We start from the raw sequence: 57,671 nt of genomic DNA, 5'->3' as shown, positions 1-57,671 counted from the left end.
ACGACGGCCGTCCGCACTATCTGGTGGTCAACGCCGACGAATCCGAACCCGGGACGTGCAAGGACATTCCGCTGATGCTGGCCTCGCCGCACGCGCTGGTGGAAGGCGCGATCATCGCGTCGTACGCCATCGGCGCCCGGCACGCATTCATCTACGTGCGCGGTGAGGTGGTTCCAGTCCTGCGCCGTCTACAGGGTGCCGTCGCCGAGGCCTACGCGAACGGCTACCTCGGCACCAATATCGCCGGCACCGGGTACGACCTGGATCTGGTGGTTCACGCCGGGGCGGGTGCGTACATCTGCGGCGAGGAGACCGCGCTGCTCGACTCCCTGGAGGGCCGCCGCGGCCAACCGCGGTTGCGTCCGCCATTCCCCGCGGTCGCCGGGCTGTACGCGTGCCCGACCGTGGTCAACAACGTCGAATCGATCGCCAGTGTCCCGTCGGTGATCCGCGGTGGGGTCGACTGGTTCCGGTCCATGGGGTCCGACAAGTCGCCCGGCTTCACGCTGTACTCGCTGTCCGGTCACGTCACCCGCCCGGGGCAATACGAAGCCCCCCTGGGGATTTCGCTACGCGAACTGCTCGAGTATGCCGGCGGGGTGCGGGCCGGGCACCAGCTGAAGTTCTGGACACCGGGCGGATCGTCGACGCCGATGCTCACGCCCGAACATCTGGACGTCCCGCTGGACTACGAAGGCATGGCCGGGGTCGGCTCGATGCTGGGCACCAAGGCACTGCAGATTTTCGACGAGACCACCTGCGTGGTGCGGGCCGTCCGGCGGTGGACCCAGTTCTACGCGCACGAATCCTGCGGCAAGTGCACGCCGTGCCGCGAGGGCACCTACTGGCTGGCGCAGATCTATGCCCGGCTGGAGAACGGACAGGCCCAGGCGGCCGATCTGGACAAACTGCTCGACATCTCCGACGCCATCCTCGGCAAGTCGTTCTGCGCCCTCGGCGACGGTGCGGCCAGCCCGATCATGTCTTCGCTCAAGTACTTCCGCGACGAATACGTCGCACACCTGAACGGCGGCTGCCCCTTCGACCCGCACGCCGCCACGCTCTTCGCCACGGAAGGAGCGGGCGCATGACGGTCACCGAGCCGGCGAAGGACACCGCCGCGGTCGAGATGGTCTCGTTGACCATCGACGACCAGCAGATCAGTGTGCCCAAGGGCACGTTGGTGATTCGCGCGGCCGAACTCATCGGCGTCCAGATTCCCCGGTTCTGCGACCACCCCCTGCTCGACCCGGTGGGCGCCTGCCGGCAGTGCCTCGTCGAGGTGGAGGGTCAACGGAAACCGTTGGCATCGTGCACCACCACGGTCACACCCGACATGGTCGTGCGTACCCAGGTGACGTCGGAGACCGCCGACAAGGCACAGCACGGCGTGATGGAACTGCTGCTGATCAACCATCCGCTGGACTGCCCCGTCTGCGACAAGGGCGGCGAATGCCCGCTGCAGAACCAGGCGATGTCCAACGGCCGCAGTGATTCTCGCTTCGAGGACGTCAAGCGCACCTACCCCAAGCCCATCAATCTGTCGGCGCAGGTCCTGCTCGACCGGGAACGCTGCGTGCTGTGTGCGCGCTGTACCCGGTTCTCGAATCAGGTCGCCGGTGACCCGTTCATCGAGCTGCTGGAACGTGGCGCGCTGCAGCAGGTCGGCATCGGCGGCGATGATCCGTTCGACTCGTACTTCTCCGGCAACACCGTGCAGATCTGTCCCGTCGGCGCACTGACCGGGACCGCGTACCGGTTCCGGGCCCGGCCTTTCGACCTGGTCTCCTCCCCCAGCGTCTGCGAACACTGCGCCTCGGGCTGTGCGCAGCGCACCGACCATCGCCGCGGAACGGTGTTGCGCCGCTTGGCCGGTGACGATCCCGAGGTCAACGAAGAGTGGAACTGCGACAAGGGCCGCTGGGCCTTCACCTACGCCACGCAGGGTGATCGGATCACCACGCCGTTGATCCGCGAGGCCGACGGCGCCCAGCGCCCGGCATCGTGGCCGGAAGCGGTCGCTGTCGCGGTGCGCGGCCTATCGGCGGCCGGCGCCCGGACCGGTGTCCTGGTCGGCGGACGACTCACCACCGAAGACGCCTACGCGTATGCGAAGTACGCGCGGATTGTGCTGGGCACCAACGACATCGACTTCCGCAACCGGGTGCACAGCGACGAGGAAGCCCAGTTCCTGGCGGCCTCCGTCGCCGGTCAGCCGATGCGGGTGACGTACGCCGACCTGGAGCAGGCGCCCGTCGTGCTGCTCGTCGCGTTCGAGCCGGAAGATGAATCGCCGATCGTCTACCTGCGGCTGCGCAAGGCCTTCCGCAAGCACGGCCTGAAAGTTGTTGCGGTGGCGCCGTTCGCGAGCCGCGGCCTGGAGAAGATGGGCGGCACCCTCATCTCCGCCGCACCCGGCCGCGAACCCCGCGCACTCGACGCCGTCGAAGTGTTGCCGCCCGGTTCGGTCATTCTCACCGGTGAGCGGCTGGCGGGCGTGCCCGGCGGCTTCTCCGCCGTGGCCCGCCTGGCGGAGCGTACGGGCGCGGCCGTCGGCTGGGTGCCGCGGCGGGCCGGCGAGCGCGGTGCGCTGGAAGCCGGTGCGGCCCCAAATCTGTTGCCCGGCGGCCGTTCGGTGACCGATTTGCCGTCACGCACCGAAGTTGCCGTCGCCTGGCACGTCGACGAACTGCCCGACGCCCCGGGCCGCGACACCACCGCGATACTCGCCGCCGCAGCCGGCGGTGAGCTCGAGGCCGTCCTGGTCGCCGGGGTGGAACTCGACGACCTGCCCGACCCGGAGCTCGCGCAGCAGTCGCTCGGTGCCGCGAAGTTCGTGGTGAGCATGGAGGTACGCCGCAGCGCCGTCACCGACCTCGCGCACGTCGTGTTCCCGGTGACACCTGTCGTCGAGAAGGCCGGCAGCTTCGTGAACTGGGAAGGGCGACACCGTGCATTCGGCGCGGCGCTGCCGCCCGCCACGCGCGCGGACATGGGGGTGCTGGCCGCGCTCGCCGACGAACACTGCATCGATCTGGGTCTGCGCGACGTCGCGGCGGTGCGCAACGAGATGAACCGCCTGGGGTGCTGGACCGGACCCCGGCCCGCCGCACCGGAGTTCACCGCGCCCCCGAACCCGGTGCCCGGTGCGGGACAGGCGGTCCTCGCCGGCTGGCGGATGCTGTTGGATGCCGGGCGCCTGCAGGACGGCGAACCTCATCTGGCCGCCACGGCGCGTCCGGCGGTCGCCCGGTTGTCGCCTGACACGGCCGCGAGCGTCGGCGCGTCCGAAACCCTCACGGTCAGCACCGATCGCGGCAGTCTCACCCTGCCCCTCGAGATCACCGACATGCCGACCGGCGTGGTGTGGCTGCCGCTGAACTCGCCGGGGTCGACGGTCCACGCGACGCTCGGCGTCGCCCCCGGTGCGGTCGTCTCGATCAGCGGAGCGGCGACGTGAACTATCCCGACCTTTCCTCTTTCGGCCTCGACCCGTGGTGGCTGGTCCTCGCCAAAGCCCTTGGCGTTTTTATATTCCTGGTGCTGACGGTGCTCGTCGCCATCCTCCTCGAACGCCGGGTGTTGAGCTGGATGCAGATGCGCATCGGACCGAACCGAGTGGGGCCGTTCGGGTTACTGCAGAGCCTGGCCGACGGCGTCAAGCTCGCGCTGAAGGAAGGGCTGGTCCCCGCCGGTGTGGACAAGCCGATCTACCTGCTGGCGCCGATCATCTCGGTGATCCCGGCGATTATGGCGTTCGCCGTCATCCCGATGGGACCACTGGTCCACGTCTTCGGGCACGAGACGCCGCTGCAATTGACCGACCTGCCGGTCGCGGTGTTGTACGTCCTCGCGGTCACCTCGATCGGGGTGTACGGAATCGTGTTGGCGGGCTGGGCTTCCGGCTCGACCTATCCCCTGCTCGGCGGGCTGCGGTCCAGCGCGCAGGTCATCTCGTACGAAATCGCGATGGCACTGTCGTTCGCCGCGGTGTTCCTGTACGCGGGCACCATGTCGACGTCGCAGATCGTCGCGTCGCAACAGGGCCGCTGGTACGTCTTCCTCCTGCTGCCGTCGTTTCTGATCTATGTCATCTCGATGGTCGGCGAAACGAACCGGGCGCCTTTCGATCTGCCCGAAGCCGAGGGCGAGCTGGTCGGTGGTTTCCACACCGAGTACTCGTCGCTGAAGTTCGCGATGTTCATGCTCGCGGAGTACGTCAACATGACGACGGTCTCGGCGCTGGCCACCACCCTGTTCCTCGGTGGTTGGCAGGCGCCCTGGCCGCTGAGCCTCATTCCCGGAGCCAACACCGGCTGGTGGCCGCTGCTGTGGTTCATCGGCAAGGTGTGGGCGTTCCTGTTCATGTTCATGTGGCTCCGGGCCACGCTTCCGCGCCTGCGGTACGACCAGTTCATGGCGTTGGGCTGGAAGGTGCTCATCCCGATCTCGCTGGCGTGGATCATGATCGTCAGCATCGTGCGGACGCTGCGACTGCAGGGTCACGACAGCTGGCCCGTCGTTCTGGCCTTCGCCAGCGCCATCGCGGTGGTCGCCATCGGCGGTGCGCTGTGGAATACGGCGCGGCGCAAATCGGCTCGCATGCGTGCCCCGGCCGTCGAGCCACCGCCCGGCGCGTTCCCGGTGCCGCCCATCCCGGCCAAGGAGGTTCACCATGCCCGGTAGGCCCAAATTCATCGACGCCATCGCGGGCTTCGGCGTCACCTTCGGCACGATGTTCAAGAAACCGGTCACCGAGCAGTATCCCGAGGAGCCCGGTCCGGTCGCGCCCCGCTATCACGGCCGCCATCAGCTCAACCGCTACGACGACGGCCTCGAGAAGTGCATCGGGTGCGAACTGTGCGCGTGGGCCTGCCCCGCCGACGCGATCTTCGTCGAAGGCGCGGACAACACTGCGGAACAACGGTTCTCCCCCGGCGAGCGGTACGGCCGGGTTTACCAGATCAACTATCTGCGGTGCATCGGCTGCGGGCTCTGCATCGAGGCCTGCCCGACGCGGGCGCTGACCATGACCAACGACTACGAGATGGCCGACGACAACCGGTCCGATCTGATCTACGGCAAGGACAAGCTCCTGGCGCCGCTGAAACCCGACATGACCGCGCCGCCGCACGCCATGGCCGAGGGCAGCACCGACGAGGACTACTACCGCGGCAACATCACCGCGGACGGCCTGACGCGGCGCGAGGCGGCCAAGTGACCGGAGAGGCCGTGACGTTCTGGGTGCTCGGTACCGTGTCGGTGCTCGGTGCCATCGCCATGGTGGCCGCTCCCAAAGCGGTGTACTCGGCAATGTTCCTGGCCAGCACCATGATCAGCCTCGCGGTGCTCTACATCGCCCAGGACGCGGTGTTCCTCGGCGTCGTGCAGGTGGTGGTCTACACCGGTGCGGTCATGATGTTGTTCCTGTTCGTCCTCATGCTCATCGGTGTCGATTCGGCGGACTCGCTCATCGAAACCATTCGGGGACAACGCGTTGCCGCCGTCGTCGCCGGCATCGGGTTCGGCATCGCGGTGATCGCCGGCATCGGCAGCCTCGGTACCAACGTCGTCGGTCTCGAACACGCGAACCGGGCCGGCAACGTCCAGGGCCTGGCGGTACTGATCTTCACGCGCTACCTGTGGGCCTTCGAGACGACCAGCGCCCTGCTCATCACCGCGGCGCTGGGCGCCATGGTGCTGACCCACCGCGAACGGTTCGAACACCGAAAGACCCAGCGCGAGCTGGCAATCGAACGGTTCGCCCCGGGCGGGCATCCGACGCCGCGACCGAACCCCGGTGTGTACGCGCGGCACAACGCCGTCGACATCCTGGCCCGGTTGCCCGACGGATCGGACGCCGACATGTCCGTCAGCGCCGTCCTGCCCCGGCGCAGTGTGTCCACCGACGATGGGAACGCCTCATGAATCCCACCAACTATCTGTATCTCTCGGCGCTGCTGTTCACCATCGGCGCGGCCGGTGTGCTGCTGCGCCGCAACGCCATCGTCATGTTCATGTGCGTCGAATTGATGCTCAATGCCGCCAATCTGGCGTTCGTCACGTTCTCCCGGATGCTCGGCGAACTCGACGGTCAGGTGGTGGCGTTCTTCACCATGGTGGTGGCTGCCTGTGAGGTGGTGGTGGGACTGGCGATCATCATGACCATCTTCCGTTCCCGACGGTCGGCGTCAGTGGACGCCGCGAGCCTGCTGAAGCAGTGACCGTGACGACATCCGTGTGGTTGCTGATCGCGCTGCCGCTGGCCGGTGCGGCGATACTGCTGCTCGGTGGGAAGGCCACCGACGCGTGGGGTCATCTGCTCGGCTGCGCCACGGTGGTCGGCGCCTTCCTCGTCGGCGCGACGCAGTTCGTGGCAATGTCCGGTCGCGACAATGACTTCCGGATGGTGCACGAGACGTTGTTCTCCTGGGTACCCGTCGCGCAGCTCCAGGTCGATTTCGGCTTACGCCTGGACCAGTTGTCGGTGTGCTTCGTCCTGCTCATCACCGGCGTCGGCGCGCTGATCCACATCTACTCGATCGGGTACATGGAGAAGGACGCCGCTCGCAGGCGTTTCTTTGCCTACCTCAACCTGTTCGTCGCGGCCATGCTGCTGCTGGTGCTGGCCGACAACTATCTCGGTCTGTACGTCGGGTGGGAAGGCGTCGGCCTGGCGTCGTACCTGCTGATCGGGTTCTGGTCGCACAAGCCGTCGGCGGCAACGGCCGCGAAGAAGGCGTTCGTCGTCAACCGCGTCGGCGACATCGGGCTGGCGCTGGCCCTGGCGGCGATGTTCGCCCACGCCGGAACCCTCTCGTACACGGGTGTTTTCGCACAGGCGCCACATCTCGCCGCGACCACCGTCACCCTCATCGGTCTGCTGTTGCTGCTGGCGGCCTGCGGCAAGTCCGCTCAGGTACCGCTGCAGTCCTGGCTCGGGGACGCCATGGAGGGCCCGACACCCGTGTCGGCGCTCATTCACGCGGCCACCATGGTCACGGCCGGCGTGTACCTGGTGGTGCGGTCGGCTCCGATCTTCAACCAATCCGCCGACGCCCGGTTGGCGGTCGCCGTCGTCGGGGCCGCCACGCTGTTGTTCGGCGCGGTGATCGGCTGTGCGAAGGACGACATCAAGAAGGCCCTCGCGGCGTCGACCATGAGCCAGATCGGCTACATGATGCTGGCCGCCGGTCTGGGTCCCGCCGGTTACGCCCTCGCGATCCTGCATCTGCTGGCGCACGGCTTCTTCAAGGCCGGCCTGTTCCTCGGCGCCGGTTCGGTGATGCACGCCATGGACGACGAGACCGACATGCGCCGCTACGGCGGACTGCGCGCCGCCATGCCCGTCACATTCGCCACGTTCGGCATGGGTTACCTCGCGATCATCGGTATCCCGCCGCTGTCCGGCTTCTTCTCGAAAGACCCCATCATCGAGACCGCGTTCGCGGCCGGTGGCGCCAAAGGGCTGCTGTTCGGTGGCGCCGCCCTGCTGGGTGCGGGCATCACCGCGTTCTACATGACTCGCGTCATGCTGATGACGTTCTTCGGGGAAAAGCGTTGGCGTGCCGAGGCGCATCCCCACGAATCGCCGTCGGTCATGGGCTGGCCGATGGTGGTGCTCGCCGCTGGGTCCATCGGTGCGGGTGCGCTGCTCGCTGTCGGCGGGAAGTTGGAGCACTGGCTGGAACCCATCGTCGGCTACCACGAGCCCGAGCATGCGGTGCCCGCTTGGCTGCTCACGGTCGTCACGCTCGCGGTGGTCGGTGTGGGCGTCGCGATCGCGTACCGGATGTACGCGCGCCAACCCGTCCCGATCAGCGCGCCGGTGAACGTCTCCGGGCTGACGGTCGCCGCCCGCAATGATTTGTACGGCGACGCGTTCAACGAGCGGGCCCTGATGGTCCCGGGCCGGCGGTTCACCAAGAACCTGGTGGACTTCGACGACGTCGCGGTCGACGGCGTCACCCGCGAACTCGCCGCGCTGGTCCGCAGCGGATCGCAGGATCTTCGACGCTGGCAGAACGGGTTCGCCCGGTCGTATGCGCTGTCCATGTTGGCCGGAGCGGCATTGATTGCGGCCGCCATTCTCACGGTGAGGGTGTGGTGACCGGAATGTGGTGGCTGACGGCGTTGTGGGCCGTCCCGATGGCCGGCGGTGCGGCAGTGATCCTGTTGCCTGCCGGCGCACGGGCTTTCGCCCGCTGGGCCGCCCTCGCGGTGTCTCTCGTGGTGCTCGTCATCGCGCTGGTGCTGGGGCTGCGCTTCGACCCGGCCGGAGCGCGCTACCAGTTCGTGGAGAACCACCCGTGGATACCGTCATTCGGCACCGGATACATCCTCGGGGTCGACGGCGTGGCCCTGGTGTTGATCGCGCTGACCGCTGTCCTGGTACCGCTGCTGATCATCGCCGGCTGGAACGACACCGACACGAATGATGCCGGTACGCAAGCCAGGTCGACCCACGCCTACTTCGCGTTGATCCTCGCCGTCGAATCGATGGTGCTGATCTCCCTGGTGTCACTGGACATCCTGCTGTTCTACGTGTTCTTCGAAGCCATGCTGATCCCGATGTACTTCCTCATCGGGGGTTTCGGCGCGGACCGGCCGGCCGCGTCCAAGGCGACGGTGAAGTTCCTGCTGTACAACCTGTTCGGCGGCCTGATCATGCTGGCCGCGGTCATCGGGCTGTACGTGGCGACCGCCAACAGTCCGGCTTTCACCCACGGCTCCTTCGATTTCCGTGCCGTCGCGGACGCCGTGCGCTACGGCAACCTCAACATCAGCCCGGGGATCGCCAACGCGCTGTTCGGCGGGTTCATGTTCGCGTTCGCGGTCAAGGCGCCCCTCTGGCCGCTGCACCGTTGGCTGCCCGACGCAGCGGTGCACGCCACACCGGCCACGGCCGTGCTGATGATGGCGGTCGTCGACAAGGTAGGCACATTCGGCATGCTCCGGTACTGCCTGCAGCTCTTCCCGTCGTCCGCCGCGACATTCCGGCCGTTGATCATTGCTCTGGCCGTCATCGGCATCGTCTACGGGGCCATCGTCGCCATCGGCCAGACGGACGTCATGCGCCTGATCTCGTACACCTCGATCTCGCACTTCGGCTTCATCATTCTGGGCATCTTCGCGATGACCGAGCAGGCGCAGTCCGGCGCCGCGCTGTACATGGTGAACCACGGCATCTCGACCGCCGCGCTGTTCCTGATCGCCGGATTCCTGGTGTCCCGCCGGGGATCTCGCGCCATCGCCGACTACGGCGGTGTGCAGACCGTCGCGCCGATCCTGGCCGGCACGTTCTTGATCGCCGGACTCGCGACGCTGTCCCTGCCTGGCCTGGCACCGTTCATCAGTGAATTCCTGGTTCTGGTCGGCACATTCATCCACTACCCCGCCGTCACCGCCGTCGCGGCCACGGCCCTGGTGCTCTCCGCGCTCTACATCCTGTGGATGTACCAGCGGATGATGACGGGCCCCGTCGCCGCCGGCAACGACAAGTTGCGCGACCTGGTACCGCGTGAGCTGACCGTGGTCGTGCCGCTGGTTGCCCTGCTGCTGGTTCTCGGCGTCTACCCCAAGCCCGCGCTGGACATCATCAATCCGGCTGTCGGACATACCTCGTCGAGCACCGCCCAGGGGGTCGCCCGGTGACACCCATCCCCGCGCCGTCCGTCGAGTACGGCCTGCTCTCGCCGATGCTGATCGTGTTCGGCATCGCACTGGCAGGCGTGCTCGTGGAGGCCTTCGCACCGCGCTCGGCGCGATACCGCGCGCAGGTCGCGTTGAGCATCGGCGGCCAGGCGGTGGCCCTCGTGGCCGTGGTTTCCCAAGCGCTGCACCTGGGTTCGGCGATCGGCCGGCCCGCAGTTCTCGGGGCGATCGCCATCGACCGCCCAGCGCTCTTCCTGCAGGGCACCCTGCTGGGCGTCAGCCTATTGGCAACATTGCTGATGGCACAACGGGTTTCGGACGGCAGTGGGCTGGCCGCGTTCACCCCACAGGCCGCGACCGTGCCCGGTAGCGCCGCCGAACAGATCGCCCTCAAAACCGGAGTCACCCAGACCGAGGTGTTCCCGCTGGCGATGTTCGCACTCGGCGGCATGATGCTGTTCGGCGCATCCGACGATCTGCTGACGATGTTCGTCGCACTCGAGGTGCTGTCGCTGCCGCTCTACCTGATGTGCGGCCTGGCCCGCCGGAATCGGCTGCTGTCGCAGGAAGCGTCGCTCAAGTACTTTCTGCTGGGAGCGTTTTCGTCGGCGTTCTTCCTCTTCGGTGTCGCGATGCTCTACGGCTACTCGGGCAGCCTGAGCCTTTCGGGCGTCGCCGCCGGCCACGGACCGGCATCCCTCGGGCTCATCGGTATCGCACTGCTGTGCGTTGGCCTGTTGTTCAAAGTCGGTGCGGTGCCATTCCATTCGTGGGTGCCCGACGTATATCAAGGAGCACCAACGCCGGTGACGGCCTTCATGGCGTCGGCCACCAAGATCGCCGCATTCGGTGCGCTGCTGCGGGTCTGCTACGTGGCACTGCCGGCGCTGGCCAACGACTGGCGGCCGGTGCTGTCGATCATCGCGGTGCTGTCCATGGCGGTGGGCACGGTGATCGCCATCGCACAGAACGACGTCAAGCGCATGCTGGCGTACTCCTCGGTGGCACATACGGGTTTCATCCTCACCGGCGTGATCGCGCTCAACGACAACGGACTGTCGGCGTCGTTGTTCTATCTGTTCGCCTACGGGTTCAGCACGCTCGGTGCCTTCGCGGTCGTGAGTGTGGTGCGCCGCGCCGACGGTGACGAGGAAGGTGACCTCCGGCGGTGGGCCGGACTCGGACGCCGGCATCCGTTCTTCGGTGTGGTGTTCGCGTTGTTCCTCCTGGCATTCGCCGGCATTCCGCTGACCAGTGGATTCGTCAGCAAGTTCGCGGTCTTCAAAGCCGCGGCCGAGGGTGGCGCCTCATCCCTGGTTGTCATCGGTGTGATCGTCAGTGCCGTCGCCGCGTACTTCTACGTCCGCGTGATCGTCCTGATGTTCTTCACCGACCCGGTCGAGGACGGTCCAGAAGTGCAGTCGGGCAGCTTGAGCACCGCGATGATCGGGCTCACCGCCTTTGTGACGCTGGCGCTGGGTGCCGTCCCGCAGCCGGTGCTGGACCTGGCCAACCACGCGGGTCAGTTCCTGCGGTGAGCGGGCCTGCTGCTTCCACCCGCCGCCGAAGCAGCAGGCCCGCGATGCGCTATCACTATTGAGTTTTCAAGGTGCACAACGCTTTAGGTCTTAGGCGGCCACGTCGAGTCGCATGGTGCGGCGGTTGTAGGCGGGGATGGGTCTGCGCTGCGGGTCGACACTGGCCGGCGGGATGAGCCAGGGGTGCTTGTCCATTCCCATAACGACGTCCCAGCCGTCGTGGTGAACGTTCGCGTGACAGGCCGGGCACAACAGGCACCCATTGGCCAGCGATGTTTCGCCGTCGTGGGTCCAATGCACGATGTGGTGGGCATGCGTACGCCCGGGCGGCGCCCCGCACTTGATGCAGCAACCATCGCGCAGATACAGGGCTTTGCGCAGATGGGCGGGGAACAGGCGTTTCTCCCGCCCCATATCGAGGGGCACTTGTTCCCCGTCCACAATCATCGTGGTGACGGTGGTGTCGCACGTGAGCCGGTCCAGGGTCATGGTGCTGATCGACCCGATGAACTCCAACGTGGCCAAGTCCGGGGTATCGGCGGGCACCGTCACCAACAACTGGGTGCGGGGCGCCGAAGCGACCTCCCCACCACGGGCGGCGATATCCAACACCGCCTCCAGCGCATCCGCCCGCCGCCGGGAAGCCGAGCGCACATCGGGGCTGCCGTCGGGTTCGGGCCGCGGCGCCGACAGTTCCTCCACCGCGGCCACCAGCTTGGCACCCACCTCGGCGTCCAGATCGGCGCGCACCTGCACCCGGCCGTCGCTGGTCACCCGGTGATCGACGGTGTTGACCGACCGATCCTCGGCCGCGGGCAACCCGCCTTCGGCAGCGGCGACCCGGTTCCCCAACCGCCGCGCCCGAGCACCGATCTCGGCGGGAGTGGCCCCGGAGAAGAACTGCCCCAACAGGTCGCTCACCTGCGCGAAGCGGGCCTCGTCGTCGACCGGTCCGGGTGCGCGGGCGCGAATGTGGTTGATGCCTTTGACGATCGCATCGACATGCTCCCCCGAGACCGCCCCGTCGGCGGCATGCGCAGCCAGGGTCGGCAACATCGGCAAGGCGCCGCCGACCCGGACCAGCCGCTCGGCCACCGACGGCGCACACCCCAACGCCATCAACAACTCCCGCGGCGTCCGGCCCTGCCCGGCGGCCACCGCGCAGCGGTCCAGCACCCCGGTCAGCATCGCCGCCAGATGATCGATCACATTGCGCAGCGTCACCACACACCTCAGCGCCGCCACCGCGTCGTCCCCGGGCATGTCGTCGGGGATGACGACGCCGCGAAGGCGATCGAGAAGTGGGTTGAGATCCGGTGCGATTTCCATGCCCAATTGTATCGAACATATGTTCGACTCGCAAAGGGGTTGCGCTGATTCGAACTTTGGCAGAGTCGCGCATCAGAACGTAGCCAGACTTGGGGGCGAATGGGTCATGGCCAGATCACGACGTACGACGATCGCCGCCGTCTCGCCACCCCGATACTCGTTGAACTGGACATCGGAGCCCGTTGTCCACCCGAGTGGTACCCGGTTCCGCCACGAAACTGGCCCCTGACAAGCGGCCAATGAGTACCTAGCCTCGTAATCATGGCGACGGAGTTGGCAGTTGGGCATGCGCGCCAGGTGAGTCTGGCAAGCGCCGCTCTACCCCCGCGCCTCCAGCAGGCTGACTATCTCGACGTCTTCGATGTCACCGTCGCCGAATCCGACGCCCGTACGCCCGAAACGCTGGCGCGGCAGGCGCTCGAGCGATCCGGCCCGCCCATCCGCGAGGGAATCCGCTTCGCGCACAAGGCATTCCTGCTGTTCCGGCTCGGGCCGGCGGACTCACCGCAGCATGTCCTCGGCTGGCGTATCGCGGAGTCGACACCCGATGCAGTTCGCCTGGAGGCCGAATCGCCACTGATGGACGGAACCTTGATCCTCCGCCGAGTGAATGCCTCGACAGGCCAACTCATCACCGCACTGCACTACAAACATCGACGGGCTGCGGCGGCGGTCTGGAAGGCCATCGGTCCCATCCACCGCACGGCCGCCCCGTATCTGATGAACAAGGTGGCCACCCGATGATCGGTGACCGCTGGGGCGTCACCGACGCCGAGACACGGGCTCGCTACGGCTGCGACAGCTATGTCCCGAGTCCCTCGCTCGAGGCGTGGCGCGGAGTGACCGTGAACACCGGCCCAGATCGGTTGTGGCCGTGGCTTGTTCAAGTGCGACTGGCACCGTACTCGTATGACTGGATCGACGACCTGGGCCGGGAATCGCCCCACGAGTTGCAGAACCTGAGCGATCCTCGGCCCGGCGATCCCTTCACTGCCAGTGCCGGCCGGCCGTTGGGCAAGGTGCTCTCGGTGGACCACCAGGTGCAGTTGACCGCGCAGATCATGGGCGCTCACATGTCCTATCAGCTCACCCCGATCGACGATCACAGAACTCGGCTGGTGCTGAAAGTGACTGCCCCACAGTCGTGGCGGCTCGCAGCTCCCCTGCTCAGCGTGGGCGATCTCGTGATGGCGCGGCGGCAGCTACTGAATCTCAAGCATCTCGCCGAGACCTAGCGGCGGACGTCCGGCGCCGACTTTCACAAGAAGGCTGCGACGCCGTGGCCTGGATTCATGACGCAGGTCACGACGTGGAACTGTCACAAAAAATGCTCCACGTGTGTCTTATGGGTAGCGCGTTCATCGCAAAGGAGGCAGGACATGAATGGCGACCCGGTCTCACGACCGCAACAGACGACACCGGCATCGGATTTTCTTGCTCCCCAGGGGAATGCGATCGACTCGCGGTACCACCCGTCCGGGGCGGTGCGTCGGCAGCTGAACAAGGTCTTCCCGACGCACTGGTCCTTCCTGCTCGGTGAGATCGCCATGTACAGCTTTGTGGTCCTGTTGCTCACGGGCGTGTACCTCACGTTGTTCTTCGACCCGTCGATGGCTGAAGTCACCTACAACGGCGTCTACCAACCGCTGCGCGGCGTGCAGATGTCGCGTGCCTACGAATCGGCCCTGGAGATCTCCTTCGAGGTCCGCGGCGGCCTGTTCGTGCGCCAGATTCACCACTGGGCCGCATTGATGTTCGCCGCATCGATCATGGTGCACATGGCGCGGGTGTTCTTCACCGGTGCGTTCCGCCGCCCACGGGAAGCCAGCTGGGTGACGGGGGCGGTGCTGCTGATCCTGGCCATGTTCGAGGGTTACTTCGGCTACTCGCTGCCCGACGACCTGCTCTCCGGTATTGGTCTGCGCGCCGCCCTGTCCTCGATCACCCTGGGTATCCCGGTCATCGGCACCTGGATGCACTGGGCCCTGTTCGGCGGGGACTTCCCCGGCCAAACCATCATCCCGCGCATGTACGCCCTGCACGTATTGATCATTCCCGCAATCATTTTGGGCCTCATTGCGGTCCACCTGGTCTTGCTGTGGTTCGGCAAGCACACCCAATTCCCGGGCGCGGGGCGCACCGAGAAGAACGTCGTCGGTGTACGCGTCCTTCCGGTCTTCGCCGTCAAATCCGGGGGATTTTTCGCGATGGTCACCGGTGTCCTGGGCATCATGGGTGGTCTGCTGCAGATCAACCCGATCTGGGAACTGGGCCCCTACAAGCCCTCACAGGTGTCCGCCGGTAGCCAGCCCGACTTCTACATGATGTGGACCGAAGGCCTGGCCCGTATCTGGCCGGCCTGGGAGTTCTACCCCTTCGGCCACACCATCCCCGCCGTCATGGGTGTCGCCGTGATCATGGGTCTGGTGTTCGGTCTGCTGATCGCCTGGCCGTTCCTGGAGAAGAAGTTCACCGGCGACGACGCCCACCACAACCTGCTGCAGCGTCCGCGTGACGTGCCGGTCCGCACCGCCATCGGTGCCATGGCCATCGCGTTCTACATGGTGCTCACCCTGGCCGCGATGAACGACATCATCGCGCTCAAGTTCGACATCTCCCTGAACGCCACTACCTGGATCGGCCGCATCGGCATGGTCGTTCTGCCCGCGGTGGTCTACTACCTGACCTACCGCTGGTGTGTGGGTCTGCAGCGCAGCGACCGCGCCGTCCTCGAGCACGGCATCGAGACCGGCATCATCAAGCGGCTGCCGCACGGCGCGTACGTCGAGCTGCACCAGCCGCTGGGCCCGGTCGACGACCACGGCCACCCCATCCCGCTGGAATACCAGGGTGCCGCACTGCCCAAGCGCATGAACAAGCTCGGCTCCGCCGGCTCCCCCGGCACCGGCAGCTTCCTGTTCGCCGACTCCGTCGTCGAACAAGCCGCCCTCGCCGACGCCGAACACGCCGCCGAGCACAAGGCACTCACCGCCCTCAAGGAATACCAGGACGAAATCTCGCCCAACGGCGCAGGCAGGCACCACTAGTCTCGAGCACACCACATTGGTTGTGAAACAAGGCGTTTCCACTCATGATGCTGGTGTGACCGAGTGTGAGAATGCCGCGGCTGACGGAGTTCATCCCCTCCTGGCGGAGCGGTTCAGCCCGGTGGCGTTCGACCGGGACGCGACCCTGAGTGACGATCAGGTCGACGTTCTGCTCGAGGCCGCCCGCCTGACGCCATCGGCGGGAAACTCCCAGCCGTGGATGTTCATCGTGGGTCGCCGGGACGACCCGGTCCACTCACGGATCGTGAATCACCTCGCACCCAGCTCAGCGCGCTGGGCTCTCGATGCCGCGCTGCTGGTCGTGAATCTGGCTCATATCCTCGTCGAGGACACCGACTGGGAGTTCTCTGAATTCGCGCGATACGACCTCGGACAAGCGGTCGCCCACATGACGATTCAGGGACTGGTCATGGGACTCGGTGCGCATCAGTTCCGCGCGTTCGACCGTGACGCTGTCGCCCGCGAATTCGACGTCCCGGCTGCCTGGGAGGTGACGTCGATGACGGCTTTTGGACCGACTGGGCGCCCGTCGAGCGAAAAGACGCAACCTGCACCGAACCGCGCTCGATTGTCACGAAGCGAAATCACCTGGGCCAGAGCGTAATCAGCTCAGCCTCGCCTGCCTACCCGGAAAACGGCGTCATCACGCGATGGAATCGCTTGCGCCACTGCGGACCTCGGGCTGCGGGATCAGGCATAGCGTTCCACCCGCCGTGTCCATCGGCCGAATACCCAGGCCCTGGTTGAGGCGACCACGCTGGTTCTCCCAGGCGATTTCCGCAGCGATCTCCATCAACTGCGCCTTACTGAGGTGTGTGAGCAACTCCTCACGCAAGCCTTCGGAGAGGACCGCGGGCGTGCGGGACATCTCTTCGGCGAATTGAATGCAGAGCTTCTCAAGGTGCGTGAACTCATCGCTGTCGCGGTAGTTCACCAGGGCGATCAGTTTCTCCTCCGAGAACCCCTCACTCCGGCCGAGGGTGTCGGAGATGTCGATGCAGAATTCGCAGTGCGTCAACATCGCCGCCTTGATCCCCGCGAGCAGCTTCAGTTCGGTGGGCGCCCGACCACTGAACAACAGCGCCATTTCGTAGAGCGCATTCGCCGCCGCGATGAGCGGACGCCGGATCAGCCAACCCGGTAGGTCCCAACGGTTTTGGCGGGCCTTCGCCGACACCACTAGGTGTACCCAGATGCGCTTCAGAATTCTCATGACGCGTTCTCCTCGATTCCGTCACCAGCGCACGGCGGCTGCGGTATAGCCTCATGTTAGGTCGCCATTGGACGCAAGTTAGGAACCAATATTTCAGTTGAATCGGGTACCACTTCAGGTCCGGAGCTGCTCATCGAGCTGGACCGGACCAGTGGTGCCGACGCGCTGCATCGCCAGCTGACCGACGGCCTGCGGGACGCGATCCGGACCGGTCGGCTCACACCGAAAACCCGACTGCCCTCCAGCCGCGTGCTCGCCGCAGACCTCCAGGTGTCGCGTCGCCTCGTCGTCGACGCGTACAGCCAGCTCGTCGCCGAGGGCTTCCTGCAGAGCCAACAAGGTTCTGGCACAACGGTTGCCGCTGTCGACACGACCACCCGGGTGTCGCAACCGTCGCGTCCAGACCGCCGAACATTCGACATCGACTTCGCACCCGGGGTGCCCGACCTGTCGAGTTTCCCCAGACAAAGTTGGTTGCGCGCGCTGCGTCAGGGGCTGTCCTCCATCGAATCCCCGTCGCTCGGATACGCCTCCCCCAAGGGCCTACCGGACGCTCGCGCCGCGGTGTCGGACTACCTGAGACGCACCCGTGGCGTGCTGGCCGATCCGCAGCGCGTCGTCTTGTGTTCCGGAGCAACGCAGGCCATTGCACTACTGGCCCAGGTGCTGCGACATCGCGCCATCGCGATGGAGGAACCCGGATTCTGGTTGCACCGCATGGTTTTCCGTCAGCACGGCATTGAGCCGGCCCCCATCCCGGTCGACGACGACGGACTCGACGTCACGGCACTCGCCAACACCGTGGCATCGACGGTGCTGGCAACCCCGGCCCACCAATCCCCGACCGGGGTGGTGCTGTCCCCCGCCCGCCGCACCGCGCTGCTCGAATGGGCGCGAGCAGGCAATCTCGTCATCGAGGACGACTACGACGCCGAATACCGCTACGACCGGGCACCCGTCGGCGCGCTGCATGCCCTGGCCCCCGACCGCGTCGTCTACCTCGGCTCGGTGAGCAAAACTCTGGCCCCCGGTTTGCGGCTCGGTTGGATGGTCCTGCCCCCGGATCTTGTCGGCCCCGTCGTGTCGGCGAAAAGCCTTGCCGACACCGGCAGTTCAGTCATGGATCAACTCGCCTTCGCGACCCTGCTCCGTTCCGGCGACTACGACCGGCATCTGCGGCTCATGCGTCGCCGCTATCTGGCCCGGCGCAATGCCCTGCTGGCAGCACTCGGTCGGTACCTCCCCGAAGCGGGGGTGCTCGGCGCTGCCGCCGGCGTCCATCTCACGGTGCGCTTGCCCACCGACTGCAACATCGACGGCATCGTGCGCGAGGCCGCGAACCAGCGGGTACGCATCGATCCACTGTCCTGGTGCTATACCGAACCCGACTGCGCCCCACCGGGATTGATTCTCGGCTACGCCAACCTGACGGAGTCACAGATCGACGCCGGCGTACGGGCCATCGCGGCAGCAGTCGGCCACGCGACGTAAGTGGTACCCGGTACCACCGCCAAAGTGGCGCCTGACACTGGGCCATTGCGCGCCTAATCTCGAGCCATGACGACGCGAACACCGTTGCGGATCGTGCTGGTGACCTGCGCGATCCTCGGCCTGATAACGCTGATCCTCGGCATCTGGGCGTTCGTCGCACCGATGTCGTTCTTCGAGGTGCTCGCACCGTTCGAGCCCTACAACCGCCACTTCCTGCATGACGCCGGCGTCCTGCAGATCGGTGTCGGAGTCGCGATGCTGCTGGCCGCGGCGCAGCGGTCACCCGTGGAGGTAGCGCTCGGCGGCTTCATCGCGTTCGAAGCGCTCCATGTCGTGTCGCACGTGATCGACAGGGATCTCGGTGGCCGGCCTGCCTTCGATATCACGGCTCTCACGATCCTCACCCTTGCCGGAGTCGCCGCGTTGGTCGTCGGTCGACGGAAGCACGGCGACACGCCAGAGCCCGCGCCGACCACCCCAGCCGCCTACGTGGGCGTCAAGGTGAACGGCAGCCAGTAGGTCCCCGCTCCGTCACCGGGGCAACCCGGCGCGGCGACGGTGAACGTCCGCTCGCCGGTGAAGCTGCCGTCGCCGTTGGGTTTCAGGAAATCGGACCGGAATGCCGTCACCGCAGCGCCATTCGGGCCACAGTGGAACGGGTAGTCTCCCGATGACTCCCAGCGGTCGCCCGTCCACCGGTAATCGAACAGCGCCGGCGCATTCGGATTCTCTTTGAGCTCAGTCACTCTCAGCCAGTGCGCAACACAACCGGCGGCGTCGCACACGGTCCGGAACAAGGCCGCCTGGGTCGACGGGTCCGAGGCGTCTGGACGGCCGTTGAACGTCTGACGCGAGTGATCGAGAAACGTGTCGTAGCTCCCGTAGAGCGGCACCGGTTCCGCACGATCGGCGGGCGCCAACGGAGGCGTCACCATCAGCACCAACGCGGGCAGCGCACAAATTTTCGGCAGCATGCCTTTGAATAGCACACTGCCCGGAGCCCTGGGGGCGATCTAACATCGCAGCTGCCACCGGTCGACCGTGTTACGCAATGTGTAGGTATGCCAGGCATCTCCGTGCAGCAGCAGGGTGACCTCGCTGGGACCGGATGGTGCGTGACCGATACCCGAGTCGTGACAACAGATGGCGTCGATGTCGGTGTCCACGAAAACACTGACGCCGATCACACCCGAAGGGCCGACCAGCAACTGACGGTCGGGGTTACTACGATCGCCGATGGCCAAGAGACCGCTGGCGATGTTGAGGCGGCCATCAAAGGCCCGGACGCCCAGCCCTCCGGTGTCCGAGCCGGACAGCACGCGAACCCGAATCAGCCGGCCGACGGCGTCACGCTCGTCGGCACTCATGGCCCCTACCCACAGAGCCATCTGCACCTGCGCGGACTCGGGGTTGATACCGGGCCGTACGTAGGTACCCGTAACTCCCTGTGTCCCAGCATCTTCAATCACTACGACGCCGCGGTCGGGTGCGATCATGATGTCGCACAGCAGCTTGTTCGTTGCCGTTCGTGCCGCCATGTCTCCTCTTTCCGCAGCCAAATATGGCAATCACATTCCCCTCGTCTTCGCGAGGTCCCGCCTCATGCGGGCAATGGTCGATGCTGTTCAATCCGCCCATGGGTCGTCCGCGAAGTACTGACCCGGATCGGGTGGATTTCTCCGGCCAGCTGTTTCTCCCGGTTTACGAGCGGGAGCGGTGATCGCAGTCCAGAACAGCGCCGGTACCGATGCGAGACACCTCAGAACCCTCGACACGTCACGAAACATCTACTCTCCCTTGGCCTCTCGAGTGATTTCGGCGGCATAAGTCGCGTTGGCACCCTGATGGCCGGTCACACACTGGGCGAAATCGATAGCGCGGCCGCAAATTCGAGGAGTTGCCCCATGGCTTCCTGACCATCGTCTGCGTTCTTGTCGAAGAGGTAGCACTCGACGTAGTGCTGGCTGTCCTCAGGAGTGGTCCTGGTCGTGCTGTTGACTATCGGCGTGTACAACCGCAGGCGCACCGACACCAGCTCGTGCGAACCGTCAGGCAGGACGTCATAGTCGGTGTGCAGCGCCTGATCACTGAGCCGCGAGAGCAGAACGGTCCGCACCGACGACTGGAACATCGGGTGCGGCAGTCGGCTATCGTGACCAGCGCATTCCGTGTCAGAGCCGTGCCACAGGATCAGCCGTCGTCCGTCGGTGATCGCGACCTCTTGCCACGTCGGGCGCTGTGTGAGCACGAATGAGTAAGCAGAGTCGAAGTTGATGAAAGCACGCAAATTGTTCAGCGCCGCTTCAGGATTGCGAATGCCCAGCATTACGGCTTGCTGAAGATGCCTGTGTGATGCCCAGTCAGCCATGTGCGGCAAGCACCCTTCCGAATTGAATCAGCCGTTCCATCTGTGCTCGTCCGCCGTCGGTGACGGACTTGCTGAACAGCAGTTCCTCGCTGAAGGCCTCGGTTCTCGATGGGGTCTTGGCCAGGGTGTAGTCGGCCGTGTTGGTCACCAGCCGCAGTTCAACGCTGTGCAGTGACCGTCCGCCACGGTGGTCGATGCGATACCCGACCTTGAGATTTCGATCGGTCAACGCGGACAGCGGAATCGAGCGCAGCGTGGACGTCAGCAAGGGTGCGCCGGGCTCGGGATCGTCGTCGTCGGTGAGTTCGTCGTCACCCATCCACAGCAGCAATGTCCGGCCGTCGGTCACAGCGACCTCTTGGTACAACGATTCGCGCGAATCCTTTTCTTCGAGTGTGCGTTCCATGACGAATGCCGTGATCGCGGCCGGATCCATCACTCGGTACAACGCCTCCAACGCGATCGCGGGATCACGCAGGTATGCCTCCGCCGCTTGCGCCAAGTCGGAGTAGGGCGCCCAGTCCTGGTGAGTGTCCGGCCCGCTGGGTCGGCCGGGCGATAGTTCGGTCATCGAGATCAGCTCTCTGATGGCGCCAACACGCGCAGTGCGGGCATCACCTTCGTCGACGAGAAACCACCCATGACCACATCCCCTGTCCAGCAGACCGACCCCGTACACCCGTCGGCGATGACGAGCCTGTGCAAGGTGTAGTCGGGATTCAGAGGCAGAACCGAACGGTGATCTAGCTCACAACGGATACCGTCCTGGCAAAACACCTGCACGAGGGCCAGTCAGCTCGGGCCCGTGCACGGACTTGCTGGTGCAATCGCCGCTAGTAGCGGTACTCGGTCTCGCCTAATGCCATTGGACTGGGATTGGCCAGGACCCAGGCGACGGCCAATTCGGTGACGCGGCGGATCGATTCCTCGTCGTATTTGTCTCGGGTGATGCCCCTACTGAGCTCGGTACGTTCGGCTGCTGTTGCCACTGGTGTCGCCGATCCAAGGTGGGCGATCAGCGCGTCCTTCATCTGGCGGAAGCCGTGGTTCCAGTTGATTCCGCCGTTGTTGAGCAGTTCCCGCGCGATGCGGCCGGCGAGTCGGATGACTTCGCCCTGGACGGTCTTCGCCGGACCACTGCTGGGCACCAAAAGGTTCCACAACTCGTCGAATTGCGCAGACGACTCGGTGGCGTCGACGACGATCGGCGATGACCCGTCATGGACCCTGCGGCGGGCGACCGGGGGCATGCCGAACAAGCTGTAGAGATCCGACAGGGCTGCATCTGTCTCGTCCAGGTAGCGCGGGTTGAATCCGGCGCGGTGGAACTCAAACTGGCCGCCAATGCGGGTGACCATCTCAGCGGCGTCCTGGGGGCTCGGGCAGTCCGCATCGAGAAGTATGCGCGCAGAACCCGCGACCTGCGGAATATCGATGTTGCGGCAGTCGTGGAGCGCGGCCTCTAACGGTGTTCGCCCGCTCGAGTCCACAATCACCGGGTCCGCACCATAGTCGAGAAGAAGGCGCGTCGATTCGGCAGAGCGCAGTGCCGCCCGATGGAGCGGTGTGCCCTCGCTGGTCACGATATTCACGTCGGCACCTTGTTCGACGAGGACACGCAATGTCGCGGGGTGCGCGATCGCGGCGATGATGGGAGCGCGCCGCCCTCGTCCGCCGTTGACGTCCGCACCGAGTTCGAGCAGCACAGTGAGATCTCGTCCGGCGGCGGCACGCCGACACAGCGGAGTACGGCCGCTGGCGTCGGGAGTGTCGACGTCCAAGCCCCGGTCGACCAGCCACCGTGCAAGCTCGTCCGGACAATTGTCGAAACCCAGTGCCGTGCTCTTCCATTGGCCACCGTAAGCATTGAACTCACACGCGTCGAAGACCTTCTTGAGAGCGTCGAGGTCGCCTTCATCGAGTGTGGCCTCAAAGTCCTTCGGGAGCGTCTTGCGCTTACGGACCACGGTTTTCCTCTCCCCCGGGATTCTGGCGACTTGTCGCATTCACGCTGACGTTCGAGCTAGGGCGCGTTCACGTGCGTAAATGGGCGACGTCGGACCACTTTGGATCGTCGTGGGACGCGACTATCACGGCTCCCTGCGCCCAGGTTGCAGCCTCGGACTCGATCGCGACGACATCGACTGCGACACTGTCGGCATAAACGTGCACGGTGTGCACGCCAGCGGTCGTTTCGCAGGCAAGGACACGACCGGCTGTGCCCAGTACGGATTCGAGCCGATCACGCAACTCCTCCAACGCATCCCAGGTCTGCTCGGTAGGCAACCCTGCCTCGTCGAAGCTCCGATAAGGGACCGAGATCGCGATATGCGTATCCAGGTTGGGCGCCTGGCTACTGCACAGTGGCACTTGCGCGGCAGCGACAACGCGGCCGTTCTCCCCGTCCCATTGCAGACCCACCCAGGCTGGTGTGCCGTCCTCATATGTGTTCTCCGCGGCGAGGGCATCGACCACACCGACAAGCTCAGCCAACGAATACCCGTCGGCGGGGCGGTATCTGGTGGTGTCGACCGCACCGAGCCATTGTTCGACTGCGACTTCTCCCAGTGCGTGATCCAGGGCCAGGAAGGCGATCTCGAATTGCTGCCGCTGTTCGAGTCCGCCGAAGCTCGGGTGGTACACCCGCACGTCAAGACGATTTTGACGACGTTGGCATGCAACGATCACGTCGGCATAGTGGACCAATACCGAACCGAGCCCCAGCCGGAATTCACCCAACGGTCGGCGCTGAAGCGAATCAGCGTATGACCACACTGGATCTGGACTCGGTGCAGCGTTGAGCCAGCGTCGCGCGACCGCACGGTGATCCGGGTTGCCGGTGACGACCAGTTGATGCTCAGACACCGTGCCTGGACCGATCTCCCACGCCAGGCCGTCATGAATCGCCGCGACGCGCTGATCGATCAACGGAAACGCCGAACTGGCGTCACCTGCCTCGATTGCGGCAGCGACCACAGTTGCACCTTCGGTACGCCACCATTCCCAGAAACTCTCGATCAAATTGTCCCCCATAGTATTTGGTCTTCCCGTGCAACGCGGTTCATCAACTCGATCAGGTCATACGTCCTGTAGACAGCAGGCACATCGCAGCGCAGGTCGCGAATGTGGTTGCCGCACCTGGGTTAACCAGCCGATGACTTCCGGCGTCAACGCGGGAAGCTGTCGGGCAGACATGCTTCCTCAAGGTCTAACGCACCACTTAGCTGCTTATCCGTTAGAAACGCATGCGCTCGCTCTACGACCTCGCTGTCCGGAATATCGACTGCAATGATCCTGCGAAGCCTCTCGAAGGTGCACCCCATATCGCTCAGCGCCGCCAGGATTTCATCCTCGTCAGCGAAAACAACAATTCGTACGGTTGAATGGCCTGACCACTCAAGGCGACCAGAGAACCAAATCAAGTCGCTATTGAAATCTGACCGCTGACCTCGGACGATATCGTTTACCGCGAGCGGCTTGACGAAAAACGGAATGTTGTCGACGCGGTATCGACCGTCACCAAGAGCTTCAACCCACATGGTTTCAACCGCGTAGGGAGGCCAGGGGTGATCGGGATCATCGTCTTCTACAGGCAAGTTGAATGCCATTCGCCCGTAGCGATCTCCGCGCAACCCCGTTGACCCATGCTCGGCGTTTTCCCGATCCATCAATATCCACCCCTCTGCAGAAGCCAAACCATCGCCTCGAGCTCATCAGAGTCGATCGTTCACCCTGCGGGTATGCCAGGTATCACCATGCAGCAGCAGCGTGATCTCGCTGGGACCTGACGTGGGGTAGCTGACGTCGGAGTCGTCGAAACAGACGGCTTCGATGTCGTTGGCGACGAACACGCTGACGTGTGTCACTCCCGGCGGCCCGACCAGTAGTTGGCGATCGGGGTTTCGGCGTTCGCCGATCGCCATGAGGCCGCTGGCGATGTTCAGGTACCCATCGAAGGCGAGGTCACCGAGGCCGCCGGTGTCCGATCCCGAGAGCACGCGTACATAAACGTGTCGGCCAACGACGTCACATTCATGGACGCTCATGGTGTGCACCCACAATGCCTGATGCACGGATTCAGGGGCGGGGGCGATTTCAGGATGTACGTACGTACCTGAAATTCCTTTCGCTCCAGCGTCTTCGATGATGACGATGCTGCCATCAGGTGCCAGCGTGGTTTCACACAGCAGCCGGTTTGTGGCGGTTCGCACAGCCGATCCCCTTTCAGCCACCGGATGTGGCAGCTCCAATTCCAAAGACAGATTGCGATCCGGGCGTTGGCGCAGACAGCGGTCCCACGATGAAAGGTCGTCAGCGGCAGTGCTACACGGTGCGCGACGGGGCAACGGTGCTGTCGCACGTATGGTTCCGCCAGCGCTGCGACATGCCCGGCCTACCGGCCGCGCGCAGGGTAGGGCTGACCCTGTATACCCGGCGGCAGTCCGATCGTCAGTGAACTAATTCCTACGACCCTGAGTAATCCCCCACCAGCAACCACCACCCCGGCCTCCCGATTGGTAGCCAGAATCGAGAACAGCAAACAGCGCCGGAATTGATACACGAGACCGCACCACGCGCGGCATGCTACGAAACAATGCGTCCCCCTTGCGAAAGCCCGCCCCAAGCCCCCCGGCCCGATCGGCTCTCAAACTGACAGTCACGAGAATTCCACGAACCAACCGACTCGTCAACTCATAGCGATGCGTAGCTGTCAACACATCCACTCAACTTTGAGCTAATGTACATACATCGGGTCCGCCGTCTGCGGCGTCACCGGCTTAGGAGCCAACCCAGATGCCGCACCCCCGGGCGGTCATCACCAAGCGCTTGCGGACCACGCATCAGGCGGCTCTCCCGCTGCGCGGGCGGCCTGTAAGTCTCTGTACCTCAACCGTATCCAGGGGATGGCATGGCCGCTAGGAAACGCCATAGAGCATCGGTGGACGCTGACGCGTTCATCGAACGATTCGATGCTGATGATGGCGACCACAACCGCAGGGACCCAATCATCCTGCCGGCCGACGAATCACTGCGGCGCCAGCCATGGCGTTCGCGATGGGCGATTTCACACGCAGCAGCTTCACCGGCTACCTCTCACGGCCGGAGATGGCACGTCACCGTCATGTGGATGTTCCGGGTAGTCGACACGGCATTCATTGCAGCGGTGGCGTACTTGTGCTGGACATTGGTGTGGTGCGGCGGCCCGTTCGAACGCATGGGATGGCCGGTGTTTGCGATGTTTGGCGGAATGGTGCTCGTGCCGATCGGCTGGGTCTACTTCTTCATCTGCTCGGCTCGCCGGCCGATCATGGCACCGCTTCTGACCATCGCTGCCGTGGTTGGTCTTTCGGCCCTGTCCATTGCGACTGGTGTCGTGCAGAAAGTGCGGTGGGCTCAGGCCCGCCCAGCCGTGCTGGTCATCGCCGCACATCCGCCCGCACGCGGCCAGACGCAGCATCTGCGGCTCGGCACCTACTCGGCGAGCGTGTCCGGACTCCTGGACGGGACAGTGCTTGTCGCATTCCATCCCAGCTGGGATGGGCTGCTGTATGTGCCGGAAGGGATCCCCGAACCCGACCGCCACAGAAGCGGTATCGGCCCCGAAATGATGCCACGGTGGTGGTACTACGACACCGACTAGGAAGTACCAATCGCGAACATGAACCAACATGGCGCCGAGACCGCTACAGTACTGGGTTTTTCGAGACGAAGCGGCGAACTGCTCACCGCCACAAAGAATCTCGAACCCGATTCGTCAGCTGGCTGCTATTCACCGGCATGGGCGGCACCAATCGTGGTCGACACGCGCAACCGCACTACCAGGAGAGAATTGAGGGTATGGCAGCACTGAAGCAGCCGAGCATTGGACCGGTGTGGAAATCGTTCGTCGACCACGTACAGAGAGCGATCGTTGACTACGGTCACTGCCTGGATGTGGAGATCATCGGGATGGACGGCGTCGAAGGGCTGGAAAGACTACAGTCTCAGGCCGGCATGGTGGCGTTCGCGGACCGCCATTGGACTGAGGTGATGGCCTGGACGCACGACCCGGACCCCGCAACAGTCGCCGCGCTGCTGAACCACGTTGGTGTGCGCTGGTGGTTCGAACCGATCCAGCACGAGCATCTGGTCATTCAACCTGAGCACTCCCCTCGACTCGGAGGCGGATGGTGGATGGAGCCCGGCGGCTATCCCACGATCTCTCAGGCGTTCGGCGGCGACATGCAGATCGTGCGGCACTACTGCGCCGACGAGCACTCGGATAACAAACCCATTGCGGTACAGCGGCTTCCGTCCCAATACCGCGGCGACCGACGGTTCACGATTGCCGGCCCCGAGGACTGGGCCACTCTGGTCGACCGCTACCCCGCCCAGCGCCGCGTCTTCCGTAGCCACGAGTTTCAGCAGTTCGACGAGCTATGGGTACCACATTGGCAGTCGGCAGCCGCCGATATCGACCTGGTCACCCTCAGTGTCGGCGGATTCGCCTACACCGCGTACCTGCCACTGGTTACGTCCGCTGGCCGCAACACCATGCTGTGCGGATGGAATCCCGGCGAATCGATCGTCCTAAACCCGTGGTGGCAACAATGAACACCCACTACCGGATGTGGTCGGCGCGCAACCCCCTGTTGTGCCCTGTGTGCCAGATCACCATCAGGCGGCGTTCGGTTGTGTGCTGATCCGTCGACTACATCTTGCGGGACAGTTCGTCTGAGCCCATCTGATTTCGTGAACCACGGGGGTCGGTCGTGAACGCTGAACTCCATCTACCCAGAGTGGTTCCACGGCAGCACCGGCTGTCCGAATGCCGACGAGCGGCGGTGGCCAGCGAGGTGTCCTCATCAGGATGAAAAGTGCTGAGGGGTTGGGCATAACGAGGGAAGGTGGCAGCTGGTGAACGCTCAGGGGCGTGTTCTTGGGGTGTTGTGTGGCGTGGTTGTCGCCACGCTCATTGTGGGGTGTTCGTCGTCGCACCCACAGTCGTCCGTAGCGTCGGGCTCCGCAGCCGCTTCACCGACATCGTCGTCCGCGGTCGTGAACGCGGCACGATGCACGACGGCTGATGTCCCCCTGACCACCCTGGGGCCGAAGACCGCCGAAGAACCGACATTGGAGCTTCCGACGCCGGCAGGGTGGGAGCATTCGGCGTCGACGATGGGCTCACCGATGATCCGTGGAATCGTCGTCAACAAGGGGCTGCGAGCCAACGACTTCACCCCAAATGCGGTAGTGACTCTCGAAGACCTCACCGGCAAGGTCGCCGACGCCCAGCAGGGCATCGAGGCCGAGGTCGTCGGCGCACAGCAGGCCGGCATCGCCGTCACCAGCCGCACGCCGGGAACGGTGTGCGGACACCCGAGCGCAACGATCACCTACACGTTGAAAGGTCACTCAGTGACCGCGCTCGTCGTCGCCGCGGCGGACGGGCAAAAGGTCTGGGCGGCAACGCTGACCGTGCAAACCGCAGAACCGGACAATCCTGCGTACATCGCCGACAAGCAGAAGATCATCAACAACTTTCAGTTCGTCGTCCCTAGTCACGGGACGACGCAGTAGGACCGTGACGGCCGAGAAGTCCCTTGCGTCAAGCATTGCGTCGGTCAACCGAGGGCTCGGCCGTGATCGGTTCATCAGCTGCCCGGCCGGGGTTGAGCTGACCAAGACACGCCGACTCGCGCATCAGCCGCGAGCGCTCTCGCAGTTCGCGAAACGGCGCAGAAACTCATGACTCGCATCGGCGAGGGCGGAACTCGACCCGGTCCCCGAACCATGACGCTGTCCGAGGCGAAGTTGGTCAACGCGTTTCTCGCGTTCGACTTCCCCGGTGTGGAGCAGTTGCGCGCGCAGGCCCGCTCATTGTTGGTGACCTCGGGCTGTGATTGCGGTTGCGGCACTTTAAATCTGCACCCGGTCGGAGACGATCTACCGGTGTCGGATGCGGCTCGTCCCGTCGAAATCACCGGTGACATTTTCGACGGCAACGGCAACGCTATCGGCGGAGTGTTGCTTTGCCCGTTCGACGGCCTGCTGGCGATCCTAGAGGTCTACTACTGGGTCCAGCCCCGCCGGGGTTACCGGCACTGGACGCGATCGAGTGGCATCGCACCCGTGTGGCGTCGAATCGACCGCGTACACGCGCAGAGTACGCGAAGCGTGCACTGAAAGTCTCTGGTAGGCAATGCTTCTGATGATCGCTGCCGCCCGCCAACGCAAACAAACCGAAGCGCACATGAGTACTCGACTTGTTTCGATTGCCAATACAATCTCAATACGCCGAGAAAAGTCGGTCCATGTCGTTTAGATGCACACTCCCTTGTCGTTGTGCTTTACGAGCAAGCCGTCGACCCAGACCTCACAGCGCAGGCTCGGGTTCCACCACACTTGCCTGACCGAGACGTAGGCATACCTATCTGGTTCGCCCAGCGGTACGGTTTCGGTCCAGGGCGCCTCGGGGCTGACCCATACGTGGTCATACTTGGCGCCACTGGAGTTTTCCGATGGAGCCTGCGCTCGGTAGTGGATTTCGAGTTCGCCTGGGCCGCCAGCGGTTACAACGTAACGGACCGAATGATCCGCACGAACCGGGGCAATCGATAGGCCCGCAGGGAATACCAAAAAGACGATCGGTAGCAGTGTGATCACGAAGCGAGCCACCAGCTTCCTTTCGCGATGTCGACGCTGCCGGCCGAGTCCAGCCCGGCACTCGCATTCCAGCGCCGCGCCGACAGCCGCCGAACCAGTCAGCAAATACTTGTACCAGATGGAGCATATCTGGCAGGATGGGCAGATGGCAACGACGCTCGAAGAATCTAGTGCTGAAACCGACACCACCATGGACGAGTCGGTCCAACCGTCGACAACCAGCTCGGCGCGCGAGGCGTCGGAACCGGTCGCCGACACATCACCCAGTAAGCAAATGCGTTCTGCACTTCGCTGGACTACCCCAGTCGCGTCGGCTCTACTGGGTGCTTCGTTGGTTGGCAACGTAATCGCAGGCTGGCATTGGCATTCCGAATCAAGGTCCGCGCACCAGGCACGGGCAAACCTGTCGGACGCCCGCGAAGCAGCCGACGCCCGCAAACACGCCGAGCAGGTCAGTATCGATTACGCCAAAGGCGCCGCGGACATGGACTACAAGGATCTGCCCGCATGGTCGAATCGGTTGACCGCCAACACCACTCCGGCACTCAAGAAGAAGCTGACCGAAGCAGCGACGTCGATGGAGCAAATTATCGTGCCGTTGCAGTGGGTTTCGACGCCGACCCCGATCGCCGCCGCGGTGAGGTCCGAGCACGACGGGGTCTTTGTGGTGAACTGTTTCGTCAGCGTAGTGACCAAAAATATCCAGGCCCCCAACGGAATTCAGTCCACCGCGACCTACACCGTAACGCTCAACAAGAATGACAACTGGGTCATCACCGATGTAGGCGGTGTGGATTCGGCGACCAAGCTGGGAAACTAGCGGTCACTGTCCGCCCACGACGTGCACGGTGAACGCCCCCGGTGTGTCCAGACCTGACATGGTCGCGTCCAGCAGTCGGCTGGTGTCGATCGTCGTCATGGCTGCCGCTGTGGCTTGCAAGGGCGGCAACAACGGTTCGGTGAGGTTGTAGAGGTTGATACCAATCTGATCCTCAAACGCCAAAAGCCGCTGTAATACCGGTACAGCACCCCTTCGGATGTCATCGGGGTACGTGCCGCCAGACTCATAGCACAACGCGACGGCATGTTCGACCAGCTGTTGGAATCCCGCCTCGACGTTGTCGAAGGCCCGCGGCATTTCGGTTAGCGCCGGTGCCACCGCGGCTTGCTTTCCGAGCAAGAACTGAAGCTGCGTGAGGATGCCGCGTAACTGGTCCTTGTTCTGCGTGACCGCCTGGTTGAGCCGGGTGCTCGCCGCGGTCAGGGCCGGGACCGAAGCGGTATCGGAGTATGCGATACCGAGTTCGTCGATGATGCGGTTGAACCGCTGCGGATCGAGATCGTGCAAAAGGCGCGTCACAGCGACGGCCATGTCGCCGATGGTTCCGGGCACGGTGCTCTCGTCGGCAGTGATGCGCTGGTTGTCCTCGATTGTCGGCCCGCCGTCACGGTTGGGTTTGATCGACAAATAGGTCTCCCCCAGCGCCGAGAGATTCTCGACGCGGAAGGCACTGTCGAGCGGCAGGTGCACGGTGTTCGGGTACCAGAAGTCGATCGATACGTTGTGCGCATCGGGGTGGATGGTCGAGACTTCGCCGATGGGGACACCGCGCAGCAGTACTGGTGAGCGGGCCACCAAGCCGCCGGCGTCGCGAGCTATCAAGGTGACGTGATGGCGGTTGTCTGCGGAGGCAAACCACGGCACCCCTTGCGCGCCGATCGCGACGAGGGAGGCCGCGGTCAGCGTCAGTAATGCGCTGACCGACAACAGGTTCCGGATCATCGGGTGGCCCCTAGATTGCGCAGCACGCGTTGAGCGTCCGCGGTGTGGTCCACGCCGTCAGGGCTGGCCACGTTGGTGATGTCGATTCTGGGCGCAGAGAGGAAGGGCAGCATGGCGGTGCTCGCGAATTGGTCTAATTGCCAGCCGAATCCGATGGGGTGTGGCCCACCGGTGACGCCGACTTGTTCCATCGCAGTGGCGGCTGAGTCCATGACCGGGATCAGCCAGTAGCCCTGAGTGAAGATCGAGCCGACGGACGGCAGCAGGACCCCGATATAGCTGGCGGTGGACATCAGGTTGTCCCAGTAGGTTTGGCTGTCATCGGATACGAGATCTTGCAGGTAGTCGGTCCGGTCATGCAGGGTGCTGGCGATGTGGCTGAGGTTGTCCAGGGCTTCCTCTACTGCTGCGTGGTGAGCGGCTAGGCTGCGGATATCCGAAGCGAGAACCGATGCGACACGGCGAGTCTCGCCGTCCGAGGGCGGCAAAGCGACGTTGATCCGGCGCAGTGCGCCCTGGAGCCGCTGGAGCGATCCGGTGCCGAGAAACGCCGACAGGGTGGTCATCATGTCTTCAATCGACGTGGGCGGTCGGGTCCGGCTGACTGGGATGCGATCGCCGTCGCGAAGCGACGCTGTGTCCTGGCCACCGGCGGCCCTGGTGAGGCGGATGTAGGAGTCGCCCAGCACCGTGTCCTGCACGATCGCGGCGGTCGCATTTGCGGGGATTTTTGCCGCGGATTCCACACTGGTGCGCACGGCGACCGCATCATGGTCCAGCGATACGCTGTCGACCGAGCCGACGCTGTCACCTTCGTAGGCAACCTTGGCCCCGGCGGGAAGATTGAGCGCACTGGTGAACTCGATGGTCACCGTATATTTGCCCGTCCTACTGATATCCGGCGGTCGAATGTTCACCGGGTTGACTGCACAGCCGGTTGCCGCGGTGATCGTCAGTGTTGCCGCGGCCAAGCGGCATATCGGGTGATTGGTCATGGGTGTTGCACGCCTCCGTTGAGTACGAGCTGCAGTACGTCGACCGAGGTGATGCCGTCGGGAACGCCGTAGAAGAATCCGCAGTGGTCTTTTCGATCTGGGTCGAGATCGGTCTGCGAGCACACCGCGCCGTTATCGGCGGCGCCGGCAGCCACGCGGGGCGACATGACGGGCACGGTCCGGCCGCGCAGCCGCGCCCAGAATGAGCGCACCCCGTCGAGGATGTTGGGCAGAGTGCCGGCGTATGTGACGAACACGCCCGTGTGTTCGGACAGAATCCGGACGGTCGCTGCCGCGGTGTCGAGAGTGTTCCACACGATGTCGTGGTAGTGGGTGCCCGCGTCGAGCAGCAGCCGGACCAGGGCGCCCAGCGTCGGCCCGAATATCCGTGCGGCCGGGCTCAGAACTCCCGAGCCCAGCTCGTCGAGGACCCTGGGCAGGGTACGCATCGTCACTTCTAGGGTGTCCCAGTTCGTCACATTTGCTTGCAGGGCTGTGGCGAGATCCTTGAGCAACGTGCCGTCGTCGATCGCGCCTGGATCGTTGGCCGTTGCCGCGAGGTTGGCGAACGTATCGCGCATGGTCGTCCCGTTTCCGGCAAGCTGGTCGGACAGGGCGGCCAGCAGGCGGTTCAGCGCGTCACCGTGGCCGCCGGCGGTCACTTCGCCCACCAATGCACTTGTGGCCGCGGCCGTTTCAGAGATGCTCTTAGCGGTGGCCGTGCGCTCCGGTGGTATGCAGTTTCCGGGCGTGAGCATAGTGCTCACGGTCGAGCCTCCATTGAGTTCGAGGCTGCGATCGGCCAGGATTGTCGGAGTCCGGGTTACGGCGGTGACGTCCGCCGGCACAGTGACGTCCCGTTGAAGCGAAAACCTGACCTTCACAACGGTGTTGGTTGGTTCGATCCGTTCAACGACGCCGATCGGTACGCCCATGCGGGTGACCGAATTGCCTTGGTAGAGGCCGATGGAGTCGGCCATGATGGCGCAGTACCCGCCGGTGGAGCTGGCGACCTGGCTGTGGATGGCGGCGCAGCCTGACGCGACTGTAGTCACCGCCAAGGATGCCGCCACGGCCCGAACACCGTTGAGGGTCAGCATGTGCGGCCGGGGATCGGGACGCACATATCGGTGGCAACGAGGGGTTTCTCGGGCACTGGAGCGGGTGTGGCGCCTGGGGGAAGGATGAGATTTCGCACCGTGGTCGTGAAATTGCCGAGGTTCCAGATGATCCGGGGCACATCGGTGTTGATGAGGTTCAGGCTGTTGTTGATGCGCTGCAGCAGGTCCAGAGCCCATTCGCGGTGGCTGTCGTAGAAATCGAGCGCCACAGAAAGACGGTCGAACATCTTCGCCAGTCCGGTAATCGCTTGCGAGAAGCCAATTTTAAAGTTGTCCAGCGTTGCGACGAGGACGGCGGTCTTGTTGAGCAGGCTGGTGAGCACGTCACGATTGAGGACGGCGGTGTGCATTATCTCCCGCGCTGCGTCGAGCGCAGTGCGCACCTGTTGTTGTTGGCTGCTCACGACCTGGGTGATGGTGTGCATGCTGGCGGTGATGGTCGTGATGGCGGTGGGATTGTTTTCCAGGCCCGTGGCGAGTTGGTCGAGGCTGGCCACCAGCGGGCTGGGGTCGACTTGACGGAGTTTGTTTGCACTGTCGGCGAGCAGTGATGGCAGTTGGTAAGGAGGGTGCGTCCGCGCAGTTGGGATGGTGGCCCCCGCCAACTGTGTGGGGCCTGCGGAGACGAGATTGACGTAGTACCCCCCGGCGGCGGTGAGCATGCGTACATCGATCGACGACTGATTTCCGATATAGATGCTGTCGTCGATGCTGACTGTGACGTGTACGGAATTTCTGTCGACATGGACGCCTTCGACCTGACCGGCATGCAGGCCTGCCACCCGGACTTCAACGCCCGGCTTGATCGCCGCGGCATCGCTGATATCGAACTCCACGGCGCGGTGGCCCGGTGGCTGCAGGTAGGCGATTCCCGCTCCCAAGGCGAGCACAGCCATCACTGTGATCACCGAGGCTCCCACCGCCCAGTGACTCTTTTGCGAACGGCCGGATCCTCGGCGCCGGCGTAGCCGTAACCGCGCACGCGCGCGAACGATCAGCGGTTGCACAACGTCACCTGCTGTCCGGCGAGGAGGACCTTGACCGTTGGTGGAACGACCAGCGTCCCGTTGGTGCAGTGCAAGTCGGTCCGTGGATCTTTCATGAACGGCTGCACGCCGTTGTAGAAGCCGGGTAGGCGCTCAAAGAACTCAGGCACACGGTAGAGGTTGGCGCGCAGCACATCGAGTTTCGCGTTCACGTCGGTGCCTTCACGCAAGCCAACCACCCACAGCAGCCGATTGACCGCGGCAGTGAAATTGGGTCCGTACTGGGCGCTCAAGCCGAATTGTTCACGCACCTTCAGCGTCTCTGCCACCACGTGGTCTAGCAGTGCCGTGATGTGCATCACGCGGCCCGAATTGCCTTGCACCCGTGCGGCAAAAGTCGAGATGTTGTCGATCAGCGTGCTGATGGTCCGCTGCCTGTCAGCCGCGCGGCCGGCGATCACTTGGATGCTGTTGAGCAGGTCGGATGCTCCGGCGCCGTCCCCTTCGAGGAACACCGACAGTTTCTCGGTGAGATCGTTGATGTCTGACGGTTCAACGGTTTTGAGTACCGGCGCCAGGCCGGAGAAGATAGCAGTGATGTCGAATGAGCCACTGGTCTGAGTCAGCGGCACGTCGGAAATCGGTCGCGGGTTCGATGTGGGGTCGTCGCGGATATCGATGTAGCGCGAACCGGTGAGATTCTGGAATTTCACGCTCAAGTGCGCGGCGGTGGTCAGCTTCACCGTGCGTGCCAGGCTCAGGCCGACATCGGCGACGTTGGTGTCACCGGCGCGGCGAATCTGTACGGAGGTGACTTTGCCTACCTGTACGCCCTGTCGTCGGACGTCCGCGCCGGTCCGCACCCCTGAAGCGTCGGCGAACAGCGCGTGGCAGTCATAGGTGGTACCGGCGACGGGATTGCGGAGCCCGTTGACGATGAGGACGTACGCCACTGCGGTACATGCCACGGCGGCCACCAGGCTCACGACGGGGCGGCTCATTACCGCTCCCCCGGGTGGTCGAGGTCCGAAAGCGGCGGTAGTGCCGATTCCACCACCGGCAAGGGTTCCAACAGCACACGCAGTTTGAGCGACTGCGCGCCGGGCGGCCCGCTGTAGGTGTCCTGCAGGCCGGCCAGGATCTTGTCCAGTCGCAGTCCGCCGCGAGAGCGCTGAATGATGGTGCTCACCGCGTCGAGGAACGAGCGGGCGATCTCGGTCGCCGGCGTGAGGTCGGCGGTGTGTTTGCCGAGAACCTGTCCCAGCAGGCCAAACACGCCCGTGCTCACCAAATCCAAGGTCTGTCGCGCGGTGTCGATGTCGTTGCTGAGGTGCGCGTTGCCCTTGAGGTTGCGCAGGTTGTGGGTGGCGGTCAGTGTGCTGTCGATCAATTGCGGCAAGGGTTGCAATGCAGCATTCGCCTGCTCGACCAAGGCGGCCGAGTCGCTTTGTTGGGTTTCGGCGATTTGGTTGGCCAGGATGAAACCGGTTTCCAGTAGGGGCGTTAAGGCTCCTACGTAGTCGGCGCTGTCTTTGATGAGGTTCACCATTTTCTCGGTTACCACGCCGTTGACGACAGTGACGGCGCCGTTGAGCAGTTGTGACATGGTGGCGTTGGTCTCGGGGTTGCGCTCGATGAAGAGCCCGTCGGCGAGGGGCTTTCCCGAGTCATGGGGTATCAGATTCATCGCCGACAGGCCGAAGCTGTTTTGGGGTCGGAAGTCGTACCCCACTGCGTCGGTGAGCCCATGTATGGCGGTGCTGTCGAGCCTCAGTTGCATATTCATCGACCCGTTGTTCCGGGTGATCGCGGTGACGGTACCGACGGTGACTCCTCGCAGCAGCACGTTAGAGCGCTCGTCGATTCCCTGTCCGATGCTTGCCGTAGAGACTGTGATGTCGATGGAGTTGGCCGGTCGGTGGTGCGGCCAAGCCTCAGCGATGCAGATGGTGAGCGCGGTCGCAGCCAGCGCACCAGCCCCAATCCGCACCAACACGCGCCGCTGCTGTTGTTCTGTGCCGCGCAACATTTCAGACATGACTCATCCTCGGAACACATAAGTGGGGAACAATCCCCAGACGAGTACGGTCAGAACCAAGTCCAACGCGACGATGGTCACCAAGCTGGCGCGTATCGCGCGGCCACTCGACACACCGACCCCAGCCGGACCCCCGGTGGTGAAAAAGCCGTAGTAGCAATGAATGATCGTCACCGCCGCGCAGAAGATGAGCGCTTTACAGGTGGAGTAAACGATGCCGAATGGGTCCAGGAATTGCACGAAATAGTGGTTGTACGTCCCTGCGGACTGGGTGTGGACCACTGTGACAAGGGTGCGGCTCACGATAAAGCTCAATAGCAGCGTGGCCAGATAAGCTGGTGCGACACAGAGGATTCCAGCGATCAACCGGGTGCCGACCACAAATGGAATCGAGCGAATGCCCAGGGACTCGATCGCATCGATTTCTTCGGACACCCGCATGGCACCCACCTCTGCCGTCATGCGGCAGCCGGCTTGAGCCGCGAACGCGACACCGGCGGCGATCGGCCCCATTTCGCGAACGTTGGCCAGGCCGCCGACCACGCCGGTGAGGGCGCCGAAACCGACCAGGTCCAGGGCGGCGAACGCCTCGATGGACACCATCGTCCCGATACCGAATCCCAACAGCATCATGGTGGCCACCACGCCGCCATCGACGATGAGCGCACCGCGGCCCCACGCCAAGTTGTTGAGGATCTTGAATGTCTGCCGTGGGTAATGCCGGATGGTGGCCGGCAGCAGCCACAGCGTGAGGCTGACGAAGACGATTGCGCGGCCGCACTGCAGCAGCAGTTCGGTGATCGGCAGGACCACCAGACGTTCGATCAGAACCGTGACGCGCGAAAAGGGAAGATAGCGGGCAATTCTGGCGTTCACGCGAACTGCTCCGGGAAGAACATCGTTTGCAGTTGCGTCAGGACGAGGTCCACGAAAACGATCATCACGACGCTGAGCACGACCGAAGCGTTCACCGCATCGGCCACGCCGCGTGGTCCGCCTGCGGCCTTCAGCCCGCGAAGGCACCCGATGATTGCTACCAAGGCTCCGCCGATCATCGTTTTCACCAGTGCGAAATAGAGATCGGTCATGCTCGCGAAAGAACCGAACGACGCCCAAAAGCTGCCCGGGCTCACGTTGCTCACCTCGACGGCGATCACGAACGCTGAGCCGACACCGACGATGATGATCGTCGCCAGCACCATCGGTGAAATGGTCACCATTGCCAGCAACCGCGGTGCCACCAGGCGCTGTACCGGGTCGACACCCATAACCCGCATTGCGTCGATCTCTTCGCGGATGGCCCGTGTCCCCAAGTCGGAGGCGATCGCCGCGGACGCCGCACCGCCCATGAGCAGAGAGGCGGCCATGGGTGCGCCCTGGCGGACAATGCCCATTCCCGTAGCCGCACCCATCAGTGACGTTGCTCCGATGTCGTGGAGTATGCCGCCGGCCTGCACACTCATCAGGGCGCCGAACGGTATTGCCATCAGAATGGCCGGAAACGCGGTGACAGTGAACAGGAGCCAGGCCTGTTCAGCGAATTCGCGGACCGGCAGGCGCCCGGTCACCAGATCGACGGCGAGGTAGCGCAGCGCCGCGAGGGTCATCGACACCGCTCGCCCCACGGTTGCCGGACCATCCATGAACGTACGGGTGAATACTGCGCGCAGCCCGACTACACCTGCGTTGACACTGCTCACCCGATGCTCCAGCGGGCACCCGGGATTCGCGACGGCTCGAAGGCTGCGACAGTCACGCGGTGCCCTCCGGCCCTCTGCGGCAAGCGTTGAGCCTGTCTGCGGGATGTGCCGTTCTGTGGCCCAAACACGGCTGCTGGCAAACCACCGGCATGACTGACTGACATAAGCGAGCATGCTCTCACATATTGGCTCCAGTTGGTACAAAATCTTTCGCCGTTTCGAAACATGGCTGAAGATTGACGCATTTCCCGGCCATCACAGCGAGAGGCGTCCACGGTCGCGCAGCCGGGCCAACGACAGCCGCCATCGATTGAATGCGCCGCCAATCCGCGTCGCCGGCGTCGCCCACGCGCCCCGCCAAAGAAGACGTACCCCAGCCACCCGCAACGACAGGGCATCAATGGAAGCAGTTGGGGTACAACAGTTTACCGCCACACTCGGTGAACCCCGGCCGAAGCGGCCGATATCAGCACAGAACACGAATGGCACCAGACAGGGCGCGCCAAGCAATACTTGACCCAGCCGGTACCACTAATTTATGGTGCGAACGGGTGGCTGCACAGGCAGCAAGACCCGGTCTCCAACAGATGGGCGTGGGCGATGACGGCAGCAGCAACCGACGTCGACGGTCCCCAGCGAGAGCCGGACCGGCTCGAATGGGAGTACTACTACCGCGATGGAATGAACCTGCGAGCCGCTCCCCGGCGCGCGTCGGCGCCCTCTTGGCGCCATTTACGGCAAACGTTGTACCGGGACTGGCTCGACGTCGGCGACAGCTGGCATGACACCGTACAAACCCGGCTGCTCGACGATCATCGCTGGCAGGGCGATCAACTCATGGACGGCGTCGTCGAGATGTTCGACCGCGTAGGTCCAGCCCGCGGGCGTGAGTTGTTCGAGCAGGCACTCATCGCAGATGGCCCAGGAACCGGCGAGCTGCCAGACGAACTCCGCGCACTCGTGGCTCAGATCCACCACATGCCGACGTGGCATGACCCTGCCCGCATCGAGCGCGGCCGCCGCATCCTCAATGACGTGTCAGTCGCCGGCAAGCTCGGCGCCGGCGTTTTCGGGATCTTTGCCACCGCGATCTCGCAGGACGTCTCGGCCGCCACCGGCGCTACCGGCCGGATCGTGCGCGAGCCGATCCGCCGCGCCGTCGAGTCGCACGAGTTCTTCGAAAAGATCACTTATCGCGGCGCACTGGTGCCCGGTTCAGAGGCGGTCCGGATGATCGTGCGCGTACGCCTCATGCACGCGCTGGTACGCCGCGGCCTCCGACGGCAGTGGGGCGACGACAATTTCAGAACGCACGGCATGCCGATCTCCAACACTCGGTTGGCGGAAGGCTCGGGGTGGTTTGCCTCAATGCCGCTGTTGGTCGATCACGTTCTCGGCCGCCGCCGCCCTATGCGGGACCACGATGACGTCGCGTTGTATTGGGGCTACATTCTGTACCTGTTCGGCGTCGAGGAACGGCTCATCCCGCTCAACGGCTACGACTCGCTGACTCTGGCAAACCACATCTTCTGCGATGCAGGCGAGGCCTCGCCGTGGCGCGCCGAGCTGGTCGAAGGTCTGCTCCATCCGGTGCAAGCACAGGTCCCCGCCATCGCGCGGCCGGCCATAGTCGCCATCATCTTGGGCGCCGCCGCCGCGGTCATGGGCGTGGACACGGTGCAGGCGGCTCTGGCAGGCACCCGCTACGAGCAGGCCAACCTACGGCAGTGCCGGCGGTGGTATTTCGCATTCGCGCGTCCGTCGATCGCTGCCGCCATCGCGTGTGATCACGTTCCCGCACTGAGCAGATGGCGCTCTCGGCGAACCGCGCGCGGCGACTACGTGTTGACAACCCTCGGGCCCGCGATCCGCAGCCTTGGTCGGCGCCATGGCGTCACCGACGTCCCATTCATCCACCACGACGACAGCATTTCCGGAACGTCTTTTGGGCGTCGGCCAAGAAAGGCTCCCTAAGCCATGTCTTCTGAAGAGCATTGGTTCAACAGGCTGTACTTGTTCATCGACGGCCGATGGATGCCGGCGAAAAGCGGCGACATACGGGTCTCACGGGAAGCTGCCACCGAACTGGCGATCGGGCAGGCGGCTATCGGCGGGATCGCAGATATCGATGCGGCCGTGACTTCCGCACGTGCGGCATTCGATGAAGGATCGTGGGCGTCGTCGCGTGCCCAGGAGCGCGCCGCGGTCATGCGACGAATGGCCGATCAATTGCGCCGCACCGCAGCCACCGCTGTCGAATTGGTCTCGCGACAAAACGGTATGCCGCGACATGTTTCATCAGTTTTCAACGGCGAAGCACCGGCCGGGCTGCTCGACATGTACGCCGACATGATCGAAACCCACCCCACCGAATTCGAGGGAGGGAACGCCAACAGCATCATCCGATATGAGCCCGTCGGAGTCGTCGCGGCCATCACTCCATGGAACCTGCCGCTGTCGCTGGCCATGATGAAGATCGCACCCGCCCTGGCCGCCGGATGCACCATAGTGCTCAAGCCGTCACCTGAAACCGCCCTGGACTCTTACCTGTTCGCCGACGCGGCCATTGCCGCGGGGCTGCCACCGGGAGTACTCAATATCGTCGTCGGCGACCGGGATGCAGGCGCACACCTGGTGTCGCACCCAGGCATCGACAAGGTGGCGTTCACCGGCTCTACCGACGCAGGACGCGCGATCGCCGCCGAGTGCGGTCGACTCATACGCCGGGTCACCCTGGAGTTGGGCGGGAAATCAGCGGCCATCATCCTCGACGATGCCGACCTCGATCACTTCATCGGTAACCTCGGCAACACCACCTTCATGAACAACGGGCAGGTGTGCACCTCGCAGGCGCGCATCCTCGCACCGCGGTCCCGTTACGACGAGATCGTCGATGCCGTCGCCGGATATGTCCGCAGCATGACGGTCGGCAATCCACTTGACCCGGAGGTGACCTGCGGGCCGATGGTCAGCCGCCATCATCAACAGAAAGTGCTGGGCTACATCGAACACGGCAAGTCCAGTCGGGCGAGGCTGGTCGCCGGAGGCTCCGCCCACGACGGCCCCGGGTGGTTTGTCACGCCAACGCTGTTCGCCGACGTCGACAACTCCGACGTCATTGCCCGCGAAGAGATATTCGGGCCGGTGGCTGCCATCATCCCGTATACCTCTGAATCCGAGGCCATCGCCATCGCCAACGACAGCAATTACGGCCTCGGCGGGTCGGTGTGGACAGCCGACGAGGCGCACGGCCTAGACGTGGCTCACCAAATACGCACCGGCACAGTGGGTATCAACCACTATGCCTACGACCTCGGTGCACCCTTCGGCGGGATGAAAGACAGTGGCATCGGCCGCGAACTCGGCGTGCAAGGCCTGCACAACTACTTCGAAGTCAAGACGATCTACCGGCGTCCGGCCGACGCGAATTGAGCTGTTGCGCGGGTCTATTCCAAAAAGAACAGGAGCGACATGGCTGTCAAGGAAGTAACCGAGGCTACCGCGGGCGACTACCAGTACTACTACCGCCCAGGTCGAACCTTGCGGCCCATCCCTCCAGGAAAGGACGAGTTCTCCGACGAGTGGCTGTATCTGCGCAAGCTGCTGTTCGAGCCCTGGTTCAACGTCGAACGAGCCGTCACCGAAACGGACGCCACACGTCTTTTCGACGACCATCTTTGGCAGGGCGACGAACTCATGGATCCCATCGCCGAACTCTTCGTCGTGCAGGGCGCCGAAAAAACGCGGGCGCAGTTCGAGCAAGCACTGCTCGAAGGAGTCGAGGCAGTCGCCGATGCTCCCGATGCCCTGGTAAGGCTCTTCGACGAGGTGACGACGATCCCGGAGTGGTACAGCCAAAAGCGGGGCGAGCAGGGACGGCAACGTTTGCTCGGGTCCACCACCCCCGCATCACTGATGATGGCCTCTTTCGCCGTCTTCGACACGGTGCTCAACTCCGATGTGTCTGCCGCCACCGGTGCCACCGGGCGCTTCAAAACGGAGCCAACGAAACGATATGTGCAGACGGCGAAGTACTTCAGCGCGGTGCTGTTGGCCGACGCGGTCGGCCCGGGCACAGACGCATTCAGTACTGCGATGAGGGTGAGGCTCGTGCACGCATTGGCCCGGCGGGGACTGAAAGCCCGCTGGGGACAGGAACATTACGAACGGTTCGGCGATCCGATGCCAAACGCGGCCTTCTGCGGATTCATGGAATCAATGATGATCGCGGTGCTTGTTGATCATCGCTATGGCCGGCAGATCACCCGGGACGATCTCGATGACGTGTGGCATTTCCTGTCGTACTGGACCTGGCTGGCTGGGGTGTCGACCTATCTGCTGCCACGGTCATCGATGGAAGCCATGCGCAATCTGGATTATCTCCTGGCCCGCAACGGCCGGCCGTCGGAATGGCGGGCCGAGCTGTCCACAGCACTCGTCACAGGCATTCTCGGACGGCGCAACTGGCTGGGCGCCAACGTGGTGGCTTTCGTCTTCGCGGCCTCGGGTCGAGCGCTGATGGGGCCCGAGATGACAAAGCTGTTCTTCACCGACACACGTTGGGATGGTGCACCTTTCGAGGTTCCCGGACGGATTCTGACGGCATTGTGCGCGGTTGCCGCACGGGTTGCCTCAGTGCGCGATCGCGTACCGGGAGTCAACATCCTGCGGCGAGTCAATCGACTCAGCCCGCCGCACTACGTCATCACCGCGGGACAATGGGCATTCGAGTCAACCGCGCGGCGCGCCAGAATCTCCGCCGACTTCACCTACCACGACCACAGCACCTCGGGTAACGGCATCAAGCACCGCGAAGTGACCAACGACTCGGCCACACGCCTTGCGCAGCCATAGTTCTTCGCTTGCCTCACTGCGATCACCGGGCACCGCAGAAAAAGAACATGATGGCTGACAGCGTGGACACCCTCGTGGTCGGAGCGGGGCCGGCTGGTTCCGCAGCCGCCATCTGGGCTGCACGTGGCGGGCACACCGTCACCCTGGTGGATCGAGCACAGTTTCCGAGGGACAAGTGCTGCGGGGACGGCCTGACACCACGGGCCATCGCCGAACTCGACGCCCTCGGCGGCGGCGACTGGATACGAACACAGCGCTGTCAAACCGGCGTGGCACTAGCAATGTTCGGCCGAACATATGCGATGCCATGGCCTGGGGGTGCCTTTCCCGCATTGAGCGCGGTAGTCCCGCGCACGGTGCTCGATCACTGGCTGGTCCGTTGCGCCGTGGACTCCGGGGCCACAATGCTCAGCAAGGCCCGGGTTACCGACGTGATCCTGACTGACGGCAGAATTGCTGCGGTCGAGGTACAAGAAGGCAGCATTCGGCGTCGAATCGGTTGCCGCACAGTAATCGTCGCCGATGGCGCGGGATCGCCCGTCGGTAGCTTGTTGGGCCGACGCTGGCGGCGTGACAAGATGTATGCGGTGGCGGCGCGCTCGTATATGGAGTCACCGCTAGGTGACGGCGATGTTATGACCGTGACGTTTGGGGACGCCCTTACCGGCGCCCTGGTCACCGGATACGGGTGGCTTTTTCCCACTGGCGACGGGCTCGCCAACGTCGGCTACGGCCAGATCGTCACCGACAAGCTACCCCTTCCCGCCGCATCCCGTGCCATGCATGACCGCTTCATCGGCGAAATGCGGGACCGATGGCAGTTGCGCGGTGCACCGTTGAACTATGCGGCTGCTCCGCTATCGATCGGCGGCATGGTCACCGGCGTCGCCGGCCCCAACTGGATGTTGGTCGGGGACGCCGCGTGTGGCACCAACCCGGTGACCGGGGAAGGCATTGACTTCGCGCTGGAAAGCGGCCGCATGGCAGCCGAACTGCTCGGTGCCGTCGATGATTTCACTGCCGCATGGCCACGACGACTGACACGCGCTTACGGCCATTCACTGGCCGGCGAGCGGAAAATCACGCGGTTGATTTCTGAACACCCGAGACTGGCCGGCAGACTGGTTCCGCTGTTGATGTCCAGCGGGCGGCGAGGCCGATTTGTGCTGCGGACCGCGACCAATCTCATCGGGCAACACGATCGGGATGTGACCGCACGCATCCACGGCTCGGTCAACGCCATCGCACAGCGCAGCGAGCACCCCATGTTCCTATAGACGGCTACTGTTGGGGCCTCGGCGGTAGGCCCCGGTGACCTTCGCACTGGCGATGCAGCCTCGCCAGCGCGTCATCGACCGCTGCTACCTGAGCGGCGGCAGGCTGGTACTCGTTGGCAACGTCTTGCAGATCCGCCATGGCGTTCATCAGAGACCTGGTGTCAGTGCGAATATCTGGGCTGCCCCAGACATTCGGATACCAGAACGTCGCAGACGCCACCGTGTTGAGCTGGGGTATGACCTTCGTATAGAAGTCGTTCAGTCGGTCGGTGGCGAGCTGGTCGTTGCCAGTGCGCAAGGGTTCTGACACCACTGCAATGCGGGGCGCGTGGGTCTCCACCAGATCACACCAAGAATCGTAGGCGTGTGCTGCAGGGGAGCCGGCCACGAGCGCACCATAGACGCCGGTGGCCGACCAGGCCGCAGCCAGAAATATTCGTGAATTCACCATGGAGCCCACGTCATTCAACCATCTGGATTGGCGGAGATGGTCGGCTGTTGGCCACGTCGCGCAGTACGTGCTTCTGGATCTTGCCGGTGGCGTTCTTTGGCAGCTCGCCGAAAACGATTTCCTTCGGAGCCTTGAACCGTGCCAGCCTGCCACGGCAGAATTCGACGAGTTCCGCAGCCGTCAGCGAATCGCGACGACGGTCGACGAACGCGATCGGCACTTCGCCCCAGCGCACGTCAGCACGCGCCACCACGGCTGACTCGATCACATCGGGATGATCGTCGAGCACTCGCTCAACTTCCATCGAGGAAATGTTCTCACCGCCGGAAATGATGAAATCCTTTGCGCGGTCGCGTAATTCCAGATAACCATCGGGATGTACCACAGCGAGATCACCCGTCCGCAGCCAGCCATTCACGATAGCGGCATCGGTGGCCCCCTGGTCGAGGTAGTAGCCCAGCATCACAGTGTTTCCTCGAACGACGACCTCGCCAATTTCGCGGCCGTCGGCCTCGACCGGCGCTCCGTCCGGCCGGATCACCCGCGGCTGTTCAGAAACCAGATTGCCGATACCTTGGCGTGCACGCAGTGCACTGATCACGCTGTCGCTGAGCGCATTCCATTCCGGCTGCCACCAGTTGACGGCGATCGGCCCATATGTCTCGGTCATGCCGTAGAGATGGGTCACGTTCAGGCCCAGCGTCTCCATGCTGCGCAATATCGCCGGTGTCGGTGCTGCTCCCCCGGTGAAAACTGCAATCCCCCGCGGCAGCGGTTCCGCTGCGGGGTGCTCGGCGAGCATCGTCAGCACCGTGGGTGCTGCGCACAAATGTGTGATCCCCTCGCCGCGCAGCTGGTTCCAGATCGTCTCCGGGTCAACCGAGCGCACGCATACGTGCGTGGCACCGACGGCAGTCACCGCCCATGTGAAACACCAACCGTTGCAGTGGAACATCGGCAAGGTCCACAAATATCGTGTCTCCGGCGCCAGTCGAGCGTGGTAGGCCATGGCCAGCGCCTGAAGGTATGCGCCGCGATGGCTGTACATAACTCCTTTAGGCCAGCCAGTGGTCCCCGACGTGTAGTTGATTGCCAGCAGGCTCTGCTCGCCGTCGGCCAGTTCCCAGTCGCTGATATCGGCAGGTGTTGCGGCCCTCTGTGCAGTTGCATACGGCCCGGTCGGGCATTCGGCGTTGAGCACAGTGACGCTGCGGCCGACCGTGGCTTCCACTGCCAGCGCGTGATACTCGCTGGTTGCCACGAGCACCTTTGCGCCAGAATGGTCAAGGATCAGTCCTATCTCACCCGCGGACAGCCGGGTGTTCAGCGGCACCAGCACTGAGCCATGAACGGGCAGTGCATGGTGTAGTTCCAGCATGACGTGACTGTTGGAACACAGCGCGGCAAGCCGATCACCGCTGGACAGTCCCAATTCACTCAGCGCAGTCACAAGCTTGGCGACTCGGTTGGCCAACTGCGCGTATGTGAAACTCAGGGTGCCGTCCACGACTGCGGTTCGATTGGGGAAGACTGCCGCCGCGCGCGGCAGGAACGCCGCCACCGACAACCCTGTCGTCGAATGTAGCTGTGCCGGTAGCACGTTCACGTCCTTTCGCTTCTGAAATTGCACCGTGACCACGTATCGCGGGCCGACACCGCCTTCGCGCCTATTTCCAGGCAGCGTGATGGACCGGGCATCCGTACTTTTCGCCGTCGCACACTTCGCATGGGTCGCCGGAAACGATGCCGGTGGCGTCGCACTCTACGCAGACAGTTATCGCCCGGTCGCACTGCCGACAAGTTCCGGTGGGTGGGGTTGACACGTGGTGCTCCATTCAGGTTGTGGGACCGGTTTCGATGGTTGGATGCATCACTGCCGGCGCATGTGCCGTGACCGCGGGGTATTTGGCCTCGATGCTCGGCAACGGTTCGTACGGCTGGCCTTGAGCCGGCCGTGAGTCCGGCTGTCCTTTGTTCGGCCAGAACGACATTGCTCGCTCGGCTTGTGCGGTGATCGTCAGCGAGGGATTGACACCCGGGTTCGCGCTCACCGCAGACCCATCCGTCACATGCAGGCTTGGGTAACCCCAGACCCGGTGATAGGGGTCGATGACGCCCTCGGCCGGACTTTGCGATATGACGCAACCTCCGAGGTAGTGTGCGGTCAAGGTCACCCCCGTCAGATCGCTAACTGCGTTGCCGGCGTATCCCTCGAGTTTGGCGGCTGCTCGTTCGGTCACGTTGTTGGCCAAGGGGATCCAGGTCGGATTCGGCTCTCCTGCGCCTTGCTTGCTGGTGATATAACGCAGCGGTCCCCACCGTCGAAGGTATGTGGTGAGTGAGTTGTTGCGTTGTTGCATAGCCAACACGATGATCGATCGTTGAGCCCGCCGTCGAAAGCTGAAGAGCTGACGCATCGCCGCCGGGCGTTGCCGCACCTCACCAATCATGCTGCGCCACCGCGACTTCCCTTCACGCGCGGCGGAGAGCGGAACAAAGAGCGCACCGATCGCATTGAATCCCGGACCGAATCGGACGGGCTCGATATGTGTATCCGGCTCTGGGTAGAACGATGATGTGATGGCGATACCCGTCGACGTATCGTTGTCCGCCTCATACCGCGGCCTCGTCGCACAGAGGATCGACTCTGAATTCGTCCGAGTGATGTGCCCCAGCGCATCCGAAAGACCGGGTAAGTCTCCACGATCTTTGGCCCGGTGCAGCAGCCTTTGCGTGTTGTACGTGCCCGCGGCCACGATGACCTGGTCGGCAACGATGACACGACGATCGGCACGGACTGGTCCCCAAGACGCAGACCTGCGCGTGCTGAGCCGCCAGCCCGAGTCGCCCCGAGCAAGGCGCGTCACGGTGGTGCGGTCGATCACCACAGCACCTGCGCGCTCGGCGAGCCCCAGGTAGTTTTTGACCAGCGTGTTCTTGGCACCAACACGGCACCCCGTCATGCAGCAGCCACAGCCCGTGCACGCGGTCCGGGCAGGGCCCGAACCTCCGAAGAACGGATCCGTCGTCTTCTGTCCGGGTCGGCAACCGTTGTCCTCGTTACCGAAAAATACTCCGACCGGAGTAGGTGCAAACGTCTCGGTGGCACCCAGCTCGTCAGCGACTGCAGCCATCACCCGATCGCTGTACGTCCGGAGCGGATTGGTCACCACGCCCAGCATGCGTTCCGCCTGGTCATAGTGCGGCGCTAGTTCCTGCTCCCAGTCAGTGATGCCAACCCATTGAGGATCCCGGAAGAACGCACCCGGCGGCCGGTACAGAGTGTTCGCGTAGTTCAACGAGCCGCCTCCCACGCCTGCACCGGCGAGGACCCCCACGTTGCGCAGCAGGTGCACCCGATACAAACCAAACATCCCCAACCGGGGCATAAAGGCCAATTTGCCTAATTGCCAGGCAGATTGAGCGAAGTCCGCATCGGCGAATCGGCGGCCGGCTTCAATGACGCAGACCCGGTAGCCTTTCTCGGTCAATCGCAGGGCACTGACACTTCCGCCAAAGCCGGAGCCGATGATCGCAACATCGAATCGATCGGCCCGGGCGTTGAGCGGCCCCTCCGAGGCGCCCCGGTTGCCAGATGACTGTGTATAGGCCCCCCGCAACACCACCTGGGACGCTCCTATCCAGCAAAGACCGACGGGGAATCGCAACGCGTGCGTATCCCGGCAGCGTACAAAGATGTCCCACATGGGTCAACTATTCGTGCGGTTGCGGCGCCGAGGTTGCGCTAATGGGCCTGGGTCAACGGGCCGTGGCGCTCACGCGCTGATGCCGCGATTTGGCGGCTTACCCTCGAACCAACGGGCATCAGAGGACCGATGCGGCGTGCTCCTGGAACCGATCCATGCGACGTCGACGGTGGCCCGACACTCAGATGACAGGGGCGGACGACCTGGTGATCATCCCAATCATTCGCGGACTGTCCCGAGCAGATCCTTGAACGAACATTCACGCCGAGCACTCATGGGCACCAGCGGCATTGGGTCTTTCGAAACCGGATGGCCTTTGACCGCCGGCCGCCAGGCGTTACTGGGGCCCGACCGTACGCCATAGCGCGGCGGCACGCTCGTCGGCGCCGACGATGGATCGATTGAGCGCCATCAGATTCAGGACCGCGACGGCGGAGACGTCGGTGGCGGTCTCGACATCATCGCCCAATTCACCTGCGCTCCAGCGTTTTCCAAACTCAACCACAGCACCCTCAATCAGGGCAGCGACGATGGTGTCCCGCAGGGGAACCTGCGCCTTGTCGGGCGCAGGAGGGGAAATCAGTAGCCGGAACGCCGCAATGGCTTCGCGCCAACGATCGCGCAGACTCGGTTCCTCCAACGCAGCGAAGATCACCTGCCCGTGAGCGGGATTCTTGATCAGGAACGACAACGACGACCGGATCACCGTCCGCAGATTCTGTTCAGTGTTGCCGGCAGGATCGTGCCTCAACTTCTCAATGCCAGCATGCGTCATATCAGCGACGGCCGCGTCGAACATTGCAATGAGCAACGCTTCGCGAGAGTCAAAGCTCTCAGCGAAATAACGACGATGCACACCACTGTGTCGGCTCACTGCACGAATGGTGACCTCGTCCAACCCGCCCTCTGCGACGATCGAGAAGGCGGCGTCGAGAATCAGCTGCCGTCGCTGGCGGCTCCGCTCCGCTAGCGGTACACCGGCCCACCGGCTCCACGGATCCTCCACAGGCATGCGCTGATAGTACGGGGCGAGACCTCGCGCCCGTCACCATCCGGCTGACCGCCGTGAAGGATTCGATATCCCACGAAAGCGGCGGCGGCTGACCGTTGACGCTCGGGCCGGTCGACAACGGTGCCGATGTCCGAGTTTGCAGCACGGACAACACCGCGCAATCAAAGTTCGGCAAATGCAGGCGAATTAGTTGACCCGGGTGGTACCACAATTGTACGGTGACCATCACGCGGACGGCCCGTGCCCGCGATCGGAGGGATACGAGATGACCAAGGCTGTTGATTCGACGCATGCAGCGGATGCCGATACTGATGCTGACCTGCTGACCACTGCGCAGACCATCGGGAAGAATCACTACCCCGCCGGCATCCGGATCCCGGATCGCAGCAGCGACGACAGTCTTTCGCCTCGCGATCGGGCACAGTGCCCGGTTCCGCCGAATTCGTTGGTCTGGAAGTACCTCGGCGACTTGCGCATCCCCCTGTCCATGGGGCTCAGGATCGCGGTGATCGAGAACATGCACCCGCAACTGGGCCAAGGCGTGTCCGATCACTCCGTGCTATTCAGTGGCCAAGGAAACTTCCTCGAGCGCGGACGTCGGTCCGCGAAACCGATCCAAACGGTGGTGTACGGGGACCCGGAACAAGCACGCAAGGTCGGGATCCAGGTCCGCAATTTCCACAAGTCGATCAAGGGCGACATGCCCAACGGCCGCAAATACCATGCCATCAACGCCGAGACGTTCTACTGGGCCCACGCAACGTTCTTCGAGGCCATCTTCTGCGCCTCCGAACAGGGCGCGATGGCCAGGAAACTCACCCGAGCCGAGAAGGAACAAATCTTCGAAGAATCCAAAGAGTGGTTCTCGATGTACGGCGTCGACGACTCGGCGCAACCGGCCACTTATGACGAGTTCGAGCGCTATCTCGCCGACATCTTCCAGAACCAACTCGTGGCCAACGGCATGTCGGAAACCAGCACTACCCTGGCCGCACGCACCTTCAGCAACAAGAAGGTGACACGCGACATCGGACAAATCCAGGGTGTGCCCCAGTGGGTGGCGAATTACATCATCGGGCCTGCTCTGCCGTTGATAGGCGCCTATGTCCGGCTGACCACGCTAGGGTCGATGGGACCGCACCTGCGCGAACTCGGGAAGGCACGATGGTCCGAGCGCGATGAGCGGAACTATCGCCGCATCTGCACCACTTTTCGGGTACTGACCCGGTTTACCGACCGGTTTGTCCCCTACCGGCTGTACTACACGCCTGAGGCCGTTGCCGGATTCCGCCGCGCCGGCATTCACCCGCGTGACATCACACTGGAGTCGGCGCGCGCAGCCCTGGCCGCGCACCGCGCCGAATGGGCCCAACTTCCCGTTGACCGCAACAACGCATAGGCGCTCGAAATTTTGATGCTCGACGAAACAACCTGCGCACCCAGGCATCTGGCGAGACCGGTGCGCTGCGGCGCCGAAGTTGGCAGCAATGCGTCCGCGGTACTGTCCCGACAGTTCAGACCCGTACATGGAGGTAGGCAGTGACGGCTATCAACGGCGTTGCGCTCGACCAGCATTCGTTGCTGTGGCGCTGGGCAGGAGACATGCGCATCGCATTTGAAGGCGGTGCCGCTGGTCTGCTGCAGACGATGCACCCGGCGATCGGGTATGCGCTCATTGACCATTCCAACTTCTTCGAGGACCCAGTCGATCGCGTATTCCGTTCGCTACCTGGGATTCTCGGTACTGTCTACCGAGGCGATAGCGAGGCGCTGTCCACGGGCATCGACGTACGCGACTACCACCGCGATATCAAAGGCGATATGCCAGACGGTCGCCGCTATCACGCGCTGAGTCCGGAGACTTATTGGTGGGCGCACGCCACGTTCCAGCGCATGGTCGATCGTGTCGCAACATACTGGGACACCTATCCCCTAACGGACACCGAGTTTGAGCAGCTCTACCAGGAGGGCTGCCTCTGGTATCGCCGCTATGGCGTCAGCGACGCACCGATGCCCCCCGACCGGGCAGCGTTCGAAGCTGACATCGAGCGGTACTGCACCGACGTACTGGAGCCCAACCCGGCGTCGGACTACCTGATCGCCTTCATCAAACGCAGCGCCATCCCCGATATGAGCGCCTCGCCCTTTTTCCCGACGCCACCCGGTCTCGGCCCGGTAACCGACCGACTGCTGCCGCTACGCGCGACACGTACTGCGCTCGCTCCACCGATGCGGCTGACCATCTTTGGCGGCTTGCCCGAAGCCGTACGCGAGCGCTTCAAAATTCGATGGACGCGCACCGACGAGCGTGCATATCGCGCCATCCGCGCGACCGTCCGCCGCGGATGGCCACTCGTTCCGAGGCCGTGGCGCTGGCACGAGGAAGCCCGCAACGGCTGGGCACGCATCCAGACGTCCCCGAAGGAGCGAGATGACAACCGCCGGTGAACAAACCCGTGCAGCGCAGCACGAGAACAACTACTTCTACAGCCCGGGAACACAATTCCGGCCGCCGCCTCCGAGAGTGGCGTTCAACGACATCTGGTCGCCGCCCCGGCACGACATCTTGTCAAAGTGGATCAGCGACGTCGATGTCCATGACAGCCCGGTCCTGCCGCTGTTGAAGGACCACTTCTGGCAAGGCGATCCGTACATGGACCCGGTGGTCGAACATTTCCGATCGATCGGTATGGCAAAGGGACGCGCCATGCTCGATCGCGCACTCGACAACGGAATCGACGCAGTCCCCGAAGCACCGCCAGAACTTGTCGAATTGTTCCGGCACCTGGATAGCCCACCAGAGTGGTACGACGCCGAACTCTGGGAACGCGGCAGGCAACTGTGGAACAACACAAGCATGTCCGCGCGCGTCGCGATGGGCGTTCAGGACGCGATGGGCACGTTCGTCGGTTCTGAGGTCTCAACAGCGACGGGCATCACCGGACGATTCGTCGCTGACCTGGTCCGGCGTAACGCCGAAACTTCGCGCTGGTTTTACCAAGTGACCAAACCCAGTTCGCTGCAACGCTATTCCGCCGGTTTCAAGGAAACGATCCGCGTTCGGATGATGCATTCGCAGGTGCGCCTCGCGATCATGGACACCTGGAACGCCGAAGATTATGCGCAGCATGGCAATCCGATCAGCACCGCGATGACGATGATCGCCGGCACGACGTTCGGTCTCATTCCGATCCTGATCGACGACCGGTATGGGCGTGCGGCCACCTGGGATCAAATCGAAGCGGTCACGCACTACTGGTCCTACATCTGTTATGTGTTCGGCGTTGCGCCAGAGATCATTCCGCAGAACGCAACCGAAGCTCTTGCCGTCATGAACTACGGTGTGGCGACCGCGGGCGGGCCGACCAAGTGGACGTTGACCATGGTCAGTGCGGCGGTCGATAGCCTCGACCAGATGACCGGGTTCCGTGGCGCAGCAGCACGCGCCGCAGTCAGGCCGGCCATGGGTGTGGTGGCGTTCTTCAGCGGTGAGCCGCTCGTTCGCGCATTGCTGCGGGGCACCACCTATGAGCAGGTCAAACTCGAACCGTGGCGCACTCTAACCGGCCTCTTCGTACGTGCCGAAGTCGCGCTTCGTCGTTTCGGCGATACCCTGCCGGGGCGCGAGCTTCGGCGGAGGCGAGCAGCTCGACGCGGGGACACCTATGAACGCATCGCCGCCGCCTTTGCGCGTGCCCAAGCGCGAAAAGCCGGCATCGCAACGGACTACACCCAACACGATCGCCCCAAAGTCAGTGGGTGTCCGGTTTTGCACGGGTGATGAAATGGCCACGGCGAGTACGCAGCCGGAACGCCGCGTCCTCGCCGCGGAGACGGATCGGCGAAGCGTTCACCGTCGTCTTGGCGCGCTCCAGCCGCAGCGTTCCCGTCAGAGAAGACCAGTCGATTCTGGACGCACTTGAGAACGCCGGCGTCGCAGTACCGTCGGATTGCCGGTTCGGCGTCTGCGGAACCTGCGTTACAACGGTCGTCAGCGGCCACGTAGATCATCGAGACATGTGCTTGACGCAGCAAGCACGACTCAACTCGATGGCCATTTGCGTATCACGGGCCGACCAGGGCTCAACACTCAGTCTCGACCTGTGACGCGATGAACCAGCCACAGGGTTCATCGATTAGACCGTTCCAGATACGGGATATGCACGGGCCCTCCGATCACACGGTGGAGATGCTGGCCGAATTCTTCGGTGTCGAAATTGGGTACGGCGACACTGCCGGCGGCTATGCCCGCGCCGGCCGGCAGGCGCCGTGCCGGTTTTCAGATAGGGGCCGATTCTGGTGTCGGAGCGCGATGTGAAGTGCCTGCGCGGTCGGGGCGCCGCGGCCGAAGGTCTTCAACATGCGCACACGTCGGTCGATCTGGCTACGCTGGCAGCTGGGGTCGATACACATCTGAAGGGGCGGGGTGAACAACGGGGTGGACCAGAGCGCGGAATGGTCCGCCGACGAGGTTCGTCAGTTTGCCGGTAAGGCGTACGCGGCGGGCCAGAAACTCGCAGGCGCCGCCGGCTGGTCCGGCACCGGTGCCACCCAAACCTTGTTGTGGGGAGACTTCCAGGGCAGCGGGCGTACCCCATATCGCGTGCAGGTCAATCTGGTGGGCCCGACGTACAAGTGCTCGTGCCCGTCGCGGCAGTTCCCTTGCAAGCACGTAGTCGGTCTCCTGCTGCGCTGGTGCGGCGGCGGCGTCGACGCCTCGTCGGAGGCACCGGTGGGCGTTGTCGAGGCTTCCGCTGCTCCGAAAGCGCCGCGTGAGGTCAGCGAGAAAGCCATCGCGGCACGTGAGCACGGCGTGGGCGAGGGTCTGGAGCAGCTCCAGCGATGGATCGATGATCAGATCCGCAACGGCATCGCCGGTATCAGCGCCGATCCGTACGCCGGGTGGAGTGAGCCGATCGCCAAACGGATGATCGACGCCAAGGCCCCCGGCCTGGCGCGCTGGTTGCGCAGCCTGCCCGGCCATCTCGCGCACGACGAGTGGCCGAGGTTGATCATCGAGGATCTCGGCCTGATCCGGCTGCTGATCGACGCGTACCGCACCATCGACGCGCTGCCCGACGAGACTGCCGCCGCGGTGCGCCGCCACATCGGATTCACGGTGCCGCGGGCCGAGGTGCTGGCCTCCGACCCGATCGATGACACGTGGCAGGTCCTCGGCTACGCCGAGACCTTGGAGGACCGGTACACCACCCGACGAATGTGGTTGAGCGGCACAGCCACCGGGCTCCTCGTCAACGTGCAGTCCACCGCGCCGAGCGGGTCGAGCTTCGACAACCGGCTCACCCCCGGACGGGAATTCGCCGGCGGCGTCCACCTGTATCCCGGTGGCCCGTCGAGCTTCCGCGTCGCAATCCCCGATGGCGACGTCCCGACCGAACCCATCGCGCGACTCGCGGTGGCAGGCACCGGGATCGATTCGGCACTGGCCGGACGAGCCCGCGCACTGACGGTCGACCCGTGGCTGCTGCGGTACCCCGCAGTCATCGCCGCGCGGCCCGTCCAACTCAGCAGACCCAGACGCCGCTACCTCGTGGATGCCGATGGCTGCGCGCTACCAGCGATATGTGACGACGCCCGCTGGGCACGGCTGCTGGCCGGAAGCGGTGGGCGGCTAGTGCCGCTGCTGGCCGAGATCACCACGGAGGGAATCGATCCGCTGTCGATGTTGAGTGACACCCCGCCATCGCGTCTGACCGGACCGGCGGTGACCGCACTATGAGCGATTACCAGCGGATGATCTCCGCGGCCACCGTGGGGTTCGGCGCGAAACCCTTACCCGACAGCACATTCGATGCTCCGGTCGACGGCAGCGTCGCTGCGGTGTTCGACGCCGACGACCCGGTGGGGTCGGTGGTGCGGGTGGCCGGTCTCTACGCGGTCGGCCGGCGGGCCGGGCAGTTGCCGATCTCCGTCGAGACGGTCACCGATTCCGCACCACCGGAGACCCGGCCGCTGATCACCACTGCGCACGCCTTCCTCATCGAACGGGCGCTCACGATCCGGCCTATCCTTCACGGCGTCCTGGCCGACATCGCCGCGGCGGGCCTGCGCCTGCCGCCGCGGCTCATCCCCGAACTGTTGCGGATCCAGCAGAGCGGCGTTGTGACACAGGAACTCTGGGAGGCGATCGGCAACAGTGGCCAGTGGTACGCCGTCGAACACTACGGCCGCGGACATCGCACGCTGCGTGATGTTCTGCGAACCCCGCTCGCCGAGTGGCCCAAGGAAGCCGACTACACCCACGGCGACACCACCAAACGCCTCGACTGGCTCGCCGCCGCGCGCAGCCTCGATCCGGACCGGGCCCGCGACCTCGTCGCAGCCCACTGGGCGGCCGAGGACGCCGAGTCCCGCGCGGCCCTTTTGGGAGCCTTCGCATCGCCCGAACACGACGCCGACGAGCCGTTCCTCGAAGCCGCGCTCGACGACCGCGCCGTCACCGTACGCAGTGCTGCCATCGCTGTCCTCGGCGCACGGGCCCGCAGCCGATACCTCGACCGAATGAAAGGCCGAGCCGCCCATATCTTCTCGGTCAAGAAGTCGTTGCTCGGGGTGAAGCTCGTCGTGCATCCACTACCTGCCCCCGACGCGGCGGCGATTCGTGACGGGCTGAGCACCACCGAACCCGAAGCCGTGGTCGCGCGCACGCCGATCGCATTTTGGGCCGAGATCTTCGGTGCGGTGGCACCGGAGAAGGTGGCCCGTGCGCTGTCCGACACCGATCAGGCCGTGCTGGCCGCGTTGACGCTCAGCGCGCTGCGCGGCAACGACCCCGGGTGGGCCGTGCCGCTATTACAGCGTTGTCTGCCCGCCGACTACGCCACCTGCTACGACCCGTCCACCGCTCATCCGGCCATCTCCGCCGAGATGATCCGCGCGCTCACCAACATCGCGGAGACCGCGCCGCTTGTGCGCGTGGCAGCGGCATTGCCGCGACCGTTCGCTCCGGACGTTGCCGCCGCGTTGTTCGGATCCCTAGCCGGAGCCGCCTGGGGCACGACACGGCAACGCCGCGAAGCCGCCGCGCATCTCGCCGCCGGGTACCCGCTGGACTGGCTTCAGCGCATCGCGACGCTCGTCGACCACACCACAGACGAGGAACTGCACAAGTTCTACGCCACCATCTTCGAACTGCTCACCCTGCGATCCGATATTGCGAAGGAACTCACTCATGACTGAAGCGACCCTGCTGCGTCCGCACGCCGAGCAGCTGTTCGCCACGGAGCTCGCGGCCTTGCGCGCCGCAGACGACAAGCCTGCGCCGCCGAACTGGCTGATGTCGCCGCAGGCCGTCGTGCGCTACCTGCTGGGCGGGGAAACCGTTGACGGAGTGGAGATCACCCCGAAGTACATCGGACCCAGGCGGATCATCGAGGTGGCTGTGGCGACACTGGCCACCGACCGGGCGCTGCTGCTGCTCGGTGTGCCCGGCACCGCCAAGACCTGGGTGTCGGAACATCTCGCCGCAGCCGTGACCGGGAACTCGACCCTGCTGGTGCAGGGCACCGCGGGCACCGTCGAGGAAGCCGTGCGATACGGCTGGAACTATGCCCGGCTGATCGCCGAGGGCCCGTCAGAGCAGGCCCTGGTCCCGTCACCGATCATGACCGCGATGCGGGCCGGCAAAATCGCCCGTCTCGAAGAACTCACGCGAATTCCGTCGGAGGTGCAGGACGCACTCATCACGGTGCTGTCCGAAAAGACGCTGCCCATACCCGAACTCGGTAGCGAGGTGCAGGCAACGCAGGGGTTCAACGTGATCGCGACGGCCAACGACCGTGACCGCGGAGTCAACGACCTGTCGTCCGCGCTGCGGCGCAGGTTCAACACCGTGGTCCTCCCACTCCCCGCAAGCCTCGACGACGAGGTGGAGATCGTTACGCGCCGGGTAGCCGACATCAGCGGTTCGCTGCAGCTTCCCGCGGTACCGACCTCGGCCGACGAAATCCGCCGGGTGGTCACGGTTTTCCGCGAACTGCGCTCGGGTCTGACCGCCGACGGCCGCAACAAGCTCAAGCAGCCATCGGGCACCCTGTCCACCGCCGAGGCGATCTCGGTGGTCACCCAGGGCATCGCGATGTCGGCACACTTCGGCGACGGCGTGCTCCGGCCGGCCGATACCGCGGCCGGCATCGTCGGTGCGGTCGTGAAGGATCCGGTCAACGACGCGGTCGTGTGGCTGGAATACCTCGAGGCAGTGGTTCGTGAACGCGACGGCTGGGCCGACTTCTACCGGGCATCACGGGACGTCCTGCACTCGTGACCACCCACGTCCTGGGTATCCGGCACCACGGTCCCGGGTCTGCGCGAGCCGTGGTGGCCGAGCTCGACCGCATCCAGCCGGACATCGTGGTCATCGAAGGACCGGCCGATGCGGACCGGCTCACCACCGACGTCGACGACGACGCCATGGTGCCGC

At 64.2% G+C, this 57,671-nt stretch carries 54 protein-coding genes and 1 pseudogene (2 of these 55 cut by a window edge); 32 read left to right on the top strand and 23 right to left on the bottom strand.

The window, feature by feature from the left end; translation table 11 throughout:
* From nuoF to nuoN, 9 genes and pseudogenes are all read left to right on the top strand, one after another.
* On the top strand, positions 1–1,091 hold the 3' portion of the coding sequence (gene nuoF / locus BR47_RS0111075) for an NADH-quinone oxidoreductase subunit NuoF (RefSeq protein ID WP_020102715.1). 211 nt of this gene lie to the left of the window's left edge; the window shows 1,091 of its 1,302 coding nt (coding positions 212–1,302); the start codon falls outside the window, past its left edge; its stop codon occupies positions 1,089–1,091.
* Positions 1,088–3,460, top strand: a complete 2,373-nt coding sequence (locus BR47_RS0111070) for an NADH-quinone oxidoreductase subunit G (RefSeq protein WP_029119550.1) — start codon at positions 1,088–1,090, stop codon at positions 3,458–3,460. Before nuoF ends, BR47_RS0111070 begins: the two co-directional genes overlap by 4 nt.
* Positions 3,457–4,686 carry an NADH-quinone oxidoreductase subunit NuoH gene (nuoH, locus tag BR47_RS0111065; RefSeq protein WP_029119549.1) on the top strand — a complete coding sequence of 410 codons (1,230 nt, stop codon included), beginning with the start codon at positions 3,457–3,459 and terminating at the stop codon, positions 4,684–4,686. The genes BR47_RS0111070 and nuoH overlap by 4 nt, the downstream gene beginning before the upstream one ends.
* Positions 4,676–5,235 (top strand): annotated as a pseudogene (nuoI, locus tag BR47_RS0111060) (NADH-quinone oxidoreductase subunit NuoI); the annotation flags it as partial. The gene nuoH and the pseudogene nuoI, both read left to right, overlap by 11 nt.
* On the top strand, positions 5,218–5,928 hold the full coding sequence (locus BR47_RS0111055) for an NADH-quinone oxidoreductase subunit J (protein WP_020102719.1): 711 nt from the start codon (positions 5,218–5,220) through the stop codon (positions 5,926–5,928). The pseudogene nuoI and the gene BR47_RS0111055, both read left to right, overlap by 18 nt.
* Positions 5,925–6,224 (top strand): NADH-quinone oxidoreductase subunit NuoK, encoded by a 300-nt coding sequence (gene nuoK / locus BR47_RS0111050; protein WP_020102720.1) that lies wholly within the window; start codon positions 5,925–5,927, stop codon positions 6,222–6,224. The genes BR47_RS0111055 and nuoK overlap by 4 nt, the downstream gene beginning before the upstream one ends.
* A 2-nt stretch (positions 6,225–6,226) precedes the next feature.
* Positions 6,227–8,110 (top strand): NADH-quinone oxidoreductase subunit L, encoded by a 1,884-nt coding sequence (nuoL, locus tag BR47_RS0111045; protein ID WP_029119547.1) that lies wholly within the window; start codon positions 6,227–6,229, stop codon positions 8,108–8,110.
* Positions 8,104–9,654 carry an NADH-quinone oxidoreductase subunit M gene (locus tag BR47_RS0111040; protein WP_029119546.1) on the top strand — a complete coding sequence of 517 codons (1,551 nt, stop codon included), beginning with the start codon at positions 8,104–8,106 and terminating at the stop codon, positions 9,652–9,654. Before nuoL ends, BR47_RS0111040 begins: the two co-directional genes overlap by 7 nt.
* Positions 9,655–9,659: 5 nt before the next feature.
* The gene (gene nuoN / locus BR47_RS0111035; protein WP_029119545.1) at positions 9,660–11,192 is read left to right on the top strand and encodes an NADH-quinone oxidoreductase subunit NuoN; all 1,533 of its coding nucleotides are present in this window, start codon (positions 9,660–9,662) and stop codon (positions 11,190–11,192) included.
* A 90-nt stretch (positions 11,193–11,282) separates the two neighbouring features.
* On the opposite strand, the gene BR47_RS0111030 is transcribed toward nuoN, so the two are convergent.
* Positions 11,283–12,521: an HNH endonuclease gene (locus BR47_RS0111030; RefSeq protein ID WP_029119544.1), complete on the bottom strand. Its 1,239-nt coding sequence runs from the start codon at positions 12,519–12,521 to the stop codon at positions 11,283–11,285.
* Positions 12,522–12,782: 261 nt separating this feature from the next.
* Between BR47_RS0111030 and BR47_RS30300 the strand changes: the two genes are divergently transcribed.
* The 4 genes from BR47_RS30300 (at position 12,783) to BR47_RS0111010 (ending at position 16,193) form a co-directional block, all read left to right on the top strand.
* Complete coding sequence (locus BR47_RS30300; protein ID WP_141772166.1) at positions 12,783–13,265, top strand: hypothetical protein; 483 nt, start codon at positions 12,783–12,785, stop codon at positions 13,263–13,265.
* Complete coding sequence (locus tag BR47_RS0111020; RefSeq protein WP_029119543.1) at positions 13,262–13,756, top strand: hypothetical protein; 495 nt, start codon at positions 13,262–13,264, stop codon at positions 13,754–13,756. Before BR47_RS30300 ends, BR47_RS0111020 begins: the two co-directional genes overlap by 4 nt.
* A gap of 144 nt (positions 13,757–13,900) precedes the next feature.
* Positions 13,901–15,568, top strand: a complete 1,668-nt coding sequence (gene qcrB / locus BR47_RS0111015) for a cytochrome bc1 complex cytochrome b subunit (RefSeq protein WP_029119542.1) — start codon at positions 13,901–13,903, stop codon at positions 15,566–15,568.
* 55 nt (positions 15,569–15,623) lie between these two features.
* The gene (locus BR47_RS0111010; protein ID WP_029119541.1) at positions 15,624–16,193 is read left to right on the top strand and encodes a nitroreductase family protein; all 570 of its coding nucleotides are present in this window, start codon (positions 15,624–15,626) and stop codon (positions 16,191–16,193) included.
* A gap of 39 nt (positions 16,194–16,232) precedes the next feature.
* Here BR47_RS0111010 and BR47_RS0111005 read toward each other — a convergent pair whose 3' ends face one another.
* Entirely contained in the window at positions 16,233–16,769 is a 537-nt protein-coding gene (locus BR47_RS0111005) for a carboxymuconolactone decarboxylase family protein (protein ID WP_353582944.1), read from the bottom strand.
* A gap of 99 nt (positions 16,770–16,868) precedes the next feature.
* On the opposite strand from BR47_RS0111005, the gene pdxR reads away from it, so the two are divergent.
* Complete coding sequence (pdxR, locus tag BR47_RS0111000) at positions 16,869–18,293, top strand: MocR-like pyridoxine biosynthesis transcription factor PdxR (RefSeq protein ID WP_353582946.1); 1,425 nt, start codon at positions 16,869–16,871, stop codon at positions 18,291–18,293.
* A gap of 66 nt (positions 18,294–18,359) precedes the next feature.
* A complete protein-coding gene (locus BR47_RS30295) occupies positions 18,360–18,812 on the top strand; it encodes a hypothetical protein (RefSeq protein ID WP_051634743.1) in 453 nt (150 codons plus the stop codon).
* Here BR47_RS30295 and BR47_RS0110990 read toward each other — a convergent pair.
* The 8 genes from BR47_RS0110990 to BR47_RS33080 all read right to left on the bottom strand — a co-directional run bounded on the left by BR47_RS0110990 (position 18,779) and on the right by BR47_RS33080 (position 24,917).
* Positions 18,779–19,267 (bottom strand): MBOE_33420 family protein, encoded by a 489-nt coding sequence (locus tag BR47_RS0110990; protein WP_090562387.1) that lies wholly within the window; start codon positions 19,265–19,267, stop codon positions 18,779–18,781. The two genes, BR47_RS30295 and BR47_RS0110990, sit on opposite strands and share 34 nt — an antisense overlap.
* Before the next feature lie 39 nt (positions 19,268–19,306).
* The gene (locus BR47_RS0110985; RefSeq protein WP_029119537.1) at positions 19,307–19,831 is read right to left on the bottom strand and encodes a hypothetical protein; all 525 of its coding nucleotides are present in this window, start codon (positions 19,829–19,831) and stop codon (positions 19,307–19,309) included.
* Between the two features lie 314 nt (positions 19,832–20,145).
* Positions 20,146–20,661, bottom strand: coding sequence for a hypothetical protein (locus BR47_RS0110980; protein WP_036427104.1), 516 nt, complete (start codon positions 20,659–20,661; stop codon positions 20,146–20,148).
* On the bottom strand, positions 20,654–21,232 hold the full coding sequence (locus tag BR47_RS30290) for a hypothetical protein (RefSeq protein WP_020102782.1): 579 nt from the start codon (positions 21,230–21,232) through the stop codon (positions 20,654–20,656). The genes BR47_RS0110980 and BR47_RS30290 overlap by 8 nt, the downstream gene beginning before the upstream one ends.
* A 262-nt stretch (positions 21,233–21,494) precedes the next feature.
* Positions 21,495–22,628, bottom strand: a complete 1,134-nt coding sequence (locus BR47_RS0110970; protein ID WP_029119535.1) for an ankyrin repeat domain-containing protein — start codon at positions 22,626–22,628, stop codon at positions 21,495–21,497.
* A 67-nt stretch (positions 22,629–22,695) separates the two neighbouring features.
* Positions 22,696–23,637, bottom strand: coding sequence for a DUF695 domain-containing protein (locus tag BR47_RS30285; protein WP_141772164.1), 942 nt, complete (start codon positions 23,635–23,637; stop codon positions 22,696–22,698).
* Between the two features lie 191 nt (positions 23,638–23,828).
* Positions 23,829–24,329, bottom strand: coding sequence for a DUF4265 domain-containing protein (locus tag BR47_RS30280; protein ID WP_081831262.1), 501 nt, complete (start codon positions 24,327–24,329; stop codon positions 23,829–23,831).
* A 45-nt stretch (positions 24,330–24,374) separates the two neighbouring features.
* Positions 24,375–24,917, bottom strand: a complete 543-nt coding sequence (locus tag BR47_RS33080) for a KilA-N domain-containing protein (protein WP_141772163.1) — start codon at positions 24,915–24,917, stop codon at positions 24,375–24,377.
* Positions 24,918–25,600: 683 nt separating this feature from the next.
* Here BR47_RS33080 and BR47_RS0110950 point away from each other — a divergent pair.
* The 4 genes from BR47_RS0110950 to BR47_RS0110935 all read left to right on the top strand — a co-directional run bounded on the left by BR47_RS0110950 (position 25,601) and on the right by BR47_RS0110935 (position 28,827).
* Positions 25,601–26,302: a hypothetical protein gene (locus BR47_RS0110950; protein ID WP_141772162.1), complete on the top strand. Its 702-nt coding sequence runs from the start codon at positions 25,601–25,603 to the stop codon at positions 26,300–26,302.
* Between the two features lie 197 nt (positions 26,303–26,499).
* Positions 26,500–27,255 (top strand): hypothetical protein, encoded by a 756-nt coding sequence (locus BR47_RS0110945; protein WP_029119532.1) that lies wholly within the window; start codon positions 26,500–26,502, stop codon positions 27,253–27,255.
* 444 nt (positions 27,256–27,699) lie between these two features.
* Positions 27,700–28,221, top strand: coding sequence for an LpqN/LpqT family lipoprotein (locus BR47_RS0110940; protein ID WP_231506693.1), 522 nt, complete (start codon positions 27,700–27,702; stop codon positions 28,219–28,221).
* Between the two features lie 213 nt (positions 28,222–28,434).
* Complete coding sequence (locus tag BR47_RS0110935) at positions 28,435–28,827, top strand: hypothetical protein (RefSeq protein WP_029119530.1); 393 nt, start codon at positions 28,435–28,437, stop codon at positions 28,825–28,827.
* Between the two features lie 135 nt (positions 28,828–28,962).
* On the opposite strand, the gene BR47_RS34205 is transcribed toward BR47_RS0110935, so the two are convergent.
* A complete protein-coding gene (locus BR47_RS34205; RefSeq protein ID WP_502685822.1) occupies positions 28,963–29,499 on the bottom strand; it encodes an Rv2576c family protein in 537 nt (178 codons plus the stop codon).
* On the opposite strand from BR47_RS34205, the gene BR47_RS32560 reads away from it, so the two are divergent.
* Positions 29,453–30,127, top strand: coding sequence for a hypothetical protein (locus BR47_RS32560; protein WP_036427151.1), 675 nt, complete (start codon positions 29,453–29,455; stop codon positions 30,125–30,127). The genes BR47_RS34205 and BR47_RS32560 overlap by 47 nt on opposite strands.
* A 3-nt stretch (positions 30,128–30,130) precedes the next feature.
* On the opposite strand, the gene BR47_RS0110920 is transcribed toward BR47_RS32560, so the two are convergent.
* The 8 genes from BR47_RS0110920 to BR47_RS0110885 all read right to left on the bottom strand — a co-directional run bounded on the left by BR47_RS0110920 (position 30,131) and on the right by BR47_RS0110885 (position 37,837).
* Positions 30,131–31,090, bottom strand: coding sequence for an MlaD family protein (locus tag BR47_RS0110920; protein ID WP_029119528.1), 960 nt, complete (start codon positions 31,088–31,090; stop codon positions 30,131–30,133).
* Positions 31,087–32,085, bottom strand: a complete 999-nt coding sequence (locus BR47_RS0110915; protein ID WP_081831261.1) for an MlaD family protein — start codon at positions 32,083–32,085, stop codon at positions 31,087–31,089. Before BR47_RS0110915 ends, BR47_RS0110920 begins: the two co-directional genes overlap by 4 nt.
* Positions 32,082–33,140: an MlaD family protein gene (locus BR47_RS32055; RefSeq protein ID WP_177127319.1), complete on the bottom strand. Its 1,059-nt coding sequence runs from the start codon at positions 33,138–33,140 to the stop codon at positions 32,082–32,084. Before BR47_RS32055 ends, BR47_RS0110915 begins: the two co-directional genes overlap by 4 nt.
* A gap of 38 nt (positions 33,141–33,178) precedes the next feature.
* The gene (locus BR47_RS0110905) at positions 33,179–34,114 is read right to left on the bottom strand and encodes an MlaD family protein (RefSeq protein WP_141772161.1); all 936 of its coding nucleotides are present in this window, start codon (positions 34,112–34,114) and stop codon (positions 33,179–33,181) included.
* Between the two features lie 86 nt (positions 34,115–34,200).
* A complete protein-coding gene (locus tag BR47_RS0110900; RefSeq protein ID WP_029119525.1) occupies positions 34,201–35,193 on the bottom strand; it encodes an MlaD family protein in 993 nt (330 codons plus the stop codon).
* The gene (locus tag BR47_RS0110895) at positions 35,193–36,230 is read right to left on the bottom strand and encodes an MlaD family protein (protein ID WP_029119524.1); all 1,038 of its coding nucleotides are present in this window, start codon (positions 36,228–36,230) and stop codon (positions 35,193–35,195) included. The genes BR47_RS0110900 and BR47_RS0110895 overlap by 1 nt, the downstream gene beginning before the upstream one ends.
* A 3-nt stretch (positions 36,231–36,233) precedes the next feature.
* On the bottom strand, positions 36,234–37,106 hold the full coding sequence (locus tag BR47_RS0110890) for an ABC transporter permease (protein WP_231506692.1): 873 nt from the start codon (positions 37,104–37,106) through the stop codon (positions 36,234–36,236).
* Positions 37,103–37,837, bottom strand: coding sequence for an ABC transporter permease (locus tag BR47_RS0110885; protein WP_036427147.1), 735 nt, complete (start codon positions 37,835–37,837; stop codon positions 37,103–37,105). Before BR47_RS0110885 ends, BR47_RS0110890 begins: the two co-directional genes overlap by 4 nt.
* A gap of 693 nt (positions 37,838–38,530) precedes the next feature.
* On the opposite strand from BR47_RS0110885, the gene BR47_RS30265 reads away from it, so the two are divergent.
* From BR47_RS30265 to BR47_RS32555, 4 genes are read left to right on the top strand one after another with little or no spacing between them, the layout of a single operon-like run.
* The gene (locus BR47_RS30265; protein ID WP_081831260.1) at positions 38,531–39,904 is read left to right on the top strand and encodes an oxygenase MpaB family protein; all 1,374 of its coding nucleotides are present in this window, start codon (positions 38,531–38,533) and stop codon (positions 39,902–39,904) included.
* Between the two features lie 3 nt (positions 39,905–39,907).
* Positions 39,908–41,362, top strand: a complete 1,455-nt coding sequence (locus BR47_RS0110875; protein ID WP_029119521.1) for an aldehyde dehydrogenase — start codon at positions 39,908–39,910, stop codon at positions 41,360–41,362.
* A 39-nt stretch (positions 41,363–41,401) separates the two neighbouring features.
* Positions 41,402–42,784: an oxygenase MpaB family protein gene (locus BR47_RS30260; RefSeq protein WP_051634736.1), complete on the top strand. Its 1,383-nt coding sequence runs from the start codon at positions 41,402–41,404 to the stop codon at positions 42,782–42,784.
* Between the two features lie 47 nt (positions 42,785–42,831).
* A complete protein-coding gene (locus tag BR47_RS32555) occupies positions 42,832–44,061 on the top strand; it encodes an NAD(P)/FAD-dependent oxidoreductase (protein ID WP_029119520.1) in 1,230 nt (409 codons plus the stop codon).
* 4 nt (positions 44,062–44,065) lie between these two features.
* Here BR47_RS32555 and BR47_RS30255 read toward each other — a convergent pair whose 3' ends face one another.
* The 4 genes from BR47_RS30255 to BR47_RS0110845 form a co-directional block, all read right to left on the bottom strand.
* A complete protein-coding gene (locus tag BR47_RS30255) occupies positions 44,066–44,521 on the bottom strand; it encodes a hypothetical protein (protein WP_036427101.1) in 456 nt (151 codons plus the stop codon).
* 1 nt (position 44,522) lies between these two features.
* Positions 44,523–46,073 (bottom strand): AMP-binding protein, encoded by a 1,551-nt coding sequence (locus BR47_RS0110855; protein WP_353582943.1) that lies wholly within the window; start codon positions 46,071–46,073, stop codon positions 44,523–44,525.
* Between the two features lie 274 nt (positions 46,074–46,347).
* Entirely contained in the window at positions 46,348–48,219 is a 1,872-nt protein-coding gene (locus BR47_RS0110850; RefSeq protein ID WP_081831259.1) for a GMC oxidoreductase, read from the bottom strand.
* A 337-nt stretch (positions 48,220–48,556) separates the two neighbouring features.
* Entirely contained in the window at positions 48,557–49,231 is a 675-nt protein-coding gene (locus tag BR47_RS0110845) for a TetR/AcrR family transcriptional regulator (RefSeq protein ID WP_081831258.1), read from the bottom strand.
* Between the two features lie 265 nt (positions 49,232–49,496).
* Between BR47_RS0110845 and BR47_RS30250 the strand changes: the two genes are divergently transcribed.
* The 8 genes from BR47_RS30250 to BR47_RS0110805 all read left to right on the top strand — a co-directional run.
* Complete coding sequence (locus BR47_RS30250; protein WP_081831272.1) at positions 49,497–50,630, top strand: oxygenase MpaB family protein; 1,134 nt, start codon at positions 49,497–49,499, stop codon at positions 50,628–50,630.
* 140 nt (positions 50,631–50,770) lie between these two features.
* A complete protein-coding gene (locus BR47_RS0110835; protein WP_029119515.1) occupies positions 50,771–51,679 on the top strand; it encodes an oxygenase MpaB family protein in 909 nt (302 codons plus the stop codon).
* Positions 51,663–53,012 (top strand): oxygenase MpaB family protein, encoded by a 1,350-nt coding sequence (locus tag BR47_RS30245; protein WP_081831257.1) that lies wholly within the window; start codon positions 51,663–51,665, stop codon positions 53,010–53,012. The genes BR47_RS0110835 and BR47_RS30245 overlap by 17 nt, the downstream gene beginning before the upstream one ends.
* A complete protein-coding gene (locus BR47_RS34130; RefSeq protein WP_353582945.1) occupies positions 53,012–53,338 on the top strand; it encodes a 2Fe-2S iron-sulfur cluster-binding protein in 327 nt (108 codons plus the stop codon). The genes BR47_RS30245 and BR47_RS34130 overlap by 1 nt, the downstream gene beginning before the upstream one ends.
* A gap of 319 nt (positions 53,339–53,657) precedes the next feature.
* Positions 53,658–54,971: an SWIM zinc finger family protein gene (locus BR47_RS0110820; RefSeq protein ID WP_029119514.1), complete on the top strand. Its 1,314-nt coding sequence runs from the start codon at positions 53,658–53,660 to the stop codon at positions 54,969–54,971.
* Positions 54,968–56,431 (top strand): DUF5691 domain-containing protein, encoded by a 1,464-nt coding sequence (locus BR47_RS0110815; protein WP_029119513.1) that lies wholly within the window; start codon positions 54,968–54,970, stop codon positions 56,429–56,431. The genes BR47_RS0110820 and BR47_RS0110815 overlap by 4 nt, the downstream gene beginning before the upstream one ends.
* Complete coding sequence (locus BR47_RS0110810; protein ID WP_029119512.1) at positions 56,424–57,515, top strand: ATP-binding protein; 1,092 nt, start codon at positions 56,424–56,426, stop codon at positions 57,513–57,515. The genes BR47_RS0110815 and BR47_RS0110810 overlap by 8 nt, the downstream gene beginning before the upstream one ends.
* Positions 57,512–57,671, top strand: the 5' portion of a protein-coding gene (locus tag BR47_RS0110805; RefSeq protein WP_231506691.1) for a DUF5682 family protein. 2,021 nt of this gene lie beyond the right edge of the window; the window shows 160 of its 2,181 coding nt (coding positions 1–160); it begins with the start codon at positions 57,512–57,514; its stop codon lies off the right edge, out of view. Before BR47_RS0110810 ends, BR47_RS0110805 begins: the two co-directional genes overlap by 4 nt.

Origin of the sequence: Mycobacterium sp. UNC410CL29Cvi84 (assembly GCF_000686745.1) — a bacterium.
In the GTDB taxonomy this organism is placed as follows: domain Bacteria; phylum Actinomycetota; class Actinomycetes; order Mycobacteriales; family Mycobacteriaceae; genus Mycobacterium; species Mycobacterium mucogenicum_B.
Note: the sequence above shows the minus strand (reverse complement) of the source record. Positions and strands in the feature narration are given on the sequence as shown.

Bases quoted from the DNA above. Each gene is read 5' to 3' on its own strand.
- BR47_RS0111070 (WP_029119550.1), top strand. From the start codon at position 1,088: ATGACGGTCACCGAGCCGGCGAAGGACACCGCCGCGGTCGAGATGGTC.
- nuoK (WP_020102720.1), top strand. From the start codon at position 5,925: ATGAATCCCACCAACTATCTGTATCTCTCGGCGCTGCTGTTCACCATC.
- BR47_RS0111030 (WP_029119544.1), bottom strand. From the start codon at position 12,521: ATGGAAATCGCACCGGATCTCAACCCACTTCTCGATCGCCTTCGCGGC.
- BR47_RS30300 (WP_141772166.1), top strand. From the start codon at position 12,783: ATGGCGACGGAGTTGGCAGTTGGGCATGCGCGCCAGGTGAGTCTGGCA.
- BR47_RS0111020 (WP_029119543.1), top strand. From the start codon at position 13,262: ATGATCGGTGACCGCTGGGGCGTCACCGACGCCGAGACACGGGCTCGC.
- qcrB (WP_029119542.1), top strand. From the start codon at position 13,901: ATGAATGGCGACCCGGTCTCACGACCGCAACAGACGACACCGGCATCG.
- BR47_RS30295 (WP_051634743.1), top strand. From the start codon at position 18,360: ATGACGACGCGAACACCGTTGCGGATCGTGCTGGTGACCTGCGCGATC.
- BR47_RS0110990 (WP_090562387.1), bottom strand. From the start codon at position 19,267: ATGCTGCCGAAAATTTGTGCGCTGCCCGCGTTGGTGCTGATGGTGACG.
- BR47_RS0110985 (WP_029119537.1), bottom strand. From the start codon at position 19,831: ATGGCGGCACGAACGGCAACGAACAAGCTGCTGTGCGACATCATGATC.
- BR47_RS0110980 (WP_036427104.1), bottom strand. From the start codon at position 20,661: ATGGCTGACTGGGCATCACACAGGCATCTTCAGCAAGCCGTAATGCTG.
- BR47_RS30290 (WP_020102782.1), bottom strand. From the start codon at position 21,232: ATGACCGAACTATCGCCCGGCCGACCCAGCGGGCCGGACACTCACCAG.
- BR47_RS30280 (WP_081831262.1), bottom strand. From the start codon at position 24,329: ATGGATCGGGAAAACGCCGAGCATGGGTCAACGGGGTTGCGCGGAGAT.
- BR47_RS0110945 (WP_029119532.1), top strand. From the start codon at position 26,500: ATGGCAGCACTGAAGCAGCCGAGCATTGGACCGGTGTGGAAATCGTTC.
- BR47_RS0110935 (WP_029119530.1), top strand. From the start codon at position 28,435: ATGACGCTGTCCGAGGCGAAGTTGGTCAACGCGTTTCTCGCGTTCGAC.
- BR47_RS32560 (WP_036427151.1), top strand. From the start codon at position 29,453: ATGGCAACGACGCTCGAAGAATCTAGTGCTGAAACCGACACCACCATG.
- BR47_RS34205 (WP_502685822.1), bottom strand. From the start codon at position 29,499: ATGGTGGTGTCGGTTTCAGCACTAGATTCTTCGAGCGTCGTTGCCATC.
- BR47_RS0110920 (WP_029119528.1), bottom strand. From the start codon at position 31,090: ATGATCCGGAACCTGTTGTCGGTCAGCGCATTACTGACGCTGACCGCG.
- BR47_RS0110915 (WP_081831261.1), bottom strand. From the start codon at position 32,085: ATGACCAATCACCCGATATGCCGCTTGGCCGCGGCAACACTGACGATC.
- BR47_RS0110900 (WP_029119525.1), bottom strand. From the start codon at position 35,193: ATGAGCCGCCCCGTCGTGAGCCTGGTGGCCGCCGTGGCATGTACCGCA.
- BR47_RS0110895 (WP_029119524.1), bottom strand. From the start codon at position 36,230: ATGTCTGAAATGTTGCGCGGCACAGAACAACAGCAGCGGCGCGTGTTG.
- BR47_RS0110885 (WP_036427147.1), bottom strand. From the start codon at position 37,837: ATGACCCTCGCGGCGCTGCGCTACCTCGCCGTCGATCTGGTGACCGGG.
- BR47_RS30265 (WP_081831260.1), top strand. From the start codon at position 38,531: ATGACGGCAGCAGCAACCGACGTCGACGGTCCCCAGCGAGAGCCGGAC.
- BR47_RS0110875 (WP_029119521.1), top strand. From the start codon at position 39,908: ATGTCTTCTGAAGAGCATTGGTTCAACAGGCTGTACTTGTTCATCGAC.
- BR47_RS30260 (WP_051634736.1), top strand. From the start codon at position 41,402: ATGGCTGTCAAGGAAGTAACCGAGGCTACCGCGGGCGACTACCAGTAC.
- BR47_RS32555 (WP_029119520.1), top strand. From the start codon at position 42,832: ATGATGGCTGACAGCGTGGACACCCTCGTGGTCGGAGCGGGGCCGGCT.
- BR47_RS0110850 (WP_081831259.1), bottom strand. From the start codon at position 48,219: ATGTGGGACATCTTTGTACGCTGCCGGGATACGCACGCGTTGCGATTC.
- BR47_RS0110845 (WP_081831258.1), bottom strand. From the start codon at position 49,231: ATGCCTGTGGAGGATCCGTGGAGCCGGTGGGCCGGTGTACCGCTAGCG.
- BR47_RS30250 (WP_081831272.1), top strand. From the start codon at position 49,497: ATGACCAAGGCTGTTGATTCGACGCATGCAGCGGATGCCGATACTGAT.
- BR47_RS30245 (WP_081831257.1), top strand. From the start codon at position 51,663: ATGACAACCGCCGGTGAACAAACCCGTGCAGCGCAGCACGAGAACAAC.
- BR47_RS34130 (WP_353582945.1), top strand. From the start codon at position 53,012: ATGAAATGGCCACGGCGAGTACGCAGCCGGAACGCCGCGTCCTCGCCG.
- BR47_RS0110815 (WP_029119513.1), top strand. From the start codon at position 54,968: ATGAGCGATTACCAGCGGATGATCTCCGCGGCCACCGTGGGGTTCGGC.
- BR47_RS0110810 (WP_029119512.1), top strand. From the start codon at position 56,424: ATGACTGAAGCGACCCTGCTGCGTCCGCACGCCGAGCAGCTGTTCGCC.